This window comes from Variovorax sp. 01N429 (genome assembly GCF_056399425.1).
This window is the reverse complement of sequence record NZ_JBFTRG010000010.1, coordinates 219,542-275,359: the sequence shown is the minus strand read 5'-3', so window position 1 is coordinate 275,359 and position 55,818 is coordinate 219,542. Positions and strand designations below refer to the sequence as shown.

The 55,818-nt window shown below is 64.1% G+C and carries 51 protein-coding genes and 3 pseudogenes (1 of these 54 running past the window's edge); 39 read left to right on the top strand and 15 right to left on the bottom strand.

All coding sequences use genetic code 11. From position 1 onward, the window contains the following. Nucleotides 1-424, bottom strand: the 5' end (the start) of a protein-coding gene (locus tag AC1DSF_RS19535) for a SphA family protein (RefSeq protein ID WP_478183275.1). Its footprint begins 620 nt before the window's first position; 424 of the gene's 1,044 nt are visible here — the first part of the coding sequence; its start codon is at nt 422-424; its stop codon lies beyond the left edge, outside the window. 37 nt (nt 425-461) lie between these two features. After that, nucleotides 462-1,931 carry a DUF1254 domain-containing protein gene (locus AC1DSF_RS19530; protein ID WP_478183274.1) on the bottom strand — a complete coding sequence of 490 codons (1,470 nt, stop codon included), beginning with the start codon at nt 1,929-1,931 and terminating at the stop codon, nt 462-464. 220 nt (nt 1,932-2,151) lie between these two features. On the opposite strand from AC1DSF_RS19530, the gene AC1DSF_RS19525 reads away from it, so the two are divergent. Continuing rightward, nucleotides 2,152-2,523 (top strand): response regulator transcription factor, encoded by a 372-nt coding sequence (locus AC1DSF_RS19525; RefSeq protein ID WP_478124265.1) that lies wholly within the window; start codon nt 2,152-2,154, stop codon nt 2,521-2,523. A gap of 24 nt (nt 2,524-2,547) precedes the next feature. On the opposite strand, the gene AC1DSF_RS19520 is transcribed toward AC1DSF_RS19525, so the two are convergent. The 3 genes from AC1DSF_RS19520 to AC1DSF_RS19510 form a co-directional block, all read right to left on the bottom strand. Next, nucleotides 2,548-3,492, bottom strand: a complete 945-nt coding sequence (locus tag AC1DSF_RS19520; protein WP_478183273.1) for a hypothetical protein — start codon at nt 3,490-3,492, stop codon at nt 2,548-2,550. 65 nt (nt 3,493-3,557) lie between these two features. Next, the gene (locus AC1DSF_RS19515; protein WP_478124264.1) at nt 3,558-4,049 is read right to left on the bottom strand and encodes a hypothetical protein; all 492 of its coding nucleotides are present in this window, start codon (nt 4,047-4,049) and stop codon (nt 3,558-3,560) included. Further along, nucleotides 4,046-4,849, bottom strand: a complete 804-nt coding sequence (locus AC1DSF_RS19510) for a DUF2092 domain-containing protein (RefSeq protein ID WP_478183272.1) — start codon at nt 4,847-4,849, stop codon at nt 4,046-4,048. Before AC1DSF_RS19510 ends, AC1DSF_RS19515 begins: the two co-directional genes overlap by 4 nt. Before the next feature lie 196 nt (nt 4,850-5,045). Between AC1DSF_RS19510 and AC1DSF_RS19505 the strand changes: the two genes are divergently transcribed. Then, the gene (locus AC1DSF_RS19505) at nt 5,046-5,192 is read left to right on the top strand and encodes a hypothetical protein (RefSeq protein WP_478183271.1); all 147 of its coding nucleotides are present in this window, start codon (nt 5,046-5,048) and stop codon (nt 5,190-5,192) included. A gap of 40 nt (nt 5,193-5,232) precedes the next feature. On the opposite strand, the gene AC1DSF_RS19500 is transcribed toward AC1DSF_RS19505, so the two are convergent. Further along, nucleotides 5,233-6,210, bottom strand: coding sequence for an AraC family transcriptional regulator (locus AC1DSF_RS19500; protein WP_478143617.1), 978 nt, complete (start codon nt 6,208-6,210; stop codon nt 5,233-5,235). 143 nt (nt 6,211-6,353) lie between these two features. Between AC1DSF_RS19500 and AC1DSF_RS19495 the strand changes: the two genes are divergently transcribed. Both AC1DSF_RS19495 and AC1DSF_RS19490 read left to right on the top strand, forming a co-directional pair. After that, the gene (locus AC1DSF_RS19495) at nt 6,354-7,856 is read left to right on the top strand and encodes a flavin-containing monooxygenase (RefSeq protein WP_478183270.1); all 1,503 of its coding nucleotides are present in this window, start codon (nt 6,354-6,356) and stop codon (nt 7,854-7,856) included. An 8-nt stretch (nt 7,857-7,864) separates the two neighbouring features. Next, the gene (locus AC1DSF_RS19490; RefSeq protein WP_478183269.1) at nt 7,865-8,746 is read left to right on the top strand and encodes an alpha/beta hydrolase; all 882 of its coding nucleotides are present in this window, start codon (nt 7,865-7,867) and stop codon (nt 8,744-8,746) included. Nucleotides 8,747-8,753: 7 nt separating this feature from the next. Here AC1DSF_RS19490 and AC1DSF_RS19485 read toward each other — a convergent pair whose 3' ends face one another. Further along, nucleotides 8,754-11,141 carry a fatty acid cis/trans isomerase gene (locus AC1DSF_RS19485; RefSeq protein WP_478183268.1) on the bottom strand — a complete coding sequence of 796 codons (2,388 nt, stop codon included), beginning with the start codon at nt 11,139-11,141 and terminating at the stop codon, nt 8,754-8,756. Between the two features lie 136 nt (nt 11,142-11,277). Here AC1DSF_RS19485 and AC1DSF_RS19480 point away from each other — a divergent pair, with 136 nt between their 5' ends. After that, complete coding sequence (locus tag AC1DSF_RS19480) at nt 11,278-11,691, top strand: hypothetical protein (RefSeq protein WP_478183267.1); 414 nt, start codon at nt 11,278-11,280, stop codon at nt 11,689-11,691. A 59-nt stretch (nt 11,692-11,750) separates the two neighbouring features. Here the strand turns inward: AC1DSF_RS19480 and AC1DSF_RS19475 are convergent. Next, nucleotides 11,751-12,167 (bottom strand): annotated as a pseudogene (locus AC1DSF_RS19475) (LysR substrate-binding domain-containing protein); the annotation flags it as partial. Between AC1DSF_RS19475 and AC1DSF_RS19470 the strand changes: the two are divergent. After that, nucleotides 12,160-12,735: pseudogene (locus AC1DSF_RS19470) on the top strand (isochorismatase family protein); the annotation flags it as partial. The pseudogenes AC1DSF_RS19475 and AC1DSF_RS19470 overlap by 8 nt on opposite strands. Before the next feature lie 81 nt (nt 12,736-12,816). Next, a pseudogene (locus AC1DSF_RS19465) lies at nt 12,817-13,119 on the top strand (acetyl-CoA hydrolase/transferase C-terminal domain-containing protein); the annotation flags it as partial. 37 nt (nt 13,120-13,156) lie between these two features. On the opposite strand, the gene AC1DSF_RS19460 reads toward AC1DSF_RS19465, so the two are convergent. Beyond that, entirely contained in the window at nt 13,157-13,801 is a 645-nt protein-coding gene (locus AC1DSF_RS19460) for a MarR family winged helix-turn-helix transcriptional regulator (protein ID WP_478124256.1), read from the bottom strand. A 196-nt stretch (nt 13,802-13,997) separates the two neighbouring features. Here AC1DSF_RS19460 and AC1DSF_RS19455 point away from each other — a divergent pair, with 196 nt between their 5' ends. Genes AC1DSF_RS19455 through AC1DSF_RS19380 form a run of 16 tightly spaced genes read left to right on the top strand, consistent with a single transcriptional unit; the run spans nt 13,998 to nt 29,465 of the window. Further along, on the top strand, nt 13,998-15,170 hold the full coding sequence (locus tag AC1DSF_RS19455; protein ID WP_478183266.1) for an ABC transporter substrate-binding protein: 1,173 nt from the start codon (nt 13,998-14,000) through the stop codon (nt 15,168-15,170). A 33-nt stretch (nt 15,171-15,203) separates the two neighbouring features. Then, on the top strand, nt 15,204-16,073 hold the full coding sequence (locus tag AC1DSF_RS19450; RefSeq protein WP_478124254.1) for a branched-chain amino acid ABC transporter permease: 870 nt from the start codon (nt 15,204-15,206) through the stop codon (nt 16,071-16,073). A 4-nt stretch (nt 16,074-16,077) separates the two neighbouring features. After that, a complete protein-coding gene (locus AC1DSF_RS19445) occupies nt 16,078-17,064 on the top strand; it encodes a branched-chain amino acid ABC transporter permease (protein ID WP_478183265.1) in 987 nt (328 codons plus the stop codon). Continuing rightward, a complete protein-coding gene (locus AC1DSF_RS19440) occupies nt 17,061-17,849 on the top strand; it encodes an ABC transporter ATP-binding protein (RefSeq protein WP_478143612.1) in 789 nt (262 codons plus the stop codon). The genes AC1DSF_RS19445 and AC1DSF_RS19440 overlap by 4 nt, the downstream gene beginning before the upstream one ends. Further along, complete coding sequence (locus AC1DSF_RS19435; protein WP_478183264.1) at nt 17,842-18,537, top strand: ABC transporter ATP-binding protein; 696 nt, start codon at nt 17,842-17,844, stop codon at nt 18,535-18,537. Before AC1DSF_RS19440 ends, AC1DSF_RS19435 begins: the two co-directional genes overlap by 8 nt. A gap of 17 nt (nt 18,538-18,554) precedes the next feature. Then, the gene (locus tag AC1DSF_RS19430; RefSeq protein ID WP_478124250.1) at nt 18,555-19,310 is read left to right on the top strand and encodes an SDR family NAD(P)-dependent oxidoreductase; all 756 of its coding nucleotides are present in this window, start codon (nt 18,555-18,557) and stop codon (nt 19,308-19,310) included. Nucleotides 19,311-19,321: 11 nt separating this feature from the next. Then, the gene (locus AC1DSF_RS19425) at nt 19,322-20,617 is read left to right on the top strand and encodes a Rieske 2Fe-2S domain-containing protein (RefSeq protein ID WP_478183263.1); all 1,296 of its coding nucleotides are present in this window, start codon (nt 19,322-19,324) and stop codon (nt 20,615-20,617) included. Further along, nucleotides 20,614-21,069: a bacteriohemerythrin gene (locus tag AC1DSF_RS19420; protein WP_478183262.1), complete on the top strand. Its 456-nt coding sequence runs from the start codon at nt 20,614-20,616 to the stop codon at nt 21,067-21,069. Before AC1DSF_RS19425 ends, AC1DSF_RS19420 begins: the two co-directional genes overlap by 4 nt. Nucleotides 21,070-21,129: 60 nt before the next feature. After that, the gene (locus AC1DSF_RS19415) at nt 21,130-22,092 is read left to right on the top strand and encodes a PDR/VanB family oxidoreductase (RefSeq protein WP_478143607.1); all 963 of its coding nucleotides are present in this window, start codon (nt 21,130-21,132) and stop codon (nt 22,090-22,092) included. Between the two features lie 18 nt (nt 22,093-22,110). Continuing rightward, entirely contained in the window at nt 22,111-23,424 is a 1,314-nt protein-coding gene (locus tag AC1DSF_RS19410) for a Rieske 2Fe-2S domain-containing protein (protein ID WP_478183261.1), read from the top strand. A 15-nt stretch (nt 23,425-23,439) separates the two neighbouring features. Next, the gene (locus AC1DSF_RS19405; protein WP_478183260.1) at nt 23,440-24,708 is read left to right on the top strand and encodes a Rieske 2Fe-2S domain-containing protein; all 1,269 of its coding nucleotides are present in this window, start codon (nt 23,440-23,442) and stop codon (nt 24,706-24,708) included. Then, nucleotides 24,709-25,542, top strand: coding sequence for an SDR family NAD(P)-dependent oxidoreductase (locus AC1DSF_RS19400; RefSeq protein ID WP_478183259.1), 834 nt, complete (start codon nt 24,709-24,711; stop codon nt 25,540-25,542). It abuts the gene before it with no gap. After that, the gene (locus tag AC1DSF_RS19395; protein WP_478183258.1) at nt 25,539-26,690 is read left to right on the top strand and encodes an alpha-hydroxy acid oxidase; all 1,152 of its coding nucleotides are present in this window, start codon (nt 25,539-25,541) and stop codon (nt 26,688-26,690) included. Before AC1DSF_RS19400 ends, AC1DSF_RS19395 begins: the two co-directional genes overlap by 4 nt. 11 nt (nt 26,691-26,701) lie before the next feature. Then, complete coding sequence (locus tag AC1DSF_RS19390) at nt 26,702-27,697, top strand: 2-hydroxyacid dehydrogenase (protein WP_478183257.1); 996 nt, start codon at nt 26,702-26,704, stop codon at nt 27,695-27,697. After that, complete coding sequence (locus AC1DSF_RS19385; RefSeq protein ID WP_478183256.1) at nt 27,694-28,575, top strand: TIM barrel protein; 882 nt, start codon at nt 27,694-27,696, stop codon at nt 28,573-28,575. The genes AC1DSF_RS19390 and AC1DSF_RS19385 overlap by 4 nt, the downstream gene beginning before the upstream one ends. Further along, nucleotides 28,572-29,465 (top strand): alpha/beta hydrolase, encoded by an 894-nt coding sequence (locus AC1DSF_RS19380; RefSeq protein ID WP_478143601.1) that lies wholly within the window; start codon nt 28,572-28,574, stop codon nt 29,463-29,465. The genes AC1DSF_RS19385 and AC1DSF_RS19380 overlap by 4 nt, the downstream gene beginning before the upstream one ends. Here the strand turns inward: AC1DSF_RS19380 and AC1DSF_RS19375 are convergent. Beyond that, a complete protein-coding gene (locus tag AC1DSF_RS19375; protein ID WP_478124239.1) occupies nt 29,462-29,902 on the bottom strand; it encodes an Lrp/AsnC family transcriptional regulator in 441 nt (146 codons plus the stop codon). The two genes, AC1DSF_RS19380 and AC1DSF_RS19375, sit on opposite strands and share 4 nt — an antisense overlap. 116 nt (nt 29,903-30,018) lie before the next feature. Between AC1DSF_RS19375 and ilvB the strand changes: the two genes are divergently transcribed. Further along, nucleotides 30,019-31,824 (top strand): biosynthetic-type acetolactate synthase large subunit, encoded by a 1,806-nt coding sequence (gene ilvB, locus AC1DSF_RS19370; RefSeq protein ID WP_478124238.1) that lies wholly within the window; start codon nt 30,019-30,021, stop codon nt 31,822-31,824. A gap of 135 nt (nt 31,825-31,959) precedes the next feature. Beyond that, the gene (locus tag AC1DSF_RS19365) at nt 31,960-35,517 is read left to right on the top strand and encodes an indolepyruvate ferredoxin oxidoreductase family protein (protein WP_478183277.1); all 3,558 of its coding nucleotides are present in this window, start codon (nt 31,960-31,962) and stop codon (nt 35,515-35,517) included. Here the strand turns inward: AC1DSF_RS19365 and AC1DSF_RS19360 are convergent. The 3 genes from AC1DSF_RS19360 to AC1DSF_RS19350 form a co-directional block, all read right to left on the bottom strand. Beyond that, nucleotides 35,486-36,451: a LysR family transcriptional regulator gene (locus AC1DSF_RS19360; protein ID WP_478124237.1), complete on the bottom strand. Its 966-nt coding sequence runs from the start codon at nt 36,449-36,451 to the stop codon at nt 35,486-35,488. The two genes, AC1DSF_RS19365 and AC1DSF_RS19360, sit on opposite strands and share 32 nt — an antisense overlap. A gap of 60 nt (nt 36,452-36,511) precedes the next feature. Beyond that, nucleotides 36,512-38,191: a tannase/feruloyl esterase family alpha/beta hydrolase gene (locus tag AC1DSF_RS19355; protein WP_478124236.1), complete on the bottom strand. Its 1,680-nt coding sequence runs from the start codon at nt 38,189-38,191 to the stop codon at nt 36,512-36,514. A gap of 1,193 nt (nt 38,192-39,384) precedes the next feature. After that, complete coding sequence (locus tag AC1DSF_RS19350; protein ID WP_478124235.1) at nt 39,385-40,002, bottom strand: TetR/AcrR family transcriptional regulator; 618 nt, start codon at nt 40,000-40,002, stop codon at nt 39,385-39,387. A gap of 138 nt (nt 40,003-40,140) precedes the next feature. On the opposite strand from AC1DSF_RS19350, the gene AC1DSF_RS19345 reads away from it, so the two are divergent. The 12 genes from AC1DSF_RS19345 to AC1DSF_RS19290 are packed head-to-tail and all read left to right on the top strand — an operon-like array spanning nt 40,141 to nt 51,644. Beyond that, the gene (locus tag AC1DSF_RS19345) at nt 40,141-41,217 is read left to right on the top strand and encodes a 2,5-dihydroxypyridine 5,6-dioxygenase NicX family protein (RefSeq protein ID WP_478124234.1); all 1,077 of its coding nucleotides are present in this window, start codon (nt 40,141-40,143) and stop codon (nt 41,215-41,217) included. 37 nt (nt 41,218-41,254) lie between these two features. Beyond that, nucleotides 41,255-41,737, top strand: coding sequence for a CoxG family protein (locus AC1DSF_RS19340; RefSeq protein ID WP_478124233.1), 483 nt, complete (start codon nt 41,255-41,257; stop codon nt 41,735-41,737). Nucleotides 41,738-41,739: 2 nt separating this feature from the next. Next, the gene (locus AC1DSF_RS19335; RefSeq protein ID WP_478124232.1) at nt 41,740-42,591 is read left to right on the top strand and encodes an FAD binding domain-containing protein; all 852 of its coding nucleotides are present in this window, start codon (nt 41,740-41,742) and stop codon (nt 42,589-42,591) included. After that, nucleotides 42,588-43,097, top strand: a complete 510-nt coding sequence (locus tag AC1DSF_RS19330; protein ID WP_478124231.1) for a (2Fe-2S)-binding protein — start codon at nt 42,588-42,590, stop codon at nt 43,095-43,097. Before AC1DSF_RS19335 ends, AC1DSF_RS19330 begins: the two co-directional genes overlap by 4 nt. Further along, nucleotides 43,094-45,442, top strand: a complete 2,349-nt coding sequence (locus tag AC1DSF_RS19325; RefSeq protein ID WP_478143595.1) for a xanthine dehydrogenase family protein molybdopterin-binding subunit — start codon at nt 43,094-43,096, stop codon at nt 45,440-45,442. Before AC1DSF_RS19330 ends, AC1DSF_RS19325 begins: the two co-directional genes overlap by 4 nt. Next, nucleotides 45,439-46,308 (top strand): alpha/beta hydrolase, encoded by an 870-nt coding sequence (locus AC1DSF_RS19320; RefSeq protein WP_478124229.1) that lies wholly within the window; start codon nt 45,439-45,441, stop codon nt 46,306-46,308. Before AC1DSF_RS19325 ends, AC1DSF_RS19320 begins: the two co-directional genes overlap by 4 nt. Then, a complete protein-coding gene (locus tag AC1DSF_RS19315; protein ID WP_478124228.1) occupies nt 46,305-47,504 on the top strand; it encodes an amino acid ABC transporter substrate-binding protein in 1,200 nt (399 codons plus the stop codon). Before AC1DSF_RS19320 ends, AC1DSF_RS19315 begins: the two co-directional genes overlap by 4 nt. Next, nucleotides 47,505-48,407: a branched-chain amino acid ABC transporter permease gene (locus AC1DSF_RS19310; protein WP_478124227.1), complete on the top strand. Its 903-nt coding sequence runs from the start codon at nt 47,505-47,507 to the stop codon at nt 48,405-48,407. Nucleotide 48,408: 1 nt separating this feature from the next. After that, nucleotides 48,409-49,362, top strand: coding sequence for a branched-chain amino acid ABC transporter permease (locus tag AC1DSF_RS19305; protein WP_478143592.1), 954 nt, complete (start codon nt 48,409-48,411; stop codon nt 49,360-49,362). After that, on the top strand, nt 49,359-50,090 hold the full coding sequence (locus AC1DSF_RS19300; RefSeq protein WP_478183255.1) for an ABC transporter ATP-binding protein: 732 nt from the start codon (nt 49,359-49,361) through the stop codon (nt 50,088-50,090). The genes AC1DSF_RS19305 and AC1DSF_RS19300 overlap by 4 nt, the downstream gene beginning before the upstream one ends. Beyond that, a complete protein-coding gene (locus AC1DSF_RS19295; RefSeq protein WP_478124224.1) occupies nt 50,087-50,806 on the top strand; it encodes an ABC transporter ATP-binding protein in 720 nt (239 codons plus the stop codon). Before AC1DSF_RS19300 ends, AC1DSF_RS19295 begins: the two co-directional genes overlap by 4 nt. A 1-nt stretch (nt 50,807) precedes the next feature. Then, entirely contained in the window at nt 50,808-51,644 is an 837-nt protein-coding gene (locus AC1DSF_RS19290) for an alpha/beta fold hydrolase (protein WP_478183254.1), read from the top strand. Nucleotides 51,645-52,010: 366 nt separating this feature from the next. Here the strand turns inward: AC1DSF_RS19290 and AC1DSF_RS19285 are convergent, their stop codons facing one another. Beyond that, nucleotides 52,011-54,272, bottom strand: coding sequence for a DUF6351 family protein (locus AC1DSF_RS19285; protein ID WP_478183253.1), 2,262 nt, complete (start codon nt 54,270-54,272; stop codon nt 52,011-52,013). Between the two features lie 272 nt (nt 54,273-54,544). On the opposite strand from AC1DSF_RS19285, the gene AC1DSF_RS19280 reads away from it, so the two are divergent. Both AC1DSF_RS19280 and AC1DSF_RS19275 read left to right on the top strand, forming a co-directional pair. Beyond that, the gene (locus AC1DSF_RS19280) at nt 54,545-55,120 is read left to right on the top strand and encodes a Crp/Fnr family transcriptional regulator (RefSeq protein WP_478183252.1); all 576 of its coding nucleotides are present in this window, start codon (nt 54,545-54,547) and stop codon (nt 55,118-55,120) included. A gap of 111 nt (nt 55,121-55,231) precedes the next feature. Further along, the gene (locus AC1DSF_RS19275) at nt 55,232-55,483 is read left to right on the top strand and encodes a hypothetical protein (protein ID WP_478124220.1); all 252 of its coding nucleotides are present in this window, start codon (nt 55,232-55,234) and stop codon (nt 55,481-55,483) included. 54 nt (nt 55,484-55,537) lie between these two features. On the opposite strand, the gene AC1DSF_RS19270 is transcribed toward AC1DSF_RS19275, so the two are convergent. Further along, nucleotides 55,538-55,783 carry a hypothetical protein gene (locus tag AC1DSF_RS19270; RefSeq protein WP_478183251.1) on the bottom strand — a complete coding sequence of 82 codons (246 nt, stop codon included), beginning with the start codon at nt 55,781-55,783 and terminating at the stop codon, nt 55,538-55,540. Between the last annotated feature and the right edge of the window lie 35 nt (nt 55,784-55,818).

Sequence of the window (55,818 nt, the reverse complement as noted above, 5' to 3'; positions counted from 1 at the left end):
GGTCAGTGAAGCCGTTGGTCGTATCGGTGCGCTTTAGCTCGGTGCCGAGGGCGGACGTTGAAATGTCTGCCTTCGTCGAGTTCCTGCCGTAGCCGAAGCCCACGCCCAGAGAAGCCTGGCCGCCCAGCCACTGGGTCTCTGGCGCGTAGCTTAGCTGTGCGAGCAGCAACGCCACATCGGAACTCACCCCCGCCGACACGGTGTTGCCTCTCGGCAGCAGCTTGCCCGTCGAGGCGCTGCCGCTGTAGCCGTAGCCCATCGTGGTGAGTGACCAGCCGGGCGTGGCCGGTGTGGCAGAAAGACTCGAATACTGGCCCGAGAACCAGAAGGGCACACCGCCCTCGTCCGCGTGGCTGTGCACTGCGGTGAGCGCCAGTGCCGCGCCTAGAAGGCAGCGGCTCGCGAGCAGGGTGCGAGCCTTCATAGGTCTTGGCGACGAACTGAAGCTCGCCAGCAGAGGCCTATTTCGACGCCACGACTGCGGGCGGCTTCCAGGTGCCTGCTCCTGCTGGCAGGATCGAAGGCGGCGACTCCTTGGGCCAGTACAGACGCATTACCAGGTAGACGGTGTCATTCGGCGCCGGCAGCCAGTTGGCTTCGAGCGCCTTGCCCGGTGAGTCCTTCTGGATGTGGAGCGTCAGCGAGCCGTCGGCGTTCTTCTTCATCGCCGAGACCATCGGCGAATTGATGAGGTAGCGGTTGATGGGGTTCTTGATCAGCAGCTGGCTCTTGCCGTCGTACATCGTCACCGACCAGAACGAGTTCACGGGCGGCAACTGCCCGGCAGGGAAGGTAATGGTGTAGTTGCGTTTGCTGGTGTCGATCGTCTCGCCCGTCGCTGTCACGCGAGTGATGGGATACATCGCTTCGACGTCGTCGTTGCCGTACACGCCGGACTTGGCGCCTGCAGCGCGCTTGAGCCAGTCGCCCTTGTAGTAGGCGCGATCGCCAAAGAACGAGCCGACGTTCCAACCGTTGATGTTCTTCACGCCAGTGGCCACGTACTTGTCGATCTTCTCGTCCCCTTCCTTCATGGCCAGCAGAACGGCACCCTTGTGTTCAAGCGATAGATCCTTGAACTCGAAGGTCTTGCCTGGGCCGATGCCGATGCGGGCAAGCCTGGCGCGCAGCTCCTTTTCTTCGGGTGTCACGGGCACGAACTGAAGCGCCGCGTCGAGATACTCGAAGTAGTTCTGCTTGATCCCGGCCGTGGTCGCCGGCAGGAAGTTGAGGGCCGGGGCGGCAGGCGGCGCGGGTCGGTTGAGAAATGCGGAAAGCGGCTGCGCCTTGTAGCCTGCCTGCACCTTCTCGACATTCGAGATGTCCTTCGGGTTAAACAGCTGTGTCCGAAACAGTGCGAGTGAAAACGGGGTGGTCGAGGTGAAGACCTTCTTGATTCCCGCCGGAGTCTCGCCTTTCCAGTCCGGGCCAACCACCAGGTAGTTGCCCGGTGCGCTGCCCGTGGCGCGAGTGCCGATGTAGCCGTAGTTGTAGGTGTTGCCGTCGATGAGCTGCACGGAGTAGTAACGCCGCTTATCCACTGCAGGCACGGAGACCACTATCGGCTCGGCGCGCAGATCAAGCCAGACAAAGGAATAGGGCGTATCGCTGTTGGGGGTGACGATCGCCGTGTCCTCATAGGTGGCGACATGGTGTTGATTATTGATCTTGTTGAACGGCGCCTTGAATTGGCTCGACTTCGAATCCACGGCGAATTCGTACATCACCGCATAGTTCATCACGATCGGAAGACCATAGACGAAGGCCTCTTCGGCGATCGCCTTGGTCTCGGCAATGCTGGGCACTGCCGCTCCCTTCGCAGCATCGGCCTTGGCCGCCTGGCTGACTGGATCGAGTTTGCTCGCGCAGCCAACCGTCAGGCTGATCGCCCCGGCAAGCACCGTGAGCCATATCTTCCGTTTCGCTTTCATGTTTGCCCTTTGCGTGCAGTGTCGTCACTGCAGTGTTGCAGCGTTCGGCGGCATGATGCCAGCGGCATCAGTGAGTTGGCAACTGCACCAAAGGGCAGGGTCGACGCACCCTTGCCTTGAGGTATAGCAGTCTCGGTGGTAGGTAGCTGCCCACTCCGACCTTCCCTAAGGGGCAGTAGACGGCGACTTCGGAGGCGCCCAAAGTAGAAGGTGACTCCCGATGAGCACCATCACTCCTTTTTACGTTGCCGTCGTCGATGATGACGACAGCCTTTGCCGATCGCTTGGCAGGCTGCTGCGCGCGTCCGGCATGCAGCCGGTTACCTACGGCTCGGCAGAAGAGTTCCTCGCGGACGCGAAGAAACCCCGGTTCCACTGTCTGTTGCTGGACATCCAGCTCGGGGGCCTATCGGGCATTGAATTGGCTCAGTACATGGTCGCGCAGGGCGGGCACCCGCCATTCATTTTCATTACTGCGCACGACGACCCTGAGACCCGGGCTGCGGCACGGGACATCGGCTGTGCGGCCTACTTTCTCAAAAGCGAGGCGGGAGCCGATGTGCTCGAGGCGATCCGGCGCGTGGCCGACTGAGATGCGGAGTTTGCCGGCGGAACGTTAAAAGCTGACTGCCAGTCCGACCGAGAACCCCGACACCGCGTGACCGAACATGTGACGCAGAACGAGTCGCGTGCGGGTAATGAAGAGGTCGCGCGCACTCGAATCAAGCTCGAGGCCGATTCCGACCGAATTCAGCGAAGAGAACCCCAACACCCCTGCCTGGTCGCCGAGATAGCGTGTGTATGCGTACTCCAGTACATAGCGCAATGGGCGCTCCATTGCCGTGAATCCGGTCGGAGCCCGGTAGCGGCTCCAAAGACTGGCGGTGATGGCGTCGGCGTGGCCCTGTACGGCCAGTGAACTGCTGCTGCGACTTTGCAGCCGGATGTTGGTGTAGCGCAGCTCGACGTCGATCTCATCCTCCGGCCGATATCGCTCGTAGTCCAGCATCAGTGAGCCGCCAAAGCCGTAGGCCGTGAGATGGCCTCTGTCGAGAAAATCGAACTCGGGCCCCCCATTGGGGCCGAGAAGGGCTCTGGCTATTGCCAAGTCGCTTGCGACGCGTCCGAGCGCGACATTGACGATAGGTCTGAACTTGAGTTCTGGAATCAAGGGGAAGTCCCATCCTATTCCGCCGGTCAACGCGCCGTTGTTCCATTTCACAGGGACCGGTCGCTCCTGACTGCCGTTAGTCGCGTAGAACGTCGGGTCGTAGCGGCTCGCCGCAAGTCCTCCTTCGAGGTAGAGCGGAAAGGATTGGCTGACGGTGAATCCACCAGCGAGCTGAGACATGGCAATCGTCGGATTTCCAGTATTGGGACTGGAGATCGATAGCGAACTCGAAACGAGGTCGGGCACAACGGAATAGCTCATCAACGCGAGCACACCGTTCACGCGCTGTTGAAGCTTGGCCTCGGTCAGCACGAGGTCTGCCGGTTGTGCCGCTACGCAAGAGGCGAAGACCGCAGCACCAAGCACCAAGGTCAGTGCGATAAACCTCATGCATCGAAGATCAAACGGGGACTGGCCGCCCCGGCCGCCAAGCCCGCGCTGCAATCTCGCGCGCCCTATGGCGCCGGCACGACTTCGTAGTAGACGCCGCTCGAACCAAAGTAGGGCTTGTACCAGGTTGGCCCTGCCTGGTAATACCGGGTGCCGTTCACGACCATCTCCCTCGCCCCGCCCGGTACGTTGGCGATCTGGGTGCCGATCGGCAAGCTCGGGTGGACCACGTAGGCGGGCTGCTGGACTACCACCGCCGGGGCCTGTTGGACCACCACAGTGGTAGGTCGCGCCGCAGTAGCGACTGCCGCGCCGACCGCCATTCCTGCGACCGCACCCGCTGCAGCACCACACCCGTAGCAGCCCGCGGGACGATAGTAGGGGTGGTAGTAGGGCCGGTGGACGCCACCGACCGCGACGGCCCCGCCGCGCCAGCCGCCGGCAGCGGCGACCCATGCGTTCGCGGCAGACAAGGGCGCGAGCGTACCGGACACGATTGCGACGCTGAACACGAGTGTCTTGAGATGCTTCATCACATTGCCTTTTTGCAGGATCACTTGAGGGCGTCCATTTGCTTGAATTCGAGCTTCAGCGCGCTCTTGGGGATCGACGCGTTGAAGGTCTGCGACGCAACCGGCGCACCGAGCTTCCAGTCGGAGAACTCCACGGTGAACGTCGGCTGGCGCTCGCCAGTGCGATAGGAGATGACCATCAGGCGCGGCAGCTTGTCCTTGGCACCAATCCAGATTTCCCAGTCCAGCCCCTCGTCAGTGAATGCGAGATGGTCGGTCTTGACGCCGCCGACAGTCGATTGGCCGACCCAGAACGCGCTGGAAAGATCCCGCGTCAACAGTGCGAAGGGATCCGGCACGAGAAGATCCAGAAACGGAGTTGTCGCATCCGACCCTGGCAGCTCGTTCTTCATGAGCGATTCGATGGCACCGCCCGCTGCCTCGCGCTGCGCGTAGAACTTGTGGTCCGCGCCGATGACTGTCACCGTCTTGCCGTCATAGACGATGTCGCTTGGAAACAGGTCTCCACGCGAGGTCACGAAGAGTTTGTCGGGCCGCTGCATCACGACGCGCGACGAAGCGAACAGGCTGACGTACTGCCCCGTCGGAGAGGGCGTCGGAACGATGCCTCGAATCTTGAAGTCGAGCGTCTTCGCCGCCGTGAGCGTGTCGCTCATGGCCTTGAGCAATCCGAGGGCGCGTTCGTCCTTGAATGTCTTCGCAGGTGCCGTGGCTGTCGCGGGTGCCTCTTGGGCCATTGCAACGCCCACGGGCCCGATCAGCGTCGAGACGGCCAGCAAGGCAATGCCAAGCTGACGAGTGGTTGTTTTGAGGTTCAGGTTCATATATCTCCAGAGCGGATGGGAACGGACCAGGCCGAATGTCCATTCTTTGATCCGCAAGTACTTTGGGCGCGCGCGCGCTCGCCGTCTACTGCCCTTTGGGGAAGGTGCGTCTCGCGGCATTTGTCAGTACCCTCTGCCCGGGAGAGACCGCCGGAAATTTGACGGCGGGCCAGCCGTTCGACTACAGGAACAACGCATGAAACACAGGTACTCGCTGGCTGCGGCCACAGCGTTCGGAATGATGGTGCTGCTGCCGCTGGACGCCTCTGCGGGCGCTTGCGTCAAAGGCGTGTATCGGGCGGGCTGCGCCGGTCCCAACGGCGCGGCGGTTGTCCGCAAGTAGCGCTGGCATTGCCAGCATGCGGGCCGCCCAGAGGCAGACCTCAGTCAGACTCGAGACTGGATTCTTGCCCGCGTATCACTGAAGGTGGGGCGCCGAACCAGCGGCGACAAGATCGTGTCATGGCCGACTGCTCAGAGAAGCCGAGCAGGTGGGCGAGTTGGCCAAGAGGAATACGGGTCTCACGCAGAAAGTGATGCGCAACCTCCTTGCGGGTGTCTTCTCGAATCGCTTCGAAGGTCGTGCGTTCGGCAGCAAGGTGGCGTTGCAAGGTACGGGGATGGACGCCGAGTAGTTCGGCGACGTGTGTTTTGTCGGCCCGCGGCGTTCCGAGCGTGCGCCGCAAGGCAAGGCGGACTCGAGCCGAAACACTTTCGCCTGGGTTGCGGAAGTGCCTGTCGAGATAGTCTTCGGTGATTTGTCTCAACGCAGGATTCGCGTCGCGCAAGTCTGCGTCGAGGGTTTCGCGGCTTAGGTGCAGGGCGGCTCTCGGCTGCTCAGTGAACACGGGTGCCCCGAAGAATCGCCTGTAGACGGAGAGTGGCGCAAGCGGCTCATGAGGCAGGGTGACCGCGTGCAAGTGGTAATTCTTGCCTGCAAGCAAGCGGGTAATGCGATGACAGTCGCCCAGGCACAGATCAATCGTCTGTCGTTGCGCGGGCAATCGAGGCAGCCGGATCTCGACTGCAATTTCCGCTGCGTCTTGGACCACCGAACTATCCTCGTGGACGCTCATTCCGAGACCGGGGCTCTGGACGAACAGATGGCTGGACACATAGTCCCACGCGCTCCTGACAGTGGGTGCGTTCTGCAAAACGATCGCGAGCGGACCGAGCGCGCTGACATTCTGGAGCTGCGCCATCCGCAAACCGAAGTCGGGGCAGGCGGTCTCGAAAGCGCTGGCTTCCAGAAGCTGTACGCCGGAGCGAAGCGACACCATTGCGTCTTCGTCTGCCAACAACGCCAAGGACATTCGATGTCGCTTCAGAAGCACTGCCGGGTTGCAGCCCATGCTCTGCATGAGCGCCGCATAGCCTTGCAATCCACTCGCTCGGACCATTGCTGTCATGTCTCAAACTGTCAAAGATTAGTCTCCCAATGTCAAGAAGAGCTGTCGACGCACAGCAATACTCGTGGCCACTACATAACCAGAGGCGACAGCACATGGAGACAAACTACGACGTCCTGATCATCGGGGCCGGACTTTCCGGCATCGGCATGGCTTGCCATCTGCAGAAGGAATGCCCGGACAAGCGCGTGGGCCTTCTCGAACGCCGCAAAGCGATAGGCGGTACCTGGGACCTGTTTCGCTATCCAGGCATCCGTTCGGATTCGGACATGTTCACCTTCGGCTATGCATTTCGTCCATGGCATGAACTCAAGGTCCTGGCGGACGGGCCATCGATCCGACGGTACGTTGCCGATACGGCGCGGGCGTTCGGAGTCGACAAGAATATTCATTTTGGCGTCCGCACCACGCAGGCATCGTGGTCGAGCGAGCACAGGTGCTGGACCATCAGCGCAGTCGACGAGGAGAGCGGTGAGACCCGCACCTTCACTTGCAGCTTCCTGATTAGCTGCACGGGCTACTACGACTACGACGCGGGCTATCTCCCGAGCTTTCCCGGTGTAGAGCGTTTCAAGGGCCAGTGCGTGCATCCCCAGCATTGGCCCGAAGGCCTGGACTACCGCAACAAGCGAGTTGTCGTGATCGGCAGTGGTGCGACCGCCGTGACCCTGGTTCCGACCATGGCGCAGGAGACGGCCCATATCACCATGTTGCAGCGTTCGCCCAGCTACGTGTTCTCCGTGCCGGGCTACGACAGGATTTCGGAAGTGTTGCAGCGCGTGCTGCCTGACCGTTGGGTCTTCGGCATGGCACGTGCCCGCAACCTGTTCCTGCAGAGACTGATCTACAAGGCGTCCAAGCGGTGGCCCGAACGGATGAGAAAGCTGCTGCTGTCAGGTGTGAGGAAGCACTTGGGCAAGGACTTCGACATGCGCCATTTCTCGCCCAACTACAAGCCGTGGGATCAGCGCCTGTGCGCAGTGCCTGATGCCGACCTCTTCAAGGCGATCCGGGCAGACAAGGCCTCCATCGAGACCGACCAGATCGACAGCTTCACGGAGAACGGCATCCGACTGAAGTCCGGCAAGGAACTGGAAGCTGACATCATCGTGACCGCGACCGGTTTGAAACTGCAGTGCTTTGGCGGCATGGAATTGCGGGTCGACGGGCAGACTCGTTCCGTGAATGAACTGATGACCTACAAGGGAGTCTTGCTGCAGGACATTCCCAACCTGGCGTGGGTCTTCGGCTACGTCAATGCATCCTGGACCTTGAAGGTCGACATGGCGGGAGGGTACGTCTGTCGGCTGCTCAAGCACATGGACAGCAAAGGTCTCGACGTCGTCACGGCACGCGCGCCGCAGGGCCAGGCGCAGGACGAAACGATCGCGGGTGCGCTCCAGTCAGGCTATGCGCAGCGCGGGGCAGCGATATTGCCGCGACAAGGCCGCGGATTGCCATGGCGCGTGCTGCACAGCCCTGAAAAAGACCGTGTGATGCTGCTCAAGGATCCGGTGGAGGATTCCGCACTGGAGTTCGGTGTCGAATCGCTTCGCGGCGGACCTTTGCGCGCCGCGCCTGTTCCCGTTGGCGCCTGAGAGATCCCGTGGAAATCATCGACTCTTCATTCATGAGCCGCGGCTTGCGCTGCGCGGCCACCCTGCTGCTGCCGAGCCATGGAGATCGCCCTCCCGTCATCGTGATGGCACACGGCTTTGCCGGCGTGCGGGCGATGCTGCGTCCGCACGCGGAGCGCTTCGTCGAAGCCGGGTATGCCGTGTTCCTCTTCGACTACCGCAACTTCGGCGACAGCGAAGGGCAACCGCGGCACTGGGTCGATCCGGACCGCCACCTGCAGGACTGGGATGCCGCCATTCGGTTCGTCAAGACAAGGAACGAGGTGGATGGGCAGCGCATAGTGCTGTGGGGCACTTCACTCTCCGGCGGCCACGTAGTCTGCATGGCGGCGCGCGGTCATCGCGTATCCGCGGTCATTGCAGGGCATCCGCTGATGAGTGGACTGGGTGTGATTGGCTCGCTGAGCCCGAAGGTCATTCTGCGGCTGACTGCCGCTGGCATACGCGATGTCATTGGCAGCTTGTTCGGCAGACCGCACTACCTGCCCGTCGTCGGCCGGCCTGGCGAGTTCGCCGTGCTGACAGGCCCCGAGGCATGGAGCGGGATGAAGAAGCTCAAGGACATCGCCAACGTGACGTGGGAAAACAAGGTACTCGCAAGAGTGCTGTTGAAGATTCCTTACTACAACCCCATTCGCAGCGCGCACAAGGTACGGGTGCCGACGCTCGTCATTGCCGGATCGAACGACAGCATCATCCCGGCGGCTGTCGCTCGCAAGGCAGCCGAACGCATGCCGAACGCAGAGTTCGCTCTGCATGCATCGGATCATTTTCAGCCCTACTACGGACGCTACCTGGACGAGAACGTCCGCGCCCAGTTGGCTTTTCTCCGTCAGCACGTCGCTGTGTGAAGGACTGTCACCTGTCCTCGAAGCGGTTGAGGTCCAGGATGCCGGCCTGAACAGGCTGGTCCCGTCGGTACCGCTCGACAAGCCCGTCGCTCACGGCCCAGAAGGCCGGGTCGGTGCGACGCACTGCAAAGCGTTCCGAAAAGGCTGCGTAATCTTTTTCAGACTTCAGCTTCCGGATCGCGTCGGCCATCGCCGGCAGCTGCGATGAGTCAACCCTGTAGAAGGCATTCGGATAGGCGCCGATCACACCGGGCACCAGCGTCAGGGTGTCCTCGTCCGGCCGCAATTCGCGGCGCTCACCCAGCAGGTGCGACACGCTCGCATGCGCGGTGTTGCGCAGAAGACTGAAGGTCGCTGGCGCGGCACCGGGCGCCTCGACCACCAATGCGGCTTCCTCCGGAAGCCATTGCAATGACGCGCCGCGCACCGCCTCGAGTTCGCGCAACGGCCCCTGCAAAGGCGGCGCCGCGCGGCTCAGCTCGAACTCCCGGGGCAGCACCGGCGCTAGCCCCTTCTTCATTATCTCCATCAGTTCGAGTCGGGCATCTGCAGTTTGGTAGTGAATGCCGCTGTCGACAGACAGCGTGGTCGATGGGCCGCCGTAGACCTGATCGCGTGCGGCACGGCTGTCGGATCGATACCAATAGTCGCGTGTCGCAATGCGCTGTGCCTTCGGCAGCAGCACGATGAAATTGAACTCGCCTTCCATGCGCAGGAAGTCCATGTAGAGGCGCGAGTTGAGTTGATGCCCGACGTTGCCGAACACGTCGTAATTGGCAACCAGCAGGTAATGGATGCGCTCCAGCAGCGGATAGCCGATGACCCAGGCAGTCTTGGGCGCGTCACCGACCATGCCCTTGACGACACTGGCGCTGTCGAAGTGGCGGAACACGGTGAGTGCGGCATTGTCATTGCGACCATCACCGTCCCACAACAGTTGCAGGTCGAGCTTCTGCTGCTGGGGGCCGCCGATGTTGCGGGCCAGGAACGCTGACTTGGCACGCAGGTATTCGTTCTCCAGGCGCGCGTAGTGAATCCAAGGCGTGACCACTTGCTCGTTGCTGCTGCCGGTTGGCAGGCGCAGCAGGTTGCTGTCCTTTGCGAGCAGGTCTGCCTGCACCTGATCATTGCGCCCACCCGGCGCAAGAAAGGCTACCCAGAAACGGTCCTCTATGACGTCGAGTGCCATCTGGCCGCGGCACACAGGGCCTTTGATGAAGCCCATGATCGTGAACTCGGCCTCGTCGAGCATGAAGCGGTAGCGCGCCTCCACGGGTAGCGCGGCGAAGGTTGCGAATGGATTCGCGGCCGTATCGGCGCTGTAGCCGGGCAGGCGATCGACCGTGTAGGGCGCATCAAGAAACAGCGAACGCCAGCGCTGCATTCGGGCGGGACTCAGCGCGTAGGGCATATGAGTCTTGGCAACGATGGATTCGCGCTCCGGCACCAGGCGGTAGTAAAAGCGCTCGACTCCTGGATCGTCGACCGGCCGGCGGCTGGCGATCAATTGCACTGGCTGGCCGGGCGCAGTCGCCGAACGCACCATCTTGAAAAACTGGTGCTGGGGATCGTCATCGAAATAGAGATGAGCGAGGAACAGGTGCTCGTACGCATAGCGGCTGAAGAGCCGCTCCTTGCGCGAATCGCCATTGAAGAAGCGCTCCCAAGCCGCGATGCGGTCTTGCGCGAGCGGCGCCAGCGGCGGCGGGCCTTCGTAAGGCGCGCCGCGTTCGATCCAGCTCTTGAGCTGGTTCTGCTCGGCCGGACTCAGGCCCGGAAGGCCGAAGGGCATGCCGCCGAGCGGCATCTTGCGTTCATAGGCGTCGATCTCGGCACCGGCCGGGCACATCGCTTCGCGCCCGATTGAAAAATCGAGCCCTGCGCCCACGATCCCGCTGGTGGGCAGCGGATGCTTCTCCTTCAGCACCAGAAGCCGGTGCATCAGCCCGGCCGTGCGATTGGCCTCGGGCGTCGGCGCATGCTCGTTGAGCACCGGAAAGAAGCCCCTATCCCGCCATTGCGAAGGCTCCTGCGCGTCGACAAAAAGCCGCGTGGGGGTCGCCGCGAGCAGCCGCGACGCGTCGTACACCGGCGTCTTGCTGGCACCTCGCGCCAAGCCCTCCCAGGCCGTGGCCTTGAGCTGGCAGGGTCCGTCATAGCAGGCGTGGCAGACCACGCAGCGGCGGTCGAGGATCGGCTGGATCGTCTGCGCATAGGACTCTCCGGGCATTGGCGCAAGCGGATGGTCGAAGCGCTTCGGGTCGGCCGGTCCGTAGAGCTCATCGAAGTGCTGGAGCGCCAAGGTCGTGCATGCGGCGATCAGGATGAGCAGGACAATCAGGACCAGGGATGTGACGCGGCGCATGCGGGTGTTCTCGGATTCGGCTGTGGACATGCAATGTACCCGTGGAAGGACAGTTTTCCGGCGGCAAGGGGTTACATTGCTGGCAGGCTTCGAGAGCAATCCGAGAAACAGTAAACGGACTGCTGCGTTGTCTGGTCACCTGTCGCCAACTTCAAGCAAAAAACCAATGAACAAATTCAAAGTCATCTTCAAGAGAATCTGCGGCATGGCGCTGATTGCGTTGGCCGCCGCCGGATGCGCAACCAGCCACCCGGACCGCGACAAGATTGCAATTGCTGCGGGCTTCAAGATCGTTACGCCGACGACTCCTGAACAGTCGGCCATTTACGCCAAGCTACCCAAAGACACTGTCACACCCGTCAAGTACAAGGGAGTCATTTACTACGTGATGCGCGATTCCACGAATGGAATGGCACTCGTTGGCAACTCGGCGCAATACTCGGTTTACCAGGAAATGCGCTATCACCAACAAATGAACAAAGAGGATCTGCGAGAGGCTCAGTACGATGAGCTGAACAATGCAGATTGGGGCGCGTGGGGCGGTGGCGGCGTGGCTTTCGTCGGAGGTTTCGGCCCCTGAGAAAGGACCTTGTGTCCGGCCGCGCATCCACGCCTGGCAGGGCAACCAGCTCGCTCGCGTCAGTCCTCTTCCAGCCGCGCGAAGCGTTCGGCGAGGTCATCGATCAGCGCTCGGACAGCCGGCAGGAGACCACGGCGAGAGCCGAATACAGCGTGAATGAGTTCGCGCCGAGGTGCCCAGCCGGGAATCACGTGCACTAACACCCCGCGCTCGATCTCCTCGCGCACCATCATCGTCGGGAGTTGGACCACGCCCACTCCCGACGCAGCGCCCGCACGAAGCGCCAGCATGCTGCGCGTGACGAACCGCGGGTTGTGGTGAACATCCACATGCGCGCCATTGGGGCCGATGAGACTCCAAACGTGCTGGCTCTGGGGCATGCCCATGTCCATGCTGGGGAGCTTGGACAAGTCCGCGGGCAACTGAGGAGTGCCCGTCTTCTCCAGAAGGCGCGGGCTTGCTACCAGGGACATGCCGATGACGGAGCTGCGCGCCAATGTCACCACACTTGCCAAGGTGGCGACGCTGGCAAGGATTCCTGTCATCACGACGGCCTCGGTCCCGCAGGGTCCGAACGGGCCTTTGATCCCTGAAGTCCACAAGTACGCGCCGCATGCCGAGTACGTGGCACGCAGGGGTGAGATCAATGCGTGGGACAACCCCGAGTTCGTCGCTGCAGTGAAGGCCACCGGCCGCGGCACACTGATCATCGCCGGCACCATCACGAGCGTATGCATGGCCTTCCCGAGCATCGCGGCGGTGAATGAAGGCTACAAGGTGTTTGCGGTGATCGACGCTTCAGGCACCTATTCGAAGATGGCCCAGGAGATCACGCTGGCGCGCGTCGTGCAGGCGGGCGTGGTGCCGATCGATACCGCCGGCGTGTGCTCCGAGATCCAGAAGACCTGGAGCCGCGAAGATGCGGGGCAGTGGGCCGAAGCCTACAGCGCCGTGTTCCCGCCGTACCAGTTGCTGATCGAGAGTTATGCGAGAGCTCAGGAAGTCGTGAAGAACAGCGAGCAACTGGACTCACAAAGGAAGTAGCTGCCGATTGGCGGCCGGTCCCTCGGATCGGCAGTCGACGCCGGCAATCTACGGCTTACCACCACGTTGGACGGGGAGACGATGCAGGATGGTACGACCGCGGACATGGTGTTCTCGTTCGGGCCGCTGACCGGACACATCAGCAAGACAATCACTTTGCGCCGAGGCGATGTGATCGCAAGGGGCACGCCGGCGGCCGAAGCCATCGGCAGCGATCACATCGGCGCGGTCGCAGGGCAGGTCGATTTCGTCAGGGCGGCATCGCAGTCGCAGGGTGGTGTTTCGATCTTCGCGCTGCCTTCCGTCGGCAAGGGTGGCATTTCGAGAATAGTCAGCCACCTCTCGGGCCTGGTGACGACCGCCCGCAGCGATGTCGACGTGATAGCCACTGAGCACGGCATTGCCAGGCTTCGCGGATTGACTATCCGCCAGCGCGTCGCACATGGCGTGGTCGCGAGGGCGGCTCATCGACCTCTTCCTCGAGCGAGGCTTCGGTTCTTTCGAGCATGGACAGGATTTGCAGCGCGAAATTCGTCCCCCGCTTGCGTTCGTCCGGAGGAAGCTGCGACATCGCTGGAGCGAGTGCGGAGTGGTTGGCCAGGTACTCGACCGCCAACTCCACCGTCTGCAAGCCTGCCTTTGTCAGGTGCACCAGAAAGCCGCCACTGTGGCTCGGATCGGGGAGTCGCTCCACATAGCCTGCCTCGACAAGCCGATCGACCTTCTTGGTGATGGCGCCGGAAGTCACCAGCAGGGCTCGGAACAGATCCGTGGGCCTCTTGACATAGGGAGGCCCGCTGCGGCGAAGCGCGAGCATCAGGCGCATGTCTCCGCCATTGACACCGTATGCCTTCTGACAGTGGCGGTCGTACGCGCGGTCCACCAGTGTGCCTAGCCGCATGAAGTAGATCGCCAGAAGGAAGTTCTGCAGATCGAGGTCTTGCCTCTCGGTCTGCCATTGCATCGTGATCAGTTCGCTGATGCTGGGTCGGGCACGGCGACCCGCGCCGGGACCCCGCGCATCACCGAGAGCGCTTCGAGAATCGATCTTGTGTTTGTCTTCCATGGAACATCCACTCCTGGGGAGTCGAGATTTTACCGGAGTCGGCGCTGCTCCCTTCGAAGTTAATTTTTAGAGGCGCAATGCTGGTTTGCCCTATAGGGTGCTGACTCAGAAATGATATCTTCCGTGGAAGACGATTGCGCAGAATAGATGTTCTGCCTGCAGCGCAATCTCTCTGCAAAAGGTGAAGGTGAAACGAATGAAGATGTCGATCTCGCGTCTGTTGGTGCTGGCTGCCTCCATTCTTCTCGGCGGCAACGTTGCCGCGCAAGAGCCAGTCAAGGTCGGCTTCGTCGGCCCTTTCACGGGGCCGTTCGCAGTGGCGGGTCAGTCATTTCGACAGGGGGTCGAGGCGTACATGGCGATTCACGGGTCGTCGGTTGGCGACCGGCGGGTAGAAGTGATCTATCGCGACAGCGCAGGCGCTGATGCCACGTTGGCCAAGCGCCTGGCGGAAGAACTCGTCGTCAAGGACAAGGTCGCCATGCTCGGCGGTTTCTATCTGAGCCCGGAGGTGGCGGCGACTGCGCCCGTGGTGAACGCGGCCAAGGTCCCGCTTTTCATCGTGAACGCGGCGACGCCTTCTCTGATGAAGATGTCGCCGTACTTCGTTCGGATGGGCCAGGCAATCAATCAACCGGCAGAACTCGCTGCCACCTATGCGCGCCAGCAGGGCAAGTCCCGCGGCTTTGTCGCAGTCGGGGACTACGGGCCGGGCCATATCGTGGAGCAGGCCTTCATGGCCAAGTTCACATCGGAAGGCGGTCAGATGGTCGGCAACGTACGCGTGCCGCTGAACACCACGGACTTCGCACCGATCGCGGAACGCATCGCCAACGCCAATCCTGACGTGCTGCAGATCTTCCTGCCGCCTGGGGCAGCTTCGGTGGGCTTCAGCAAGGCTTTGGCTGCCCGCGGCTTGACGCAGAAGGTACTGATCATCGGCCAGGGCGAAGCGGAAGACAGCGATCTGCCGCTGTTCGACGACTCCATCGTGGGCTTCAAGTCCATCATCTATATCGATGCCAACGCGAAGAACCCGGAAAACACGGCATTCGCCAATTGGCTGTTGAAGAACGTCGGTCCCACTGCGCGTCCGAACTCGTTCAGCATCGGCGCATTCGACGCGATGCATCTTGCCTACAAGATGCTTGGCGACCAGGCCGGCAAGCCGTTCGACGGCCAAGCGGCTGTGAAGTCCCTGCCTGGCTATACATGGAAGAGCCCGCGCGGCCGTGTGACGATCGACCCCGCCACACGAGAGCTGGTTCAGAACTTCTACCTTCGCGAAGTCGTCAAGGACGGCAATGGCACCAAGCGCAACCAGGTCGTCAAAACCTGGGAGCAGGTGAACCCGGCGTCGGCGAACTGAGCCCCCTTCGAAGCCGCTGCCAGGTTGACTGAAGTGGACACCATCGCCTTCATCGTTCTGTATGGCCTGTCGTATGGACTGGTCCTGTGCCTGATCGCGCTCGGCCTCGTGATCACCATGGGCCTCATGCGGGTCATCAACCTTGCACATGGCGCCTTCGCTGCCATTGGCGGCTATCTGGCGATCAGCCTGATGCAGCAGCACGGCTGGGCCTATGCGGTTGCGGTGCCCGTGGCAGTCATCGCGGTCGCGATCTTTGGAGTCGCCGCCGAGCGGCTGCTCTATGTGCATCTGTACAAGCGCAGCGACCTGGACCAGGTGCTGGTGACCATCGGCTTCAACTTCGTGGTGATCGCGCTGCTCACGATGTGGTTCGGGCCGAACGTCATGCGGATCGACCTCCCGGCCTATCTCAAGGGCAATGTCGACCTCGGAGTGCGTGAGTTCGAGGTGTATCGCGTCTTCTCGGCGGTCGTCTGCCTGGTGATCATTGGTGCGTTGTGGTGGGTGTTCGAGCGCACCAGCACCGGGGCGAGACTTCGCGCCGCAGTGGACAACCGCGGCATGGCGCAGGCGATGGGGATGAACGTGCCGGTGCTTTTCTCGGCGACTTTCGCGTTGGGTTGCGGCCTTGCCGCGCTCGGCGGCATCCTGGCGGCCCCCATGTTGCCGATGGAGCCGATGTGGCCGCTCAAGCACCTTGTGCTGGTGCTGGTCATCGTCGCCCTCGCAGGACATGGCCAGGTGACGGCCTCCGTCGCCGTCGCGGTGATCGTCGGCCTTTTCGAGACGGCCGGGCGCTACCTGTTTCCACAGTCCGGCGCATTCCTCATCTATCTGCTTCTGATTGCGCTGATCGTGTGGCGGCCCGATGGCCTGCTCGCTCGTGCGCGGACGGCCTGACAACATGAACTCTGCGACACGCGATTCGATCCTCGGGCGTCACCGCTGGCACTTCTCGGAGTTCCTCTGGCTCGGCGTCGCGCTGGCTTGCTACTTTGCCTTTCCGCAGTATCTGTCGCTGGGTACCTCGGTTCTGGTCATGGTGCTTCTCGTGCTGTCCTATGACCTGCTGCTGGGATTTTCAGGTGTGCTTTCCTTTGGTCACGCGGTCTTTTTCGGGCTCGGGGCCTTCACGGCTGGATGGCTCTCCCTGGCGGGGTGGACCGAGCCGATCAGCGTCGCATTGATGGGCGGACTCGCGGCGGGCGCTCTCGCGGCCTTGGTGGGCCCCTTCCTGCTGAGATTGACCGGTCTCCCGCTGCTGATGGTCACATTGGCTCTGGGCGTGCTCGTGTTCGAGGCTGCCCACAAGGCGACGGACATCACAGGGGGCGACGACGGTCTGGCGGGAATCCAGTTCGCCCCCATTCTTGGGCGGTTCGAATGGGGGCTGGGCGGCAGCACGGCTTACCTCTATGTACTGGCCTGGCTGGTGCCGCTTTTCGTGCTGCTCAAACGTGTCGTGGCATCGCCCTTCGGCGTGATGCTGCAGGGCGTGCGCGAGAACCCGGCGCGCATGCGCCTGATCGGCAATCGCGTGCTGCCCCATCTCACATTGGCCTACATCATCAGCGGCGCCATCGCAGGCATTGCGGGCGCGTTGTTCACTCAGGCGAACGCATTCGTGGGGATCGGCGTCTTCGCGCTCGACACTTCGGTGGATGTCCTGGTCATGCTGGTTCTCGGCGGCATCGGCACACTGTATGGCGCCTTCATTGGTGCCCCGGCCTACATGCTGCTGAAGCATTTCTCTTCCCAATGGAATCCGTTCTATTGGATGCTGATCATCGGCCTCGTCCTGATTGCGGTGGTGATGTTCGGCCGCGGGGGATTGGTGGGACTGGCGCAGAACGCCTTGCGCAAGTTGCGCGGCAACGAGGGCCGGTCATGAGTGCCGCGATGATCGCGCTGCAAGCGAGCGGGCTGAGCAAGCACTTCGGTGCGCTGCACGTCACGCAAGACGTGAGCATCTCGCTGCCGAAGGGCACTCGCACGGCGTTGATCGGCCCCAACGGTGCCGGCAAGACCACGCTCGTGAACCTGCTCACGGGGGTGTTGAGGCCAGACGCTGGAAAGCTGCAGCTGTTCGGTGAAGAGGTCACGGGAGCCTCGGCGGCGGTGCGGACGCGCAAGGGATTGGTTCGCACGTTCCAGATCTCGAGTCTCTTCTCGCAACTGACGGTTTTCGAGAACGTCTTCATTGCCGTCACGCAAGCGGCAGGGCGCGGCTTCCAGATGTGGCGGCCGGCTGGTCGGGAGATCGACCTGCTCGAGCACACCGAGACGTTGCTGTTGCAGCTGAAGCTCCAGGACGACCGGTACCGGAAGGTGACGGAGATCGCATACGGAAGGCAGCGGCTCGTCGAGATTGCGATCGCGCTGGCGCTGCAACCGAAGGTCCTGCTGCTGGATGAGCCTGCGGCGGGCATTCCCAGCACCGAGCTCGATTTGCTGCACGGGGCGATCGCCACATTGCCGGCCGACATCGCGGTGCTGATGATCGAGCACGACATGGAGATGGTGCGGATGTTCGCTTCCGAGGTGGCCGTGCTGGTCAACGGTGCGTTGCTGATGTCCGGCAAGCCCAAGGAAGTCATGTCGCATCCGCAAGTGCAGGCCGTCTATCTCGGGTCATCGGGAAAGAAGCGCTTCGATGGAGCCGCCGCATATGCTTGAAATCACGAAGCTGTCGGGCGGTTGGGGCCCCACCTTGGTGGTGGAAGAGTTGAGCTTGTGCCTTGCTGCCGGCGAGACGGTGGCGATCGTCGGCCGCAATGGCGTAGGCAAGAGCACCCTGCTCGAACTGATCGTCGGGCGCGCTCAACGCCGCAGCGGCGGCATCGTCCTGGATGGGGGCGATGTCGCAGGGCTTGCGTCTCACGAGCGCGCGCGCCGCGGGATCGGCTACGTGCCGCAAGGCCGCGAGGTCTTTCCAAGCCTCACGGTCGCCGAGCATCTGCAGATCGCACATCGGCCGGGCGACTGGACCGTGCAGCGCGTTGTCGACCTTTTCCCGCGTTTGCACGAGCGGCTTGCAAGCCATGGCAACCAGCTCTCAGGCGGCGAGCAGCAGATGCTGGCCATCGCCCGTGCACTCCTGGGCAACCCCCGTGCGCTGTTGATGGACGAGCCTTTCGAAGGTCTCGCGCCCATCATCGTGGAGCATCTCGTGCAAAGCATCCGCCGCATCGTGCGGGAAAGCTCGCTCGCGCTGCTGCTCGTGGAGCAGCGGGTCGACATTGCCCTTGATCTTTCCAATCGCTGCATCGTGATGGACCGGGGTCGCACGGTCTTCGAGGGTGCGTCCGATCAACTGGCCGGCGACGAAGGACGCATCGCCGGGTTGATGGGTCTGGGTCACTGAGCATGGAGAAGCAAGCAATGAAACTGGTGGACAAGGTGGCGATCGTCACCGGCGCGCAAACCGGCATCGGGCTGGCGATCGCGCAACGGCTCGCTGCCGAGGGCGCAGCCGTGGTGCTGGCCGACCTCGCCGACGCGACGCCGCAAGCCCGGGAGCTGCAAGCCTCCGGGGCCCGTGCATTGGCTTTGAAGGTCGACGTGGCGCAAGAGCATTCCGTCAAGGAGATGGTCGAGGCGGCACTCGCGCAATTCGGCCGCGTGGACATCCTGGTGAACAACGCGGCGATCGCGGCCAGTATCAAGTTGCGCGCCTTTGAAGAGATCTCGGTGGCCGAGTGGCGCCGCATGCAGGATGTCAATGCGATGGGCCCGTTTCTCTGCGCGCGCGCGGTCGCTCCGCACATGCGCCGCCAGCAGTTCGGGCGCATCGTCAACATCACTTCGGGTACTGCCTTCAAAGGGGCGCCGTTCATGCTGGACTACGTTGCAAGCAAGGGTGCCCTGATGACGATGACGCGCTCGCTCGCGCGCGAACTCGGTCGCGACTTCATCACCGTCAACGCGGTGTCACCGGGCTACACGCTCAGCGAAGGCAACCTGGGCAACAAGGAATTCCTCGCGAGCTACCGAGAGTCGGCCATTGCGACGCGGGCTCTCCCGCGCGACGGCTGGCCTGCCGACATCGTGGGCGCAGTCGCCTTCCTGGCAAGCGAGGACGCATCCTTCATCTCCGGCCAGATCCTCGCGGTCGACGGCGGCTCGGTCTATCACTGAGGAAGCATCAAATGTTGAATGCACAAACGAATGAGCGGCTTTGCCGTGTTGGGGCTGACCAGCCGATGGGCGTGACCTTGCGCCGTTACTGGCTTCCGCTGCTGCTCTCATCGGAGTTGTTGCCCGATTCGGATCCCAGGGGTGTCGAACTCCTCGGCGAACGTTTCGTCGCCTGGAGAGACGCGGCGGGTCGCGCTGGCCTGTATGCGGAGGCCTGCTTGCATCGGGGTGCGTCGATGCGCCTTGCGCGCTCGGAAGGCGACGGCCTGCGATGCATCTACCACGGGTGGAAGTTTGCCGTTGACGGCACGGTTCTCGACACGCCGAACGTCGCGGATCCCCGGTTCAAGAACCGCATCAAAGGCCGGACGTATCCGGTGCGCGAGGCGGGCGGCTTGTTGTGGGCCTACCTCGGTCCGCGCCATCTGGAGCCCGAGTTTGCGCACTGGTCATGGATGGACCTGCCAGATGCGAATCGATTGGTCACGCGCCATGTCGAGGAGTGCAACTTCGTTCAGGTGATCGAGGGACTTGTGGACTCGTCGCACCTGGGCTTGCTGCACCTGAACGGCCTGAGCCGGGCGGGGAATGCGGAGCTCGAATTTGCCGAGAAGGTGAACTCGATGCAACAGAATCTGGCGCCGCGCCTCGAAGTGGAGGAGACGCCATTCGGCTTCTACTATGCCGCGCTGCGCGAGATCGCAGACGAGAAAGGGCAGCGCACCGAGGCGAGGATCGCGGCCTTCGTTGCACCATGCATCGTGCTCAACCCCAACGGCGACATCGCGACTTTCGTGGTCCCGATGGACGACACGCGAACGGCGTTCATCCATGTGTTCTGGAGCCCGACCCATGAGCTCAATCGGGAGCCGCTGCGCAGCCGGCATCTCGAATTCATCGGCCTGACGCCCGAGGTGCTCGAGGGCTTCGGCTTGACTGACGAAACGCTGGGTCGCGCAGACAAGCCAGGGCCGCACAACAACTTTGCTCAAGACCGCGAATCCATGCGCAAAGGTGAGAGTTGGAGTGGGCTGCCGGGCCTGATCGAGGAAGACGTGGCTGCGTCGGTTTCGGCCGGCCGCGTGCGGGACCGCTCCGCCGAAGTGCTCTCGGTATCCGACATCGGGATCGCGCGTCTGTACCGTGCGCTGCTTGCGTGTGCCGATGCCGTGGAAAAAGGCGAAGCTCCACTGGCGCTGCAGGGCGGCATCGACTGGTCCCGGGTGGCGGGTATCAATGATGTCTTGAACGACCGTGCATGGCGCGATTTGTTGCCGCATCCGCTCGGCGAAAAGGAACTGGCATGAGTGCGACCTCAACGATGCCCGCGGAGTTCTCCTGGCAGGAGGACTACGCGGTGGGCGACCCGGCCATGGACGAGACCCACAGGGAGTTCGTGGAGTGCGTCGACGCCATCTTGCGCGCGGATGACGCAGAGCTCTCCGCCGCGCTGGAGGGCTTCGCCGAGCACGCGCATCGACACTTCGGCGAGGAGGATCGAGCGATGCAACAAACCGGCTACGAGTCGGCCGGCTGTCACGTCGACGAGCACGCGGCCGTTCTCAGATCACTGGAGGAGGTGCGCGCAGCGCTCGCCGAGGGGCATGCGCAGGTGGTTCACCGCTTCGCCTACGCACTGGCCGACTGGTTCCCGCAACACGCCAAGGTGATGGACCTGGGTCTTGCGCGCTGGCTGCTTCAAAGCCGGCTCGGCGGATCTCCGATCGTGCTCCGCCCACGGCAGACCGCGACGGCTTAGTCGCCATCGCTTTTTTTTGATTCAATATCTTCCATGGAAGAAGTTCGGAAGTTTGCAGTCATGGACAACCTCCTGCACGTCAAAGTCGCCGCACGCCGCGAACTCGCTGATGGGATCGCGAGCTTCGAACTCGCGGCATCCGACGGCACGCCTCTGCCGGATTTTCTGGCCGGCTCGCACATCGACGTGCATCTGCCGGGCGGCCTCGTCCGCCAATACTCCTTGTACGACTTGCCCGATGAGCATCAGCGCTATCGCATCGGGGTGTTGCGCGATCCGCAGTCACGCGGCGGCTCCGTGCAGATGCTGGATGGCGTGCGGGAAGGAGACGAAATCACCATCAGCGCGCCGCGCAACCACTTCGGGCTGCATGCCGGAGTGGAACGGTCGCTGCTGTTTGCCGGCGGAATTGGTATCACGCCGATTCTCTGCATGGCTGCACAGCTCTCGCGCGAAGGCCGCCCGTTCGAGCTTCACTATTGCGGCCGCTCTTTGGCGCGCATGGCTTTTGTCGGCGATCTGCTCGAAAGCAGCTATGCCGATCGGATAAAGATCCACGTCGATGACGGGCCCGATGCCCAGAAGCTGGACGCCCGGTCGGCGATCGGGCCGCCGGCGCCCGACAAGCACCTGTACGTCTGCGGCCCGACCGGATTCATGGACCACGTGCTGGGTACGGCGCGCGAACTCGGATGGCCCGAGGCGCTGTTGCATCGCGAATATTTTGCAGCTGCACCGATCGATCATTCGGCCGACGGACCCTTCGAACTGCAACTCAAGGGCAGCGGTCGGCTCATCCGGGTTGCCGCGGATCAGAGTGCCGCGGATGCGCTCCTGGCTGCCGGATTCGGCGTCTCGCTGTCATGCGAGCAGGGTGTGTGCGGAACATGCATCACCAAGGTGGTCGACGGCACGCCGGACCACCGCGACCTTTACCTGACTGACGAGGAGCACGCGCGCAACGACTGCTTTACGCCGTGCTGCTCACGTGCGCGCACGCCGGTTCTCGTCCTCGATCTTTAACCTCGAAAAGGATCCCACATGCTTTCCAGTCAAGACAACGAACTGATGTGCCGCACCGGACGCGGTACCGCCATGGGCGACGCAATGCGCCGTTTCTGGCTACCCGCGATCCAGCTCTCGGACGTCCCCGCGCCGGACGGCGAACCCAAGGCGATCGAGTTGCTCGGCGAGAAGTTCATCGTCTGGCGTGACCAGCAGGGCCGCGCCGGACTCTTCGCGGAGCATTGCCTGCATCGTGGTGCGTCCATGCAACTCGCCCGCGCCGAGGGGGACGGGCTTCGCTGCATCTACCACGGCTGGAAGTTCGCTGTGGACGGCCAGGTGCTCGATACGCCGAACGTGGCCGATGCGAAATTCAAGGGGCGCATCAAGGGCCGGACGTATCCCGTGCGCGAGGCCGGCGGCCTGCTTTGGGCATACCTGGGACCGACGGACGAGGTGCCGCCATTCCCGACGTGGTCCTTCATGGCCCAAGACGATGCGCACCGAATCAACGCCGTGGCCGTGGTCAACTGCAATTACGTGCAGGTGATCGAGGGCCTCGTGGATTCATCGCATTTGTCGATCCTGCATTCTTCCGGCCTCGCGAAGACCAACGGCGCGGATCTGGACTTCGCCAAGAAGACCACGCATATGCAGTTCGACGCCTCGCCGACCATCGAGGCGGACGAGACGGACTTCGGGTTCCACTACGTCGCGATGCGCCGCGTCGGCGACAAGCGAATGGCTCGCATCACGTCCTTCATCGCACCGTGCTTCGTCGCCAATCCGAACGGCGACCTCTGGTTTGCCGTGGTGCCCGTCAACGATGAGCGCTGCAACTTCTTTCATGTGTGGTGGAACCCGCAGACGGCGATCGGGACCGAGCCGCTGCGGACCCAGCAGCTCGCATTCGTCGGTCTGGACGAGCCGACCCTGACCAAGTACGGGATGACAGCCGAGACCTGCGATGGCGAGCGGACGATGTCATGGCGCAACGGCTACCGCCAAGACCGCGTTGTGCAGCGTCAGGGTCATTTCACCGGCTTCGACAGCTTCACCCAGGAGGATGCCGCATGCAGCGTCTCCAGTGGGGCGCTTCGTGATCGCTCGCAGGAGATGCTGTCCGCGGCAGACGTCGCCATCGCGCGCCTCTATCGCAGCTTGCTTGCGTGCGCAAAGGCCGCACGAGACGGACGGGAGATCGTTGGCTCCCGCGCGGCGGCCCCAGAGGCGATCGGCATCTCCTCCGAGATCGGACTGGACCAGGACTGGCGAACTCTGGTGCCTCACCACAGCATCACATCCCGGCCGGCCTCACAAGGCGCCCGCGAAGAGCAGTCAACGCACTAAACACAGGAGCTTGTAATGTTGAATCGTCAAGACAACGAACTGATCTGCCGCGTCGGCCCCGGGACGCCTATGGGAAACATGATGCGTCGCTATTGGCATCCCATCTGCACTTCAATGCAGTTGAGCCAGCCCGACGCTCCGCCGCTGCGTGTGCGCTTGCTCGGCGAGGACTACGTGGCATTCCGTGACAGCCAGGGCAGGGTCGGCGTGATGGAGGAGCTCTGTATGCACCGTGGCGCATCGCTAGCGCTCGGAAGGGTGGAGGAGGGCGGCCTTCGATGCCTGTACCACGGGTGGAAGTTCGATGTGACCGGCGCAGTGCTGGAGACGCCCAACAACAGTGATCCAAAGTACCGCTTGCGCATGAAGGCACCGGCCTTCCCCGTTCGCGAGGACGGCGGCCTCGTCTGGGCCTATGTGGGTCCGAAGGAACTGCAGCCCGAGTTCTCTCGCTATGCATTCATGGACGCGGACCCTTCGCATCGCGTGGTTCTCCGGATCAACGTGCATTGCAATTACCTGCAGTTGGTCGAGGGCGGCGAAGATTCCTCCCACGTGGGCGTGTTGCACACCAACATGGCGCGACCGGGCTGGAAAGACGGTGACTTCCAGCAGAACCCGGATGTGGCGAACCCCGCAGCGCTGTCCTCGAATGACCTCGAGCCGAGTCTCAAGATGGAAGAGACGGCATTTGGCTTTCAGTATGTGGCCCTGCGCAAGACCACCCAGGCGGGTGTCAAGAATGCCCGCGTGGTTCCGTTCATCGTTCCCTATGGGCGCGTCATTCCGGCGCCCGCATTCCAGTTCACCGTGCTGGAGGTCCCGGAAGACGACACGCACACCAGCACCTACATCGTGGTGCACGGCAATGCGCCCGTGTCCGAAGACAAGATCGTCGAGTTGCTGGGTCTGGACGACATGCGCTACTACGACCGCAAGTCGTGTGCATTCACAGCGTCGTGGGCTGACGCTTTCGGCCAGAACCGGGAGCGCATGCAGGAGAACTGGACGGGACTGCGCGGCGTCGAGGTGGAGGACGCCGCCATTGCGCTGTCGCAAGGCGCTTTCTACGACCGTTCCAAGGAGCATCTCGTGCCTGCGGACCAGGCTGTGATGCGGGTTCGCCGTACGCTGCTCGACTCGGTGAAACGGGTCATGGACGGCAAGCCGCCGGTCGGCGTCGGCGTGGATTTGCGGGGCGTCGGTGCTTGCGATGCGGACCTCCCGGACGGGGCATCGTGGCAGGACTTGCTCCCATCGCACCGCGAAGCTGTGGCGGCCTGAATGAGCACCACTGCCAAACCCACGGCCGGTACGCCGGCGAACTACCTGTCCCTCTTGCGCCTGGACGGCCGCGGCTTCGTGGTCTTGGGCGCGGGACAGGGGATCGGTGAACAGGTTGCGCATGCGCTCGCCCAGGCCGGCGCTCGCGTGCTGTGCGTGGACCGAGACGAGCAACTCGCGCGCAGCATTGCGGAGTCGGTCGAGGGCATCGCGTGTGCGGCGGACGTCACGTCTCGCGCGGACATGCAGCGCGTTCTCAATACGGCTCGGAAGGCGTTCGGCCGAGTCCACGGCGTGATCGACATCATCGGCGTCGCAGGGATCAAGCCGCTTTCCGCCGTCGATGATGCCGGCTGGAACCAGCAGTTCGACATCGTGCTTCGCCATGCCTATCTCGCGATCCAGATTGCCGGAGAGATGATGGCTGCGGACGGCGGCGGAGCCATCGCGTTCGTCGGTTCGATGTCGGGCAACCGTGCGGTCCCGAATCAGACCGCCTATGCGGTCTCCAAGGCGGCCTTGCACCACCTGGTGCGATGTGCGGGTGCGGAGTACGCACGGCGCCAGGTGCGAATCAATGCCGTCGCCCCAGGCTACGTTCGCACGCCGCGCCTGAATCAGCGGCTGGGCGAAGAAGCATGGGACGCGATCAGCCGTGTGATTCCCATGGGCCGCCCGGCGACACCCGCTGAGATCGCCGGGCCTTTGCTGTTTCTCGTGTCGGACCTCAGCGCCCACATGACAGGCGAGGTGATGGCAGTGGACGGCGGCGCCGGCGTCATGGCGGCGTTTCCCGACGTGAAATTCGGCCCTTCGGCGAGCGCCACACCTTGACCTCTTTGAAAGAAGCGCATTCGATCGAAGATCTGCGGCGATTGGCGCAGCGGCGGCTGCCTCGTGGCGTATTCGACTTCTTCGATGGCGGTGCGGAAGATGAAACCACCCTGCGCGCCAATCGCGAAGGCTTCGAGCGCATCCGGCTGCGCCCGCGCCTGCTCGTGGACGTGCAGCATCCGGATCTTTCCACTCAGGTCGTGGGAGGGCCGTCGGCTGCGCCGATCGTGATTGCACCGACCGGTGCGATTGGCGCGGGCTGGCCGCACGCGGACCTTGCCATTGCGCGGGTGGCCGCACGCCTGGGAATTCCCTACACGCTCTCCACCACCGCGACTTCGTCGATTGAGGACGTTGCCAGGCATGCCGGAGGACGGCTCTGGTTCCAGCTCTATGTGCTGCGGGACAAGGCGTTTACCGCTGCACTGCTGCAACGCGCGGCGTCCGCCGGCTTCGAAGCCTTGGTCGTGACGCTGGACCTGGCCACGGGCGGCAAACGAGAGCGAGACTTGCGCAATGGCTTCACCGTGCCGCTGCGACGCGACTGGCGCACCGCTCGCGATTTCGCGACGCACCCGGCCTGGTGTTGGCAAATGCTTCGTCAGGGGCCACCGCGTTTCGAGAATCTTCGCGGCTTCGAGGGCAATGCCGACACGCGCATGTCGATCGCGGCGAAGGTCGGCCAAAGCCTGGACGCTTCATTCGACTGGGCTGCCCTGGAGCGGCTGCGCGGCCAGTGGTCGGGCAAGCTGATGGTCAAGGGGGTTGCGAGCGCAGAAGATGCAGGCCGGCTCGCCGCGCTCGGTGTCGACGCGATCTGGGTCTCGAACCACGGCGGTCGCCAGCTCGACGGGGCCGTCGCGGCGGCGGATGTCTTGCCGGACGTGGTGCAGGCGGTCCGCAGCAGAGTGCCGGTACTGATCGATTCGGGCGTACGCCGCGGGGTCGACGTCGTGAAGGCACTCGCGCTGGGCGCGCAGGCCGTGGCGATCGGTCGCGCCACGTTGTATGGCGCCGCGGCCGCCGGCGAGGCAGGCGCGGAGAAAGCGCTCGACATCCTGACGGACGAACTGAGGCGAGCAATGCAGTTGTGCGGAGCGCCAACCGTGAAGCACATCAACGCAGGTCTTGTGGACCGCGCACGTTAGGAAAGGATGTGATGGACAAGCCCCGGCTCCTCATCACGCGCCAGCTCACCGAGCAGGTGCTGCGCGAGGCGGATGAACAATTTGAGGTAACGCTCTGGCCGCACGATGAACCGATCGGCGAGGCGCTCGAGAGCTGGTCGAGCGGATGCGACGCGGCCCTCGTGATGGCCACCGACCGGCTCGACCGCGCACGCCTCCAGACACTCGCGCGGCACGCCCGCGGCGTCGCGACCTATTCGGTCGGCTACGACCACATCGACCTCGATGCGGCCACCGCACTCGGATTGCCGGTCTTCTACACGCCCGATGTGTTGAGTGACGCGGTGGCGGAAACGGCCATGCTCCTGATCTTGTCCGCCGCCCGCGATGCCTCGTCCGCCGAGGCCGTGCTGCGTTCCGGAGAGTGGGGGCCCTGGTCGCCGACGAGATTTCTAGGGCGGCAGTTGACCGGGCGCTCTCTCGGCATCTTCGGCATGGGCCGGATTGGTCTTGCGCTTGCAAAGCGGGCGAGCGGGTTCGGAATGAGGGTTCACTATCACAACCGCTCGCCGCTGCCCGAGCAGGGTGCGTCGTTCGATCTCACGTACCACTCGACCCTCGAATCCTTGCTGGGCGCCAGTGATGTCTTTTGCGTCTGCGCACCGTCGACGCCCTCGACTCGAGGGGGCCTGGATGCTCGTCGCCTCGGATTGCTGCCGCCCGGCGCCGTTTTCGTCAACATCGCGCGGGGCGACTTGGTGGACGAGGACGCGTTGATCGAAGCCATTGCATCGCGCCGAATCGGAGCCGCGGGACTCGACGTTTTTCGGAATGAACCGCGGATCGATGAACGCTATCTGCGATTGCCGCGGACCACGCTTCTGCCGCACATCGGCAGCGCAACCTTCGAGGCACGCGCGGCGATGGGAAGCGTTGTGCTGCGAGCCCTCGCGCGCTGGCTCAACGAGCGGCAGCCCTCGGACAACTGCCTCAACCCATCGACGCTTCAGGCAAGGCACCTCGCATGACCTGGTCGCTGCGCTATGCGCCTCATCTGGGCTACCGCCCTCCATTTCAACCGCTTTTCACGGCGATGGTCGGCTCGGAGGATCCGCTGGAACACATCCAATTTGCGGCGGACCAGGGCTTCGCAGGCGTCCTCTATGCAGCCGCACGTGCACGTCCGGCGGCGGAGCAGCAGAGGGTGGGCGACGCGTTGGCGGCGCACGGGCTCGAAGCAGGTTGCATGCTCTACACGACCTTCGATCAGCTTCGCAACACGAGTTGGGCGACCGACAGCAAGGAAGCGCGCGCATGGATCGAGGCCGAACTCGCGCAGGCCGTGGCGGCGGCGCATCGGGTCGGCTCCAAGCGCCTGGCAGTGCTCGGTGGCGCGCAGCCGCAACTGCCGATCGCCTACCAGCACGCCGCGCTGGTGCAGAACCTGCGATATGCAGGAGACATTGCCGCGCGCGCCGGCCTCACGCTCTGCCTCGAGACCTTGAGCCGCAAGAGCATTCCGAACATGCTGCTGCAGCACATGCCCGATGCGATCGCGGTCGCACAGGCCGTGAATCATCCCGCGGTGCGCCTGATCTTCGACACCTCCCACGTGCAGGTGATGGACGGCGACCTGCTCTTTCATCTGGAGCAGGTCTGGGATTGGATCGAAATCGTGCAACTGGCCGACAACCCGGGACGAATGGAGCCGGGAAGCGGAGAGATCAATTTCGAGAGCCTGCTGCGGCTGTTGTGGAGGCGCGACTACCGAGGTTTGGTCGAACTCGAATACGGCTGGCGAACGCCGGGCCTGGACAGCGAGCGCCTTGGGCTGGCGATGCTCCGCCGGCTCGATGCCGCAGCGAGCGACGCGCGCTCGCATCATTTATCTGGAGATCAAGCATGACGACCCCCGACACCCATTGCACATCGGCCATCAAGATGGGAATCCGCGCACTCGGCGCTAAGTTCGACCCCGAAGTTCTCGCCGCGACCCGAGCGATCTATCGGTCCGCCCTGAATCTGGACGAGGCAGCGCATGAGCAGATCGACGTGCCCTACGGTAGTCATGCGCGGCATCGGCTGGACATCTACGGACCTGCGGGTCAGCCGCGCGCGATCGTGGCTTTCATTCATGGTGGAGGCTTTGTTGCCGGTGACAAGAACGCGGATGGCGTCTTCTATCGCAACGTGGGTCGTTGGCTCGCTCGCAACGGCTATCTGGCGGTGCTGCCCAACTACCGCCTTGCGCCGGCAGACGGATGGCCCGCCGGAGCGCGGGACGTTCAGGCGGCGCTGCAGTGGATTGAGGAGCAACGCAAAAGCCTTGGCGCGCAGCATGCGCCGCTGGTTCTGTGGGGCCAGTCCGCCGGTGCCAGCCATGTAGCGACCTGGCTGTTCGACGATCGGGCTCGCGGCAGCGATCCTGTGCATGTCGCGGCCATCATGCTGATGAGCGGCTTCTACAGTGCCGTTGCTCCGCTGCCCGCCGGCCCGAAAGCCTATTTTGGCGAGGACACGGCGCTGTACGTCGAGCGTTCGCCGCTGACACACGTGCGCGCCGTCGACACGCCCATCTGGATGGGTCTCGCGGAACTCGATCCAGGTTGGATAGCCCAGCAGACCTATGCGATGGCACGGGCGCTCACGATCGCCATCGGGAGCAGCCCGGGCTTTCATCTCTTCCGCGGTCACAACCACGTGTCGGCGCTGCACAGCCTCGGTTCGCCCCAGCAAGACGCGGGGGACGAAGTGCTCCGCGTCCTCGAAGACGTCATCGCGCGGCAAGCCGCCTAGAGCGGGATGCTTGCCTCTTTGAGCACCCGGAGCACAAAGCTCGACTTGCTGTGCCGGATTCCGGGAATCTTGTAGAGCTTCTCGCGAAGCAGCCGCTCGTAGTCGCGCGTGTCGCGCACCGCGATGCGGATGTAGTAGTCGTAATCGCCCGAGACCAGGTAGGCCTCCTGGATCTCGGGGATGGCGGCGAGCGCGCGTCCGAACTCGTAAAGCGTTTCGTCGGTGTGGCTTTCGAGCGTGAGTTGAACGATGACGAAATCGTTGTAGCCGAGCTTGACCGCGTCGAGGTCGACCGTATAGCGCTTGATCACGCCCTGCGCTTCGAGCTTCTTGATGCGCGTCCAGCAACTGGTGGCCGAGAGGCCCACTGCCGCACCGATCTCCTGCAGGGTCTTGCGCGAGTCCTTGCGCAACTCACGCAGGATGGCGATGTCCATCCTCTCCGATGATTCTTCGGAAGAAAGCGAAGAAGGCGGATTGGTTTTCATGTATGGGGCCTAAAGCATGGGAAAGAATGAAGCCTATTCTGCGCGATCGGCGAAAAAATGCAGGCATGGAACTGCTTTCTGCCCAAAGACATCTGCCGCCCGCTGCGGCGCCCTCCCTGCCACGCGTGCGCAATGGCGCAGCCGCTGTACTCGACACCCTGATCGAATGCGGCGTCGACACCCTCTTTGGATACCCGGGCGGCGCCGCATTGCCGCTATACGATGCCTTGCACGGCGAGCCGCGACTGCGCCACGTGCTTGTGCGACACGAGCAGGCGGCCGTTCATGCGGCAGAGGGCTACGCGCGCACGACAGGCCGTGTCGGCGTGGTGCTGGTCACCTCCGGGCCGGGCGTGAGCAACACCATCACCGGGCTGCTCGACGCGATGAGCGATTCGATCCCCGTTCTGTGCATCAGCGGGCAGGTCGCCACGGCCGTCATCGGAACCAATGCGTTCCAGGAAAGCGATGCGCTGGGCATGTCACGCCCGGTGACCAAGTGGAACTACCAGCCGCGCATGGCTGACGAAATCCCCGATGTGATACGCCGTGCACTCGACATCGCGGCGTCGGGTCGCCCCGGGCCGGTGCTGATCGATGTGCCGAAGGATGTGCAGCTGACGCCGCTTGGGCTGCCGGGCAGGGCGCCTGCACGAGTCCCGCGCAAGCCGCGAGCCGATACAACGCCCCTGACGCCCGCGAGGCCCGCGGCGGGCGCACTGCAACGCGCTGCGGACCTGCTGTCGACCGCGCGGCGGCCGATCTTCTATGGAGGCGGCGGGCTGGTGAACTCCGGGGCTCTCGCGTGCGAGAGCTTCGCTCGGTTGGTTCGCCGGCTCAATGCGCCCTGCACCTTGACGTTGATGGGCTTGGGCGCGTTTCCGGCATCGGATCCGCACTTTGTCGGCATGCTCGGCATGCACGGCGCGCTGGAAGCCAATCTCGCAATGCATGAGGCCGACCTCGTCGTGTGCGTTGGTGCGCGCTTCGATGACCGGGTGACGGGCAAGCTCGACGAGTTCTGCCCTCACGCGCGCAAGATTCACATCGACATCGATCCAGGCAGCATCAACAAGGTCGTGAAGGTCGACGTGCCCATCGTGGGCGACTGCGGCGAAGTGCTCAGGGCGCTGCTTGCGATGCCGGAACTGCAGACGTTGCCGGCACAGCGGCTGGCACCGTGGTGGGAGCGCATCGGGCGCTGGCGAGCCGAGCGCTGCTTCGAGTTCTCGGCGCGCGCCGATGTGATCCTGCCGCAATCGTTGATGGCTTCGCTCCAGCGCTCGGTGCAGGGCCGGGATGCGATCGTCTCGACCGACGTCGGGCAGCACCAGATGTGGGCTGCGCAGTATCTTCGCTTCGAGCGGCCCGGACGTTGGCTGACTTCGGGCGGTGCCGGAACCATGGGCTACGGACTTCCCGCGGCCATAGGCGCTCAGATCGCCCATCCAGACGCTTTGGTCGTTTGCGTGAGTGGTGATGCATCCGTGCTGATGAACATCCAGGAGCTCTCGACAGCCGTGCAGCACCGCACCCCTGTAAAGCTGGTGCTGTCGAACAACGGCTACATGGGCATGGTGCGCCAGTGGCAGGAACTGAATCACGGCAACCGCCTGAGTCACAGCTGGAACGAGGCGCTGCCCGATTTCGTTGCACTGGCAAAGGCCTTCGGCTGGGGCGCACGGCGGGTGTCCGATCCGGGCGAACTGGAAGCCGCACTGGCCGAATGCCTGGCCTTCGAGGGGCCCTTCTTTCTGGACGTGCACGTGGCCGCGCAGGAGAACTGTTTTCCGATGATGCCGTCCGGACATGGCCACCATCGTGTGCTGCTGGGCAAGGACCGTTGGTACGAGGAGGAGCCGAACGCCTGATTGCCTGATACATCGAACCAGTTTTCGTGCAGCAATGCGACCGGCGGGCTACCCGCCGCCGATCGCCCGACACGCACCGCCGTTTACCGATGGCCGAGCGTGCCTTGTGTGATTCCTACCGGATTCCGAACCATGATGACAATACCCGAGCTCGCCAGCGTTTCGCTGGACGACAAGTACACATCGACCACCGGCCGCGTCTACCTGAGTGGCATTCAGGCGCTGGTGCGCCTGATGCTCGCGCAGCGTTGGCGGGACCAGGCCAACGGCCTGAACACCGCAGGGTTCGTATCCGGCTATCGTGGCTCGCCGCTAGGAGGCATTGACGAGGCCTTTTGGCACGCCCAAAAGCACCTCGATGACAACGGCATCAAGTTTCTGCCGGGCGTCAATGAAGAGTTGGCGGCAACGGCCGTCTGGGGCACGCAGCAGGTTCACCTGACGGGTGAGAGCCTGGTCGATGGCGTCTATGCCATGTGGTACGGCAAGGGTCCTGGCGTGGACCGCTGCGGCGACGTCTTCAAGCACATGAGCCATGGCGGCACTTCGCCGCATGGCGGCGTTCTGCTCGTGGCCGGCGATGACCATGGCGCGTACTCCTCGACGCTGCCCAACCAGAGTGATCACATCTTCTCCGCGGCCATGATCCCGATGCTCTACCCGCAGAGCGTGGAGGAATACATCGAGCTCGGCCTGCATGGCTTCGCGATATCGCGCTTTGCAGGCTTGCCGGTGGGCTTCAAGGCGCTTGCCGATACGGTCGAGTCATCGGGACCTATCTCCGCTGACGCAGCGGGCGTGCAAACCCTGCTGCCTCGCGATTTCGTGTTCCCGACCGGCGGTGTCCATGCCCGGTTGTCCACCGACACGCTCGGTGTTCAGGCGCGCAAGCAAGAAGCATTGATGCAGGACTACAAGATCTATGCCGCCATCGCCTACGCGCGCGAGAACCGGCTCAACCACGTCACGATTGACTCGCCACGAGCCAAGCTCGGCATCGTTGCGTCGGGTAAGTCATACCGCGACGTACTGGAGGCTCTGGAAGAACTCGGCATCGACGCCGACGTGGCTTCGCGCATTGGTGTGCGGGTGTTCAAGGTCGCAATGCCCTGGCCGCTCGAACCGGATTCGATCCGCGAATTCGCGGCCGGTCTCGACGAGATTCTGGTGGTCGAAGAGAAGCGCCAACTCGTTGAATACCAACTCAAGGAACACCTCTACAACTGGCGCGAGGACGTGCGGCCGCGCGTCATCGGCAAGTTCGACGAGGCCGGCGAATGGGCGCATCCACGGGGGAACTGGCTGCTGCCGGCAACGGCCGACTTTTCGGTCGCGCAGATCGCGCGAGTGGTCGCAGGGCGCATCGCGCGCTTCCACACGAGCGACATGATTCGCGCCCGGCTGGCGATCCTCGATGCCAAGGACGTCGTTCTCGGCAAGGCGGTCGCGACTCCGTCTCGCCCGGCGTGGTATTGCTCGGGCTGCCCGCACAACACCTCCACCAAGGTGCCCGAAGGCAGCCTTGCACTGGCCGGCATTGGCTGTCACGTGATGGCCACGGCCATCTATCCGCAGCACAACAAGACCACGACCCACATGGGCGGGGAGGGCGCACCCTGGTTGGGGCAGGCCTGGTTTTCCCGGCGCAAGCACGTGTTTGCAAACCTGGGCGACGGCACCTATTACCACTCCGGATCGATGGCGATCCGCGCGGCTGTCGCGGCGGATGTCCGTATCACCTACAAGATCCTCTACAACGACGCCGTGGCAATGACGGGTGGTCAGCCGGTCGACGGGCCAATCAGCGTTGCGCGCATCGCGCAGCAGGTCGCGGCAGAAGGCGTCAGGCGCATCGCCTTGGTGGCGGAAGATCCGAGCCGCTGGCGCGACCGCACCGGACTGCCGACGGACAGCCCCTCCATGAGATTCACGCTGCATCATCGCGACGAGATGGACGACGTGCAGCGCGAACTGCGCGAATTCGAAGGCGTCTCTGTCCTGATCTATGACCAGGTATGCGCGGCCGAGAAGCGCCGGCGGCGCAAGAAGGGCGAGTTTCCACAGATTGCCAAGCGCGTCTTCATCAATGAGGCCGTGTGCGAGGGTTGTGGCGATTGCGGCGAGCAGTCGAACTGCACGTCGCTGCAGCCTCAGCCGACCGAATATGGCCTCAAGAGGCGCATCGACCAAAGCTCGTGCAACGCCGACTATTCATGCATCAGCGGCTTTTGCCCGAGCTTTGTGAGCGTCGAAGGAGTCAAGCCGCGAAAGAGCAAACCCGTCGACACGAAGTCAGCGGCGAGCTTCGACCTTCCTGAACCTGTGCTGCCCTCGCTCGATCAGATTCACAACACACTCATCACAGGCATCGGAGGTACGGGTGTCATCACGATCGGCGCGCTCATCGGCATGGCGGCGCATCTGGAGGGCAAGGGCGTCAGCGTGCTCGACATGACTGGCATGTCGCAGAAGAACGGCTCGGTGACTTCGCACGTTCGCATTGCGACGAACAGCGCGCAATTGAAGGCGCAACGCATTCCGACGGGCGAGGCGGATCTCGTCCTGGGCTGCGACATGCTCACCACAGGCGCACCCGATGCCATCGCCAAGATGCGGCCGGGGCGCACCTATGCGCTGGTCAATACATTCGAACAGCCCACGGGCGAATTCGCACAGAACGCGGACTGGGCGTTTCCGGCAGCGCAGGTGAGAGAACTGATCGAAGAGTCAGTCGATCGACGCGTGGACTTCGTGGACGCTACGCGGCTGGCGACCCGCCTCATGGGGGATGCGATTGCAGCCAACCTGTTTCTGCTCGGGTTCGCATTCCAGAAGGGTGCCATACCACTGACATCTGGAGCGCTGATGAAGGCTATCGAGACTAACGGAGTGGCTGTGAAGGCCAATCAGATCGCGTTTCAGTGGGGACGAAAGGCCGCTCTGGATCTGGCAGCGGTCGCAAGGGAAGCCTCGCCTGTGCAGGCGGTCACGGTGCACAGGAGGAAGTCCCATGCTTCGCTCGTTGCTCACCGCGTCGCCTTCCTTACCGACTACCAGGACGCCAGCTATGCAAAGCACTACGAAGATTTCGTCGCACGCGTGCGGCAGATCGAACTGGAGCACGGCGGCACCGGTGAACTGGCGGATGCCGTTGCCGCGAATCTCTTCAAGCTGATGGCATACAAGGACGAATACGAAGTCGCACGCCTTTACACCGACGGAACCTTTCTTGAGAAGCTGCAAGAGGCTTTTGAGGGAAAGCCAAAGTTGACCTTCCACCTGGCTCCGCCGATCTTCGCAAGGCGCGATCGCCACGGCCTACCGGTCAAGCAGACCTTTGGACCTTGGATGTTGCATGCATTCCGAGTTCTTGCCTCATTGCGTCGGCTGCGCGGTACGCGCCTGGATGTCTTCGGCGGAACAGCCGAAAGGCGAATGGAACGGGAGTTGATTCAGGACTACCGACGGACGATTGAGCAGGTGATTGCCCGCATTGAAACCGAAGGTTGGGACTCGGCGCGTGATTTCGCTTTGGCGATTGCGCGCCTGCCGGAGCAGATCCGCGGCTACGGCCATGTCAAGGCGGAAAGCATCATTGCGGCGCGCGTGCGTTGGACAAGCTTGATGCAGCAGCTATCGACGGTCTCTCGTTCTCGCGCGCCTATGGATGAAGCGGAACGACAGCATTGGTGACCCGCATGGGCGCCAGCAAGTCAGACAGAAAATCCAGCAGTGCGCGGGTCTTGGCGGGAGCGAGGTGGGACGCCGTCAACGCATAGACGGGCAAGCTCGACGCATTCCATTTCTCGAGCACCTGCACCAGGCGGCCGGCCTGGACTTCAGGGCCTGCGAATACGTCGGCCAAGACGGCGATGCCGTTGCCGGCCAGGGCAAGATTCCGAATGAAGCGAACATTGTTGGCAGCAGCGCGCCCTTGCACGTCCACGGCCACAGATCTCCGGCCCGCGTGCAGCGTCCAGCGTCGCTCCGGTTGCTCTGTTCCACGCTCACTGCGCAGCACACACTGATGCCGCGCCAGATCATGTGGAGCAAGCGGCTGCCCATGGCCCGACAGGTACTCTGGCGAGGCATAGAGGCAGCGGGGCAAATCGCCAAGCTTGCGGACCACGAGCGAGGAGTCCGGGAGCTCTCCCATGCGCACTGTGACGTCATACCGCTCGGCGAGCGGATCCATCCATTTCGGAGTGAAGTGCAGTTCGAGCGTCACGTCCGGATACCGGTCCAGAAACTCTCGAACCTTATCAGCCGTGAATCGAACGGTGAAATCGATTGGAGCGGCCATCCGCAGGTGGCCCTTCGGTTTGGCAGGCGCAGTCTGAGCCAGTTGTGTGGCTTGGATGATTTCGTGCATTCCGCGACTGCATTGCTCGAAATAGCTCTTACCTTCATCCGTAAGAACCAGCGTTCGCGTGGTGCGGTTGATCAACTTGATTCCGAGCTCTTTCTCTAGTGCCGCGACGCTTCTTGAGGTCGACGACTTCGGCATGTCGAGGGTTTCTGCCGCAGCGGTGAAGCTTCCGGCCTTCGCCACTTCAAGGAAGACCCGAACGTTGTGAACCGTTGCTGGCTTCAAATGCGCACTCCAATTGTTCCAGTCCATGAACATTGTTGTCGATCGGGTGCTCCTTTTGAATTTGTTTCGACTTCAGGACTTTGGCTGGCACTCCTATCTGCAATAAAAATTGCTGGCCCCATTCGTGTCTCCGCTGCCTTTGTAGACAGGCTGGCTCGGATACGGACACAACGGCCGCTGCAGTGAAATCGGCTTGGTGACGTCGCCGTTCTGGAACTTCGTGGCGACGAATATTTCAGGCGCGATACCGCTTTCAACCCAATCGCGCAAGGCGCGCACCGCATCATGTTCAGGATCGTTCGAAACAGTCTGCTGTGCGATCGCGCCAAAGTGCCACGGCCCCTCGCCAGCGCCACCATGGCCCACGCCTGACATCATGAAGAGGCGGTAGAAGTTTTGTTCCGCTGCCCGGTCTCCACCCGATGTGCGGTCCCGAACTTCATCGTAGTACTGCACGATGCGTTCGGGCATCGTCACAGCGTCTTGCCAGCCTTGGTACTGGATCAGTTTGCCTCCCGCCTGCCTGAATGCGCTCAAGTCGGTCTGCTGGTCGACATTCATGAAGCCCAGCGCGCTTTCAACCGAGGGCAAATCGGTGTGGACGTTGAATGTCGAAGCGTCCCACGCGGCATTGCCCAAGGCGATCTTGTAGACGGTAGCCGCATGCGCAGGAGTGGCTGTCACATACCCGAAGCCGATCCAATCGGTCTCGAATCCGTGGAGATATCCCGGGTAGAGATATTCGGAAGTGACTTGATCCCGTAGCGGCGACAGCACATGGGTCAATGCGTCAGCTTGTGCGGCGGTGAAGCAGGTCGAGGGGTCTTGGCCCGACGCGCACAACAGTGAATGCGGGTCCCAGCGGCAGGCGCGTGGGTCGCGCATGATTCCATCCGTCGCACCATCCGCAGCATCGCATGCGGCGATCGACGATCTTCGCGCAAGATTCAGCAGCGCCGTTCCTAGCGGCCCCTGAATGCCGGCTTTCACAAGTTGCTGGCTTGCGAAAAGCTTCTGTGTGGCCACACGGGTCCAGTTGATCAGAGCGGGGCCGGCGAGCACTCCATTGAAATCCGTAGGGTACTTTTGGGCCGACATCAATCCATCCCGTCCTCCTGTTGATGTGCCATTGAAGTACGCATAGGAAGCGGCTTTCGCATAGTAGCCACGGACAATCGCCTTGGAGGCAACCGCCGTTTCGTGCGTTGCGCGATATGCAAAGTCAATGACACGCTCCGGAAAGCCGATGGCCCAACTTGCGTCGCTGACCGCTGTCGCTGTATGACCACCATCCGTGATGGCGATCGCATACCCGGATCGAAGTTGTGGCGCCATCGAGCTCCAATAGGAAGAAAAGGCCGTGCCCCAGCCGTTCTGTCCCAGTTGTTGGTACCGGCCATTCCATGCCGTGGTGGGTAGCCAAAGCTCCATCCCGATCTTCGAACCGGAGACGGGCGTCAGGTTGGCGGTGACCCGGCAAAACGCCGGCAGGTCGGCGAATGCGGTCGTACTTCCGGCCGGCTGGTACGTGCCCGCCGCAACAGCCTGCGTTGCGGTGATGTCCACGTTCGGCAGTTGCAAGCCCCGGACGCTTTCGCAGCTGATGGCTGCCGCAGTCGGTTGTGCCCCGGCTGCGGCCGGCGCAAAGTCATTCCCGCCGCCGCAGGCAACTACGCCCACCACGCTGAGAGCGCAGATAAAAACATGAACACCTGCTCTGACGTACCTGGCTAGCGCGCAGCGTGACACGCTGGAAATCAGCACCATCGACATCTTGTCTCCTTTGTTATGAATGAGAGGTGTAGCCCGCGAATCGCCGGACCAACGACCTCCTGGGCGGCGCCGTTTTCCATCGAGGCGCACGCGCGATACAGCGCTGCAGCATCCTATTGACGAGGGCCCACTGCAAAAATAGCTTTCGTGGAAAACAATGTTTCCGCGCCGGAACAATGGGATGGCGTAGCTCAACGCCCATGTGTGGCGGCTTCGGGACAAAGGGTTAAGCCGTTGTGGGCCGAGCCGCCAACCCGACGACGATGCAAACGGCCTTCGACTGCGCGCCGGATCAGCGCTTTCCGTGTGTGCTTGGCGCTTTCAGCGTTTGATTGACTCGCCTATATCGGCTTCACTTTGAACGGGGCTTCGACAAGCACCAAGTCCATCACGCCTCGCGCGATAGCTCGTGAATCTGGCGCATGCTCTCGCGTTGCTCGGGTGCCTGTTCATACCGTCGAAGTCTTCGGTCTTTGCCACTTCCCGGATCGTTTCCATGGCAACCGATTCGAGCTTGCTGACCTCCTCTTCGAGCCAGTCCGGATTGCATCCTCGGCCTCATTCGCATGAATCACGTTGCGCAGACGTTGCGCGTGTTGGTTTCCTAGGCACAGCATCGCTGGAACGACCGCAGCGCGGCGGATAGCACGCATCTGCTCGCGGGGTCGGAAGTCCGCAACCGCTGCTGCATAGGCAACCTTCAATTTAAAACACTGCGGTGCTCGCCGCAGAGAGCGATTATCCGAAGGGCGAGCCTCATCGCTGAGGCTTCGGGACCGGACAGACTCATCGATGCCGGCGAGCCGGGTGTTTGTGACAAGGTCGGCCTCGAGTGCGAAAGGACAGCCCAAAGCTGGTGTGAGCCCATGTCCTACCGCGAAAGCTACTACCAGGTGTGAGGGGCAGATGGTGCGAGCGTTGGCGTCCCACTCCGGTGTGCGTTTTGCCCTTGACTTCACGAAGTTCCTGTCGATGCGGCGGTGGCGAAAGAGCCGAAACTCCGAGAATGAAAGACTGGTATGTTCCTTCGCCCAGCGGAGACACGAACTCCGCGTTTGAGGCGGGCGGAGCAGGGCGGTCATGGAACTCGACGAAGCGACCGATGGTGCGGTCCCCGAGGGCAGTTGGAGAAAGTCGCGCGGGCATGCGGCGCAATGCGGAACGACGGCCAGCGAAGCGTGGAGACGTTACGCTCAGTCGGACGACTCCACCCGCATGCCCGTGCCGTCGTCGCCCGCCCTGGGCGATGCAGTGCCCAGCATCCCGCAGAAAAGGCGTGCCGCGTTGGCGTTGAACGCCATGCCATGGTCGAGCTGGACGTTCATCGCGAAGCCATCGAAGGCCATGAGCACGATCCCTGCGATGACCTTGCTCTCGGCCTTCGTGACGGCGAGGCAGTCGGCAAGCCAGAGTGCGACGCGTTCCTGGAACAGCTCGCGCAAGTGCGGGCTGTAGTCGTCGCCGCCGCGGGTCGTCGAGAGCGCCTGCATGATGTTCTTGGCGAAGCCGTTGTTCTCGCGCGGCAGGTCACGCCACAGGATGACGAGCAGGCGCTCGAGCCGCTCTCGCGGCGAGCCGACCCGCTTCAGGGAACGATCGAGCCGGTCGAGGCGCTCCTTGAGCCAGGGTTCGTACAGCGCGTAGAGGATGTCGAGCTTCGAGCGGAAGTAGACATAGACGTTCGCGGTCGATATCCCGGCCTCGCGCGCGATCGCGGGGATTGAGCTGTCGCTGTAGCCCTGTGCGGTGAACAGCCTGAAGGACGCTGCAAGGATCGCCTCGCGCACATCTTTCTTCTTCGTCTGTGACATGGGATCCGGTCCTGTTCCAAAGGGTGGTGAAGGATTCTCTCAAAAATGAATGGTATTCGCTATTGACATCCATTTGCTCGATTCCTAAAGTAGTTCCCAATCCGCCGATTGGCTGGCGGGCACCAGAGGATTCCACCGATGCAAGCAGCGATCCGCACCCAGGAGCTCAACCCCGCAAAGCTCATGTCCCTCTTTCGCAAGCAGTTCGAGTTGTGCCGGGTCGGGCCCGGGCAGACCGTCGCGATCGTTAGCGATCTCGGGACGCGTCGCGAGTACATCGAGGCCGCCTTCGCGGCCGCGCAGGACATCGGCTTCGACATCTACGAGATGTGCGTCAACGCGATTCCCGGATGGACCAGCGTGGGGGTCGCGACCATCGGGAAATGCAAGGGTACGCTCGAGGCGCTGATGGCGGTCGATTTGGTGCTGATCTTCCACGTGCCGCTGTTCTCCAAGTGGCTGCGCGACGTGCAGGCCAAGGGCGTGCGCGTCCAGATGATCATCGACGCGCCGGACGATCTCTATCAGCTGCAGTCGCCGCCCGGCCTGAAGGAGGCCGTGCTGCATGCGCAGTCGCTCTACCAGAAGACGCGTGAAGTGCGTGTGACGAGCCGGGCCGGGACCGACCTTACGTACCGGTGCGGCGAGTACCCAGTCATGAGCCAGTACGGCATGGCGGATGAGCCCGGGCGCTTCGATCACTGGGGCGTAGGACTGCTGCACACCTTTCCGAACGAGGGCAGCGCCCAGGGCCGCGTGGTGATCGCACCGGGCGACATCGTGATCCTTCCGTACTGCCGCTATGTGCAGGACGCGATCGAGCTCGAGATTCGGGACGGCCACATCGTGAGCATCGAAGGCGGGCTCGACGCGGCGCTGATGCGCGAGTGGCTGGGCGACGGCAAAGTGAGCGAGGGCGACCGCGACCCCTACGCGCTCTCACATCTGGGCTGGGGGCTCAATCCGCAGTGCCGCTGGGATTCCCTCGCGCTGCATGGCGATGCGCCCGAGCGCAGCCGCGCCGCGGCGCGCAGCTTCCCGGGCAACTTCCTGTTCTCGACCGGTCCCAACACGCAAGGCGGCGGCAAGCGCACGACGCGCGGCCACTACGACGTGCCGATGCGCAACTGCACCATCGCGCTCGACGGCAACGTCGTGGTGAAGGACGGCCGCGTGGCCGATCCGAAGATGGTTGTCGAGCGCGTGCCACGCTGATGACAAACGAGTCCATTTCTCCGCGGAGCCCCACTTCATGCTGATCGAAGGTCAATTCCCCATCGCGGCGGCGCCGCAGACCCTGCTGGTCCACCTGTTCGACGCGGGCCTGATGGCCTCCTGCCTGCCGGGCTGCGAGAAGCTCGAGGCCATCGATGCCGACCGCTATCGCGCTGTCGTCGCGATCGCGATGGCCGGCATCAAGGCGCGCTTCGACCTGCAGGTGCAGATCACCAAGCGCGACGAGCAGAACGTCTGGGCTCTCACACGCGGCGACGAGGGCGGCCACGCCAGCAGCCTGCAGGCGGACAGCCGCGTGAGCCTGGAGCCGACGCCCGAGGGCACGCTGGTGCACTACCGCTCCGAGGTTTCCGTCACCGGCCGGCTCGGCCGCTTCGCGCTGGGCATGATGAAGAAGAAGGCGCAGAGCATAGGCGACGAATTCGCCGCGAACCTGCAGCGCAAGCTTGAGCAACTCGGCGCGGCCGCCACGCAGGCTGCGGCGCCAGCGAGCCACTGAGCATGACGACCTTGCAGGGGCTCTATCGCCCGACGACCGTCGACGAGGCCACGGCACTGCTGGCCCAGGACGCGGAGGCCAAACCGCTGGCCGGCGGCGCCACCCTGGTGGCCATGCTCAACGCCCGCGTGATCGAACCCGCGGCGCTGATCAGCCTGGCGGACATCGACGAGATCAAGGGCATCACGGTGCAGGACGACGGCCGCGTGCGCATCGGCGCCTTCACGCGGCACCGCGAGACGGCCGCCTGCAAGCTGCCGCTCGGTAGCGCCGGCGTCGTTGCGCACGCGGCCTCGCAGATCGCCAACGCGACCGTGCGCAACATGGGAACGATCGGCGGCTCGATCTCGTTCGCCGATCCAGGGCTGGACTATCCGCCTGCGCTGGTCGCGGCGGGGGCCGTGGTCGAGATCGCTTCGGTGCAGGGCCGGCGCACTCTGCCGGCCGCCGAGTTCTTCGTCGACTGGTACCTGACCGCGCTCGAGCCCGGCGAACTGGTGACCGCGGTGCTGCTGCCTGCGGCCGACCGGGGCGCGGGCGTGTACATCAAGCACGCGCGCGTGGCGGGCGACTATGCGACCGCCTCGGTCGCGGCGTGTCTGCAGGCCGACGCCCGCATGAGCGTGGCGGTCGGTGCCTGCGGACCGACCCCGCTGGCCGATCCCGAGGCCAATGCGCTGCTGTCCACCGACCGCAGCGATGCCGCGATCGCGCGTGCGGCGCAGTGGCTGGTCGAACGCGCCGACCCGCTCGACGATGTCCGTGGCAGCGCGGACTACCGGCTTCTCTTGATTCCCAGGCTTCTGCTGCGCGCGGTGCGTGCCGTCGAAGCCGCTCACCGGAGTGCTGCATGACCCATCCGTCACCCAGGCCCCTGCAAGGCGTCGTGACCTTGCACGTGAACGGCGAAGGCGCGCAGGTCGACGCTGCCTTGCACGACACGTTGCTCACCGTCCTGCGCGATCGCTTGCAGCTGACCGCCGCCAAGCGCGGCTGCAACCAGGGCGTCTGCGGCGCCTGCACCGTCAGCGTCGACGGCGTGCCGATGCGGGCCTGCCTGAGCCTGGCGCACAACTGCGAAAGCGCTGAGGTGCGCACGCTAGAGGGCTTGCTGGACTGCCCGCACCTGCAGGCCCTGCAGGCCGCGTTCGCGCGCACGGGCGCTTTCCAGTGCGGCTTCTGCACGCCGGGCATGCTGGTCAGTGCCCGGTCGCTGCTGCAGCGCGATCCCGACCCTGACGAGCGGGCCATCCGGACGGCGCTCTCGGGCAACCTGTGCCGCTGCACCGGCTACGTGAAGATCGTCCAGGCCGTGCAGGCGGCCGCCCGGTCGCTGCTGCCCGAGGGGGCCGCATCGTGAGCGGCGCGGTCCTCGAAGCGGCTGCCTGCGCGGGTGGCGTGGGGCAGGGCATCCCCCAGCTCGAAGCGAACGAGAAGCTCACGGGCAGCGCGCAGTACATCGCCGATATGGTCCGCCCGGGCATGCTCCATGGCGCCATCCTGCAAAGCCATCTGCCCCACGCGCGCATCCGTGGCTATGACCTGCGCGAGGCGCTGGCGGTGCCCGGCGTTCGCGCGATCGTCACCGGCGACGACCTTCCCGATGCCCATCGCATGGGCGCCTTCATCAAGGACGAGCCGGCCTTCGCGAAGGGCAAGGTGCGCTACGTGGGCGAGATCGTCGCGGCCGTGGCGGCCGACACCGAGGCCATCGCGCGGCAGGCCACGCGCCTGATACGCGTCGACTACGAGGAGCTTCCCGCGGTGCTCGACCCGGCCGAGGCGCTGGCGCCAGGCGCCGCCGTGATCCACGAGGACGCGTCCTCATATGTGAAGGTGTTCGATGCCGGCACCGAAGGCAACCTGTGTTCGCGCACGTCCTTCCGTGCGGGCGACGCCGACAAGGCCTGGGCCGAGTGCGACTTGGTGGTGGAAGGCAGCTATCAGACCCAGGCCCAGGCCCACCTGTCGCTGGAGCCCTGTGGCGCGCTCGCGGAGATCGATGCGACCGGCCGGGTGACCTTGTGGTCGGCCAACCAGTCGGTGTTCCGGGTCCAGGCGAGCGTGTGCGAATCGCTGGGCCTGCCGATGACGCGGCTGCGCTGCCTCACGCCGCGCATCGGCGCGGGCTTCGGCAACAAGATGGAGGCGCACGTGCAGCCCGCCGTCGTGCTGCTTGCGATGAAGGCGCGCAAGCCAGTCAAGCTGATCCTGAGCCGCGAGGAAGACTTCGAGTCGGTCCGCGCCCGCCATCCCGCGATGATCCGGATGAAGACGGGCGTGAAGCGCGACGGCACGCTCGTCGCGCGAGAGACCGAGCTGGTGCTCGACGGCGGCGCCTATGGCGACGACAGCCCCGGCGTGCTCGGCTACGCGCTGCTGATGAACTGCGGCCCGTATCGCATTCCGAATGTGCATGCGCACGGACGGGTGGCGTACACGAACAAGCTGCGTTTCGGCGCCTTCCGCGGCTTCGGCGTGCCGCAGGTGACCTTCGCCTCGGAGACGCAGCTCGACGAGATCGCGCGAAAGCTCGGCATGGATCCGATCGCACTGCGGCGCCGCAACATGCTGGCCGGCAGCGACCCCTGGTTCGGCGGCCAGCCGATCCTGTCCAACGGACTCGCGCAGTGCGTCGAGATCGTCGAGAAGGCGTCGGGCTGGCCCCAGCCGTCAGCGCAAGGCCCATCGGACCGCAAGCGCGGCCTCGGTGTGGCGCTGACGGCCCATATCAGCGGACTGCTCGCCTCGGGGGCCATCGTGCGTGTGCTCGAAGACGGCACGGTGCTGCTCAACACGGGGGCGGTCGACATCGGCCAGGGCTCGAACACGGTGCTCACGCAGATGTGTGCGGAAGCCCTCAAGCTGCCGGTAGACCGGGTCGCGATCGCGAGCCCCGACACGGATGGCTCGCCCTACAACTGGGGAACGACCGCCAGCCGCGTGACCTACGTCGCCGGTCGCTCGGTGGTCGGTGCCGCAGCCGAGGTCGAAGGCAAGCTCAAGCAGCACGCGAGCGAGATGCTCGAGTGCTCGGTCGAAGACCTCGAGTTGCTGGCCGGCGGCCGTGTCGCGATCAAGGGCGTGGCGCAGCGTTCGGTGAGCTTCGCCGAGATCTCGGGCCGCGCGCATTGGGCGGCGGGCGGGCCGATCATTGGTACGCACAGCTGGGTGTTCGACCAGAAGACCGTGGACCCGAAGCGGGCGGTGGTCGAAGGGCTGCCGTTCCCGCAGATCGGCATCTACAGCTTCAATGCGCTGGTGGTTGAGGTCGAGGTCGACGAGCTCACCGGCAAGGTGCGTGTCGTGAACGCGTGGTCCGCCTGCGACATCGGTCGCGCCATCAATCCCACGATGGCCACGGGCCAGATCGAGGGCGCCTTCGTGCAGGGCATGGGCTACGCCCTCACAGAGGAGATGGTGTGGGACGGCGCGCGGCTCGCCAACCCGAGCCTGATGGACTACAAGATCCCGACATTCGCGGAACTGCCTGACAGCATCCATGCCTACCTCGTGGAGTCGAACGAGCCGAGCGGGCCGTTCGGCGCCAAGAGCGTGGGCGAAATCGGCATCAATGGCGTGGCGGCGGCCATCGCCAACGGCATCGCGCAGGCAACGGGCGTGCATCTCCACCAGCTGCCGCTGAGCGCAGAGCGGGTACTCAAGGGGCTGCTGGCGCAGCGCGACGAGGAGGGCACTTCGTGAAGCTCGACCACTACCCGCCACAGGAGCCCTTGTCGCCGCTGGGCGTGGCGTACCAGGAGCGCATCCTCGCGCTCGGCGAAGGCGTCGCGGGCGCCGAGGCGGCCTACGGCGACGACTCGTATCAGACGCTCGCGGTATTCCGCCCGCCGCAACCCAGCGGAGACGTGCTGGTCTTCTTCCACGGCGGCGGCTGGACCAGCGGCTACAAGGAATGGATGTACTTCATGGCCCCTGCGCTGATGGCGCAGGGCGTGGTGCTGGTCAGCGCGGGCTACCGGCTCGCGCCGCGCCATGTGTTTCCAGCCGGTCTCGACGATGCGGCGGACGCCGTCGCGTGGACCTGGCGTCACATCGGATCGCATGGCGGCGATCCGCGCCGCATCTTCGTCGGCGGGCATTCCGCGGGCGGCCACTATGCCGCGCTGCTGGCGGTCTCGGCGGCCTGGCGCCCACCAAGGACATTGCCCGCCGACGTGCTTCGCGGCTGCCTGCCCGTGTCGGGCGTTTATCGCTTCGGGCCGGGCAGCGGCCTATCGGTGCGCCCCCGCTTCCTTGGCAGCGGGGACGAAGCGCGCGTCGACGCCGACGCCTCGCCGCTGCACCGCCTGGACGCCGCGGCCTGCCCGCCGTTCCTGATCACCCACGGCAGCCGCGACTTTCCCCACCTCGTCACGCAGGCACAGCAGATGGAGGCGGCGCTGCGCGGAGCCGGCGTTCCCGTGCAAGTCCAGATCCTCGAAGGGGCCGACCACTTCGAGGCCAGCGTCGCCTGTGGCGAACACCCCTCGGGGTGGCCGGCACTCGCAGCAGCGTGGATGCGGCAGACCGCCGCATCGCCCATCCCGTCGACAGGAGAACGTCAATGAAAAGTCCCACATCGAATCGCAGGTTGGTCATGAGCGGCATCGCCGCGCTCGCCGTGATGGCATCGGTCCCCGCCGCCTTCGCGCAGGCCGACAAGCCGATCCGCATCGGCTACTCCATGGCACGCACGGGCATGCTGGCCAACGCCACGCCGTCGCAGTCCAACACCTATGAACTGTGGAAGGAGCAGGTCAATGCGCGGGGCGGAATGGATGTGGGGGGGCAGAAGCGCAAGGTCGAGTTCGTGACCTACGACGACCAGTCCAAGCCTGAGCAGGCCGTTCGCATCTACGAGAAGCTCATCACCGACGACAAGGTCGACCTGTTGCTGGCGCCCTGGGGCACGCCGTTTCAGATCGCGATCGCGCCAGTGCTGGAAAAGTTCAAATTCCCGATGGTCGGCAACACCGCGGCATCGGTCGCGCTGCGCCAGGTCAAGCCGGGCTACATCTGGTTCCCGACCTCGGCCATCCCGGACCGCATCGGCGTCGAGCTCACGGCCATGCTGAAGGCCAACAACGTGAAGACGGCCGTCGTCATCGCCAACGTGCTGCCGTTCACCAAGGAGATCAAGAACTACCTCGAGCCGGAACTGAAGAAGGCGGGCATCGAGGTCAAGTTCTCGACCGAGTATCCGCCGGACATCAAGGACATGACCTCGATCCTCACGCAGGTCAAGCAGGCCAATCCCGACGCGGTGCTCGCGCTCGCGTACCCGGGCGACTCGGTGCTCTACGCCAAACAGGCCAAGGAGCTCGGCATTGCCAGCCCGGTGCAGTTCATCGCGATCGGCCCGAGCGACGCCTTCTTCGCCAAGGCGGTCGGCGCCGCCTCGGCCGAGGACGTGATCACGATCGCGCACTGGTCGCCGCGTCCCGAGTGGAGGGGCTCGCAGGCCTTCTACGATGCCTACGTCAAGAAGTTCGGCGAAGACCCTGACTACCTGAACTCGGCACTCGCCTGGATGTCGCTCGAGATCCTCGAGACCGCTGTCGCCAAGGGCGGCCTCGACAAGTCGAAGATCCGCGAAGTGATCAGCAAAGACACCTTCGAGACGATCAACGGCCCGGTGCGCTTCGAGGGCGTGCAGAACGCGATCACGCCGACGGCCTTCGTGCAGACGCAGAAGGGCAAGCTCCAGATCGTGTGGCCCAAGTCCATCGCGACCGGTCAGTACGAAGCCAAGAAGTCCTGGTAAATGCCGGTCTTCGACGTGCTGTCGTCGGGGCAGCTGCTGTTCGCGGCCCTCGTGACGGGCTCGCTCTATGCGCTGGTCGCGCTGGGCCTGAACCTGGTCTACGGGACCATGCGGATGCTCAACGTCGCGCACGGCGATCTTGTGATGCTCGGCGCCTACGCGGGTTACTGGGCCTTCAGCATCGCGGGCATCTCGCCGCTGGTCGCGGCGCCGGTGGTGGCGGGCCTCGGGGCCTTGCTCGGCTACGCGCTCTACAAGGGGTTGTTCCGCCGCCTGCTGGCCGTGGCACCGGCCGACGCGGGGCGGATGGAGGGCAACTCGCTGCTGCTGTTCTTCGGACTGTCGATCATTCTGCAGAACGCCGCGGCCATGCTGTTCACGCCCAACAACCGGGCGTACCAGTACCTTGACGAGGTCTGGCGCGTTGGCAACGTCGCGATGACGGGCAACCGCATCGCGGCCCTCGTGGTCGCCGGCGCGACCTGCGTCGGCGTCGCACTGTTCCTCGGCCGCAGCATGGCGGGGCTCGCGATGCGCTCGGTAATCGAGCGACGGGAAGCCGCCTACATCGTCGGGGTCGACGTCGATCGCGTGCAATGGTCCAGCTTCGCGCTCGGCTTCGCCAGCGCGGCGCTGGCCGGCGTGCTGATGTCGATGCTCGAGCAGTTCTCGCCGTTCTCGGGCTTCCCGTTCACGATCGCGGGCTTCATCGTGATCATCCTGGGCGGCCTCGGTAACGTGATGGCGGGGCTGGTGGCGGCGCTGCTGCTGGGCGTGATCGAGACCTACGGCGTCGCCCTGACGTCGGCGAACCTGCGCTCGGTGCTGCTCTACGGCTGCTTCGTCGGCGCGCTGCTGCTCTTTCCCAACGGCCTGCTCGCCAGGCGCTCGACCCGAAAGTGACATGAACAATCTCTGGGGCGATCGGGCCTGGCTGGCCGCTGTGACGATCGGAGTAATGGCGATGTCGGCGCTACCGTTCGTGGCGAACGACTACCTCGTGGGCACCGGGCTCACCTTGCTGATGTGGCTCGCCCTCACGCAGAGCTGGTGCGTGCTGTCGAAGATGACGGGCTACGTGTCGCTGGGCCACGTGGTCTTCTATGGCCTCGGTGCCTACTTGATGGTGGTGACGTGGCAGCAGCTGCCGTTTGTGCTCGTGATTCTCGCGGCCGGGGCTCTGGCGGCGATCTTCGCGGCGCTGGTCGGGCTGCCTGTGCTGCGCGTGCGCGGACCCTATTTCGTGATCCTGACCTTCGGCCTTGCGGAGCTCGTGAAGTTCAGCATCATGGCGGCCGAGTCGGCCAGCGGCACCGCGAGCCGGATCCTGTTCGGCACGCCGGACCTGGTGGTCGTCTATTTCTCGATGTTCGCGCTGGCGCTGCTCGCCACCGGCTTGCTCACCTGGGTCAGCCGCTCGCGCTTCGGGCACGGGCTTCGCTCGCTGCGCGAGAACGAGGAGGCGGCCGAGACCTTGGGGGTGCCGGTGGTGCGCTTCAAGCTGATCGCGTTCGTCCTGTCGGCGGCGATTCCGGGCATGGTCGGCGCGGTCATGGCTTTGCGCTCGACCTACTTCGTGGTCGGCGGGGTTTTCGATCCGATGATCTCGATCACCGTGATCGCGATGGCGATCCTGGGCGGCGGGGACAACGCCAAGGGACCGGTGCTGGGCGTGGTGTTTCTGTTCCTGATCCAGGAGCTGCTGTGGGCCAACGCGCCGCTGCTCTACATGATCATCCTCGGTGCGATCCTCATCACCTTCGTGCTTTTGCTGCCGAACGGGCTGGTCGGCCTCGCCGGCGCACGCGCCCGGCGGCGCGAGGCGCGCGAGGCACGGGCAGCAGGAGCCAGGCCATGAGCGCGCTGCTTTCCGTGCGTGGTCTGGGCAAGCGCTTCGGCGGCCTGACGGCACTCCATGACGTGTCCTTCGACGTAGTTGCTGGCGAGATCGTCGGAGTGATGGGCGCCAATGGCGCGGGCAAGACCACGCTGTTCAGCCTGATCGCCGGCAATTCCCGGCCCTCCGCGGGGACCATCGAGTTCGGCGGCACGCCCGTCGTCGGGCTTCGGCCCGACCAGATCTGCCGGCGCGGCGTCGCGCGTACGTTCCAGATCGTCAAGCCCTTCCCCTCGCTCACCGTGCTGGAGAACCTGCGCACCGGCGCTATGTTCGGACATGCGCAACTCCGGCGCCGGGCCGACGCCGATGCCGCGTCGCTGCAGGTGCTCGAAGAAGTGGGCCTCGCGAGCTTCGCCGGGCGCCCCGCGTCGTCGTTGACGCTGTCGGGGCAGAAGCGCCTCGAAATCGCGCGCTGCATCGCCACCGGCGCCCGGCTCCTGCTACTGGACGAGGTCATGGCCGGCCTGACCCCGACGGAGGTCGGGCAGATGCTGGGGACCCTGCGCCATCTGCAGGCGTCGCGGGGATTGACGCTGCTGGTCATCGAACACGTCATGCGCGCGCTGATGGAACTGTGCGGCCGCATCGTCGTGCTGCACCATGGCGAACTGATCGCCGAGGGAACTCCGGCGCAGATCGGCGACAACGAGAAAGTGCTGTCGGTGTACTTCGGAGCGCATGCATGAGCAACACGGCAATGCTGGAGGTCGACGGCCTGGTCACCGGCTACGGGTCGACGCGCGTGGTCCACGGCCTGTCGCTGCAGGTCCGCGAAGGGGGCGTGACCGCGCTGCTCGGTGCGAACGGCGCCGGCAAGACGACGCTGATGAAGACCCTGTGCGGGCTGCTGCCGGTGCAGGGCGGAGTGCTCCGGTTTCTCGGCGAAGACATCGGCCAAGCTGCCGCGGACCGCCGGGTCCTCGCGGGCCTGGTCCTGGTGCCCGAGGGTCGCATGGTTTTCCCCTCCCTGACCGTGCACGAGAACCTGCGCCTGGGCGGCGTCAACGTGCGCGCGCGGCCGCGCTGGAAGCACAACGTCGAGCGCGTGTTCGACATCTTCCCGCGCCTGCGCGAGCGCAGTTCGCAGCAGGCCATGACGCTGTCGGGCGGCGAGCAGCAGATGCTCGCGATCGGGCGCGGCCTCATGGCCGAGCCGCGGCTGATGCTGCTGGACGAGCCGACGCTGGGCCTCGCGCCGGTGATGGCGCTCGAGATCTTCGCGCTGGTGCGGCGACTGACTTCGGAAGGACTCACGCTGCTGCTGGCCGAGCAGGACGTACACCGCACGCTGGAAGTCGCCACCTATGCCTACGTCGTCGAGAACGGACGGGTGGCCGCTGAAGGGCCGGCCGCCGAGATTGCCGGCGACCCCCGCATCCGCCAAGCCTACCTGGGACTTTGACATGCCCGTGACCCACCGCATTCCCGGCGCACCGTCGCTGGCCGTCGACCTCGCGGGCCAAGGCCCGTTCGCTCTGTTCATGCACGGCATAGGCGGCAATCGAAGCAACTGGCGTGCGCAGCTGCCGGCCTTTGCGCCGCACTTCGCCTGCGCCGCCTGGGATGCGCGCGGCTATGGCGGCAGCGAGGACTACGAGGGGGCGCTGGACTTCGACGATTTCGTCGGCGATGTGCTGCGCGTGCTCGATCACTTCGGCGTCGAGCGGGCGCACCTCGTCGGCCTGTCCATGGGCGGGCGCATCGCGATGCGCACCGCGCTGCTGCATCCGGAGCGCATCGCGACGCTCACGCTGCTCGACACGCACGAGGGCTTCGAAGCCTTCACGCCGGCGCAGCGCCAAGCTTTCGTCGACAGCCGGCGTGCGCCGCTCCTTGCCGGCAAGGAGCCGGCCGACATCGCCGATGAGGTGGCGCGATCGCTGGTCGGGCCGAAGGCGACGCCCGCGCAACTGCAGCAACTGGTGGACAGCATCGCCACGCTGCACAAGGCGTCGTACATCAAGTCGCTGCAGGCCACCGTCGACCAAGTGGTGCTCGGTGATATTTCGCGGGTCGCGGCGCCGGCCCACTTCGTGGTCGGTGCGGACGACCGCCTGACGCCACCGGCCATGCATCACGAGATGGCAGCCAAGATGGGTGGCGCGCCGGTCAGCGTCCTGCCGGACGCCGGGCACCTGAGCAATATCGAGAACGCAGCGGCGTTCAATAGGGCAGCGATCGAATGGCTCATGTCGCGCGCTTCATTGGGCTCCGTGCCCGAACGCTGGCCGCTGAATTGAGCGCGATCAACCACGCCAGGCAGGTAGTGTCTTGCAGCGGTCGCCCCGGGGGCAGGCGGCTAAACAGGCGGCAGTGCCTTGTGCAAGATCGAAACTACGCGCCTAGCGAGCGTCGCAGGCGGCCTTGAGCCCACACATGAGCACATCCACGAGTGGTTGCTTGGGGTTGCCGCGGCTTTCGGCCAAGCCGATGCGTCGCGATCCGCGACCAGAATGTGAAGATGGCGGAGCAACTCACTCTGGCGCACATCGACCATACCGAGTCGCTGGCGGAGGCTTCCATCGACGGCACCCCGAATGCGGTGGCGCTCGGGCTCGAATAGGAAGCTTCCTCGTAGCCATCGAAGTGCGCTCGCCTATACCCGCTCAGTGCATGGGCAACCGCAGATAGGTCCCCTTCAGAGGGAGCTGTCCTGCGCTCGGCTTGCTCCAGTCACACACTCCGTCCGGGAAGATGCCGTTCAGCCGCGCCTTGTCGGCATCGCTGAACGTCACCATATAGTCAGCGATGTTCACCGGCTTGAGTTGGCACTTAAGCACGTCGTTCGTCAGCGGCGAGCCTGCCACGATGCGCGGCGCGCTGAAGCGCGGGTAGATCGTGTTGCACTGCGCGGCCGGGTCCTGGGAGGCCACCTCGTCGATGCGCGTGTTGCCCTTGTCCCAGCAGGCATCCTTTGCGCCGACGGGTTTGTTGCGCACCACCTTGTCGATGGAAGCGGGCGCTGAGTCTGCGGCGACGCTGTCTAGCCAAGCATTGAGCAGGTCGATCGAGTTACCCATCATGGTGTACAGGTTCGAGGTCGATCCCAGCGTCCAGATGATCTGGTTGTCGCTGCGGCCGTTCGCGCGCTGCAGGCGGGCACGAATGATGAGGTCTTGCATCGTGTCGTGGATGTCGCCCACCGAGTCGGCGTTGTTTCGCTGCGTAATGATCGGAATGTTCGCCAGGCCGGGACCACTGAAGCTGTTCTTGAAGCCTCCGGAATAGGTTGCTTCGAGTGCACCCGCTTCGGCCTGCGTTCGCGCTGCCTGCGTGTTGCCGTCGCGGTCGTAGCCGCCCACATGCTCATTGAGGTCCAGGAACTCGTGCACCGTGATCGCGTTCCTGTTGAGCGCGGCCAGACCGTATTGCACGCCGACGTTGTCGATGGGGCGGCGCGCCTCTTGTGTTCCTGGGCGCGTGCCCAGCAGGTTGACGTTGGTCTGGAATAAATCACAGCGAATCCCGCTGGGGTTGGTGGTGCGGTTGAACACGTTGGCCTGGTTGGCCGGCTCGAGGAAGCCGCAGCCTGCCGCGTTGTCCGATTTGATGATGCTGGCGAAAGAGAGATCCCACGCAGTGCAGGTGTTGGTGTTGAATCCGTTTACCGCGTTTTGCTTCTCGGTCGTCCAGGTTGACTGATCCGACTTGTAGACGTTGTTGAGCAAGCGGCACTCCATCACCTCTGGCATGAGCGTCTCGGGGAAGGAGACGATCGGCTGGATGCCGTCAAGCAGGCCCGGGTAGAGCTGCGCGACCAGGTACTGCTGGATGGCGCCGCCGGAACCACCGGAACCGGCGGTCCACTTCGGCACTTCGCCGAACTCCTCGATCACGTGCTCCTTGAGCATCATGAGCGTCTCGCCCTGCAGGTGCGGGTTGGCGTGCTGGTTGTTCCACATCTCGGTCGAGTTCACGAAGGCAAAGCCGCGCGAGAGGAACACATGGCCTAGGTCGCCGAGGATCGTTCCGATCGCATGCACGCCCTGGTTGTACTGGGCCGAGCCGCAGCAATCGAAGTAGGCGACGAGCTTCTTGTTCCAGCCCGCTCCGGGCTTCCAAGTGGACGGGGCGTCCTTGTCGGGGTTGTCTAGCACCGCGAGCCGGTAGACGCCCCGGTTGATGGTGCCGGACTCCACGCGCACGATGTACGGCACGGTATGGCCGTCGTTGGTGGTTGTGCTCGCCAGATCCGCGGGGCGCGGTCCGGTCGGATCGGTCAGCGGCGAGAAGGCACCGCCCGTGGTGCGGTAATACCAGACCACCTGCGTCGTTGCCGAGCAGTTGTCGTCCAGTGCCGCGCCCAGGCCGTTCTGCACCGTACGGCATTCGTAGGGCGAGATATGCGGCCCCGAGAGGATCGGCCCGGCGATCGGAAAGTTGACCAGCTTGAGCTCGGTGCGCTGCGTGGCGTCGTCGACGTTGACCGCCACCACGAGGTTGCTGCTGCCGGTGGCGGAGCCTGCGTCTTCCGTGAGGCCCGTGACCAGCCCGCGCAGCGTGCGTGCGCCCTCGTCGCGCGTGCGAAGCTGCGACGTCACGTTCTTGCCGTTCAGGCTCACCCGCACCTTGTCGAGCGCCATGCCCTCCGGCGCGCGCACCTGCAGCAGCGTGTCGCCGCCGCTGACCATGTCGGGATACGAGGAGAGTGTCTTGATCTCGAAGGCCGCCGGCGTGGTGGACGGCGGGGTGCCGCCGTTGCTGCCGACGCCGGGGGAGGCGGGCGGCATCGCCGGGCTGTCGGAGCTACCTCCGCAGCCGGCGAGCAGGAATGCGCTCGCCAGGGCGAGGGACGCTGCAGAGGCGGCGGCGCGCGACAAGGGAAGCGGAGAAACCCGCTTGCGCGGGCCGTTTCGGGTTGTGAACATAGGTGTCTCCTGCGTGGTTGTAGATGTCCCGAGAGCCTAGGTTCGGGTGAGCAGCCGTTGGGTCTTTGCGACGACAGATGAGACACGAATTGCCACGGGTAATCCCTAACGCCCAACAGGCACTGCCAAGCCTTGAAGGCATGGTGAGGCGCTCTCGCTGGGCATCATCACTTTCTCTTGACGACCTCGAGCACGTGCTGGGCAGCATGCAGGAGCGTCAGCACCCGCGCGGCGCCTGCATCGCCGGCGCAGGTCAGCTGGTCGAGCACTGGATGGCGCTGATCGACGGCTTCGCGAAAATGTCGGTGGCATCCGAGGATGGGCGCGTGTCGACGCTTACCGGCGTAGGGTCCGGCGTGTGGTTCGGCGAAGGGTCGCTCTTCAAGCACGAGGCGCGCCGCTACGATGTGTTCGCGCTGCGGCCCACGCGCGTCGCGCTGATGCCGCGGCGCACCTTCGACTGGCTGCGTGAGACGAGCGTGCCTTTCAATCACTACCTGCAGGACCTGCTCAATGCGCGCCTGAGCCTATTCGTCGGTGCGCTGGCGCACGAGCGGCTGCTCGACACCGATGCGCGGGTGGCCAACTGCCTGGCCAGCCTCTTCAATGCCGACCTTTACCCCGACGCGCCGCGCGTCTTGCAGGTCGGGCAGATCGAAGTCGGCCTGCTCGCCAACGTTTCACGGCAGCGAGTGAACGTGGCGTTGCAGCGGCTCCAGGCGCTGGGGCTGATCCGGATCGAAAAGGGCGGACTCACGGTGATGGACCTGGCGGGGTTGCGCAAGTACCGGGCCTCGTCTCGGCGCGAGGTACCGCCTGCCGACGATCCATCCGCGCGGCGCGCGTAGATGCCGGTCTGGCGTGGTCCGCCGATGGGAGTAAGGGCATTCAAAACAACGCCCTCTTGCGAATGCTGCACACTCCACGCTTCCTCATCGCCTGAAAGGCACTTCATGTCCATGACCATTTTGCAGGCGATAGAGCGTCTCAAGGAGATCCCTAACGATCTCGACATTCGCGGCCGACTCGAGGCCTTCGAACTGTGCGCCCTCAACCACAAGGGTCGACCTGGCGACATCAGCATGGTCAAGTCCGCGCTATGGCAAGGGCAACTGCGCATCGACGCCGACACCCTGAAAGTCATACAGGCCATCGCGACCGAATCTGAGAATTCACAGAATTCGTTGGCGCTGGAACGGGCCAGAGCTTGAGACTGAACGCCTGCGCGCTCCGCGTTCCGCGTCCCATCTTGGCCGAAGGCCTTGCTACGAGATGTGGAAGCGGCCGATGGCGTCGCGCTGCGCATTCGAGATCGCAGCAAACGCATCGTCGATGTCGCAGTCGCCCGTGTGAATGACGAGGGAATCGGACCAGTTCTTTCCAGCGTGATCGGCCTTGGCCAGTTTGTACTGAACGCTCACCTTGAGGCCCGTGCAGCCGGAGGTCCTGCGAGCTTTGTCGGTGATCCATTCGCTCAATTCCTCGAGCGTGACCGGGTGAGTTGTTGCCATTGGGTCCTTGTGTGTGGATGCATTGTCGCTCCGCC

What these genes read in the sequence shown, in the direction of transcription:
- AC1DSF_RS19420 (WP_478183262.1), top strand. Translation starts at nt 20,614, where the DNA reads ATGAGTGCGACCTCAACGATGCCCGCGGAGTTCTCCTGGCAGGAGGAC.
- AC1DSF_RS19340 (WP_478124233.1), top strand. Translation starts at nt 41,255, where the DNA reads ATGCTGATCGAAGGTCAATTCCCCATCGCGGCGGCGCCGCAGACCCTG.
- AC1DSF_RS19280 (WP_478183252.1), top strand. Translation starts at nt 54,545, where the DNA reads ATGGCGCTGATCGACGGCTTCGCGAAAATGTCGGTGGCATCCGAGGAT.
- AC1DSF_RS19385 (WP_478183256.1), top strand. Translation starts at nt 27,694, where the DNA reads ATGACCTGGTCGCTGCGCTATGCGCCTCATCTGGGCTACCGCCCTCCA.
- AC1DSF_RS19375 (WP_478124239.1), bottom strand. Translation starts at nt 29,902, where the DNA reads ATGGACATCGCCATCCTGCGTGAGTTGCGCAAGGACTCGCGCAAGACC.
- AC1DSF_RS19330 (WP_478124231.1), top strand. Translation starts at nt 42,588, where the DNA reads ATGACCCATCCGTCACCCAGGCCCCTGCAAGGCGTCGTGACCTTGCAC.
- AC1DSF_RS19410 (WP_478183261.1), top strand. Translation starts at nt 22,111, where the DNA reads ATGCTTTCCAGTCAAGACAACGAACTGATGTGCCGCACCGGACGCGGT.
- AC1DSF_RS19285 (WP_478183253.1), bottom strand. Translation starts at nt 54,272, where the DNA reads ATGTTCACAACCCGAAACGGCCCGCGCAAGCGGGTTTCTCCGCTTCCC.
- AC1DSF_RS19315 (WP_478124228.1), top strand. Translation starts at nt 46,305, where the DNA reads ATGAAAAGTCCCACATCGAATCGCAGGTTGGTCATGAGCGGCATCGCC.
- AC1DSF_RS19460 (WP_478124256.1), bottom strand. Translation starts at nt 13,801, where the DNA reads ATGGAAGACAAACACAAGATCGATTCTCGAAGCGCTCTCGGTGATGCG.
- ilvB (WP_478124238.1), top strand. Translation starts at nt 30,019, where the DNA reads ATGGAACTGCTTTCTGCCCAAAGACATCTGCCGCCCGCTGCGGCGCCC.
- AC1DSF_RS19480 (WP_478183267.1), top strand. Translation starts at nt 11,278, where the DNA reads ATGAACAAATTCAAAGTCATCTTCAAGAGAATCTGCGGCATGGCGCTG.
- AC1DSF_RS19335 (WP_478124232.1), top strand. Translation starts at nt 41,740, where the DNA reads ATGACGACCTTGCAGGGGCTCTATCGCCCGACGACCGTCGACGAGGCC.
- AC1DSF_RS19290 (WP_478183254.1), top strand. Translation starts at nt 50,808, where the DNA reads ATGCCCGTGACCCACCGCATTCCCGGCGCACCGTCGCTGGCCGTCGAC.
- AC1DSF_RS19445 (WP_478183265.1), top strand. Translation starts at nt 16,078, where the DNA reads ATGAACTCTGCGACACGCGATTCGATCCTCGGGCGTCACCGCTGGCAC.
- AC1DSF_RS19345 (WP_478124234.1), top strand. Translation starts at nt 40,141, where the DNA reads ATGCAAGCAGCGATCCGCACCCAGGAGCTCAACCCCGCAAAGCTCATG.
- AC1DSF_RS19510 (WP_478183272.1), bottom strand. Translation starts at nt 4,849, where the DNA reads ATGAACCTGAACCTCAAAACAACCACTCGTCAGCTTGGCATTGCCTTG.
- AC1DSF_RS19365 (WP_478183277.1), top strand. Translation starts at nt 31,960, where the DNA reads ATGACAATACCCGAGCTCGCCAGCGTTTCGCTGGACGACAAGTACACA.
- AC1DSF_RS19440 (WP_478143612.1), top strand. Translation starts at nt 17,061, where the DNA reads ATGAGTGCCGCGATGATCGCGCTGCAAGCGAGCGGGCTGAGCAAGCAC.
- AC1DSF_RS19495 (WP_478183270.1), top strand. Translation starts at nt 6,354, where the DNA reads ATGGAGACAAACTACGACGTCCTGATCATCGGGGCCGGACTTTCCGGC.
- AC1DSF_RS19500 (WP_478143617.1), bottom strand. Translation starts at nt 6,210, where the DNA reads ATGCAGAGCATGGGCTGCAACCCGGCAGTGCTTCTGAAGCGACATCGA.
- AC1DSF_RS19505 (WP_478183271.1), top strand. Translation starts at nt 5,046, where the DNA reads ATGAAACACAGGTACTCGCTGGCTGCGGCCACAGCGTTCGGAATGATG.
- AC1DSF_RS19455 (WP_478183266.1), top strand. Translation starts at nt 13,998, where the DNA reads ATGAAGATGTCGATCTCGCGTCTGTTGGTGCTGGCTGCCTCCATTCTT.
- AC1DSF_RS19310 (WP_478124227.1), top strand. Translation starts at nt 47,505, where the DNA reads ATGCCGGTCTTCGACGTGCTGTCGTCGGGGCAGCTGCTGTTCGCGGCC.
- AC1DSF_RS19400 (WP_478183259.1), top strand. Translation starts at nt 24,709, where the DNA reads ATGAGCACCACTGCCAAACCCACGGCCGGTACGCCGGCGAACTACCTG.
- AC1DSF_RS19435 (WP_478183264.1), top strand. Translation starts at nt 17,842, where the DNA reads ATGCTTGAAATCACGAAGCTGTCGGGCGGTTGGGGCCCCACCTTGGTG.
- AC1DSF_RS19360 (WP_478124237.1), bottom strand. Translation starts at nt 36,451, where the DNA reads ATGTTCATGGACTGGAACAATTGGAGTGCGCATTTGAAGCCAGCAACG.
- AC1DSF_RS19270 (WP_478183251.1), bottom strand. Translation starts at nt 55,783, where the DNA reads ATGGCAACAACTCACCCGGTCACGCTCGAGGAATTGAGCGAATGGATC.
- AC1DSF_RS19525 (WP_478124265.1), top strand. Translation starts at nt 2,152, where the DNA reads ATGAGCACCATCACTCCTTTTTACGTTGCCGTCGTCGATGATGACGAC.
- AC1DSF_RS19275 (WP_478124220.1), top strand. Translation starts at nt 55,232, where the DNA reads ATGACCATTTTGCAGGCGATAGAGCGTCTCAAGGAGATCCCTAACGAT.
- AC1DSF_RS19355 (WP_478124236.1), bottom strand. Translation starts at nt 38,191, where the DNA reads ATGTCGATGGTGCTGATTTCCAGCGTGTCACGCTGCGCGCTAGCCAGG.
- AC1DSF_RS19390 (WP_478183257.1), top strand. Translation starts at nt 26,702, where the DNA reads ATGGACAAGCCCCGGCTCCTCATCACGCGCCAGCTCACCGAGCAGGTG.
- AC1DSF_RS19415 (WP_478143607.1), top strand. Translation starts at nt 21,130, where the DNA reads ATGGACAACCTCCTGCACGTCAAAGTCGCCGCACGCCGCGAACTCGCT.
- AC1DSF_RS19520 (WP_478183273.1), bottom strand. Translation starts at nt 3,492, where the DNA reads ATGAGGTTTATCGCACTGACCTTGGTGCTTGGTGCTGCGGTCTTCGCC.
- AC1DSF_RS19380 (WP_478143601.1), top strand. Translation starts at nt 28,572, where the DNA reads ATGACGACCCCCGACACCCATTGCACATCGGCCATCAAGATGGGAATC.
- AC1DSF_RS19405 (WP_478183260.1), top strand. Translation starts at nt 23,440, where the DNA reads ATGTTGAATCGTCAAGACAACGAACTGATCTGCCGCGTCGGCCCCGGG.
- AC1DSF_RS19425 (WP_478183263.1), top strand. Translation starts at nt 19,322, where the DNA reads ATGTTGAATGCACAAACGAATGAGCGGCTTTGCCGTGTTGGGGCTGAC.
- AC1DSF_RS19305 (WP_478143592.1), top strand. Translation starts at nt 48,409, where the DNA reads ATGAACAATCTCTGGGGCGATCGGGCCTGGCTGGCCGCTGTGACGATC.
- AC1DSF_RS19295 (WP_478124224.1), top strand. Translation starts at nt 50,087, where the DNA reads ATGAGCAACACGGCAATGCTGGAGGTCGACGGCCTGGTCACCGGCTAC.
- AC1DSF_RS19530 (WP_478183274.1), bottom strand. Translation starts at nt 1,931, where the DNA reads ATGAAAGCGAAACGGAAGATATGGCTCACGGTGCTTGCCGGGGCGATC.
- AC1DSF_RS19350 (WP_478124235.1), bottom strand. Translation starts at nt 40,002, where the DNA reads ATGTCACAGACGAAGAAGAAAGATGTGCGCGAGGCGATCCTTGCAGCG.
- AC1DSF_RS19485 (WP_478183268.1), bottom strand. Translation starts at nt 11,141, where the DNA reads ATGTCCACAGCCGAATCCGAGAACACCCGCATGCGCCGCGTCACATCC.
- AC1DSF_RS19430 (WP_478124250.1), top strand. Translation starts at nt 18,555, where the DNA reads ATGAAACTGGTGGACAAGGTGGCGATCGTCACCGGCGCGCAAACCGGC.
- AC1DSF_RS19300 (WP_478183255.1), top strand. Translation starts at nt 49,359, where the DNA reads ATGAGCGCGCTGCTTTCCGTGCGTGGTCTGGGCAAGCGCTTCGGCGGC.